The sequence below is a fragment of the Janthinobacterium sp. SUN026 genome (assembly GCF_030397625.1).
Lineage (GTDB): Bacteria > Pseudomonadota > Gammaproteobacteria > Burkholderiales > Burkholderiaceae_D > Janthinobacterium > Janthinobacterium kumbetense.
The window spans coordinates 623,814-681,484 of record NZ_JAPQNU010000001.1; the positions used below are offsets into that span (position 1 = coordinate 623,814).

Below are 57,671 nucleotides of genomic sequence, written 5' to 3' on the forward strand. Positions count from 1 at the left end.
ACGGCCATCACGGCCGCCGACGGCAGCTACAGCTTGCGCGACCTGCCGCACGCGAATGCGGCCGGCTATACCTTGGTGGAAACGCAGCCGGCCGCCTATCTGGACGGACGCCAGCGCAAGGGCCTGATCGACGGCGCCGCCGCCTGCGCCAATCCGGCCTGCGACATCGGTACGGCCAATACCATCGCGCGCATTCCATTCGATGCGGCGAAGAGCCATACGCGTTTTGACTTCGGCGAACTGCAGGCGGCGAGCATTTCCGGCCGCGTGTACGGAGATGCGAACGACAGCAGCAGCTACGAGAAGGGCGAAGGCTTGCCGGGCGTGAGCCTGACGCTGAGCGGCATCGACAGCCACGGCAAGCCGGTCAATGTCACCGTCGTCACGGACGCCGATGGCAGCTACACCTTCCCTGGCCTGTATCCGTCCGGTCCTGCCGGCTACACGGTCACTGAAACGCAGCCGGCCGGCCTGGGCAACTATCCAGGCGCCACGGGCACGGTTGTCGGCAGCATCAACGGCAAACCGGTTGGTACCGGCGTGGTGGATGTCGTCAGCGCCATCGTCCTGCCGCCCCAGGGCAATGGCAGCGGCTATGATTTCCGCGAACAGGTGTCGTCGTTGCGCGGTTTCGTGTATCGCGACCTGAACGACAACGGCGCCATGGACGCGGGGGAAGCGGGCATCGCCGACATTGAAATCACTGTGCGCGGCGCGAACGGCTTGACCCGTACGGCGGTGACGGGAAGCGATGGCAGCTACCGCTTCGACGGCCTGCCTGCCGGTACCTACAGCCTGCTGGAAAGCCAGCCTGCCGTGTATCTCGACGGCCGCGAAACGGCCGGCAGCGCCGGCGGCAAGGTGAACAACGCCAGCTTCGGCGCGGCGCCGGAACACAACACGATCGGCGACATCGTGCTGCCGGTGGCGACGCAGGCAAGCGGCTACCTGTTTGGCGAACGCCATATGCTGGGCAAGATCGGCGGCGTGGTGTATGCCGACCTGAATAACGACGGCATCCGCAACGATGGCGAGTCAGGCATTGCCGGCGTGACGGTGGTCCTGAGCGGCACGTCCGTCGATGGCAAGCCCGTCAAGCTGAGCGTGCTGACGGGCGCCGACGGCAGCTATCTGTTCGACACGGTGCCAGTCAGCGACGCCGCCGGCTACACCCTGACGGAAACGCAGCCGGCCGCTTATGTGGACGGCAAGACGGCGGTGCTGCCAGGATCGGTGGGCACGGCCAACGCCAGCAAGCCTGTCGGCGTGGGCAACAAGGATACGATCACCGGCATCAAGCTGGCGGCGGGCGACGACATGCGCGGCTATCTGTTCGGGGAGAAGGGCATCCCGCAATTGAAGCCGCCCATCATCAACGGCTACGTATGGCTGAACCGCGACGGCAGCCGTGTGCGTCCGCTCGACGGCAGCCAGGCTGGCGTGGCTGGCTGGACGGCCGAGCTGCACCAGGAAGGCAAATTGATCTGCCGCGCCATCACGGACGAGAAAGGCTTCTACCAGTTCGACAACCTGCATTGCCCCGGTTACGAGGCGAGCGGCTTGCCGACGGGTTCCGGCTATGCGATCACCTTCCTCAAGGATGGCAACAACATGCCGAATGTGCCCGTGTCGACGGGAGGCGAAGGCGTGGTGGTGCCGGGTGGCAGCCGCATCACCAACCTGACCTTGCGCGACGGCGACCGTGTCGTCGAGCAGAATCTGCCGCTCGATCCGGCCGGCGTGGTGTACGACTCCGTGACGCGCAAGCCGGTGGCTGGCGCCGTCGTGTCGATCAGCGGCCCTGCGGGTTTCGACAGCGCCACGCACCTGGTCGGTGGTGTTGCTGAGCAGACGCAAACCGTGGGTAGCGACGGCATGTACCAGTTCCTGCTGCAGAACGGCTTCCCCAGCGGCGTGTATACGCTGAGCGTGGTGGCGCCGACGAATTACCTGCTGGCGCCGTCCGGCAGCCTGCCGGCCTGCAAGGGACCGCTGACGGTGGGCCTGGTGCCGGATCCGGCCTTTATCCAGGCCAGCGAGCTGGCGCCGGCATTGTCGACGAAGATGGAACTCGATCCGAACAACTGCACGGGACTGATCGCCGGAGGCGCCAGGACCACGCAGTATTACCTGAGCTTTGTCATCACGAATGGCGGTTCGGCTCCGATCCTGAACAACCATATCCCGCTCGACCCGCTGGGCAGCGACAGCATCATGGTGACGAAGACGACGCCGATGCTGAACGTCACGCGCGGCGACCTGGTGCCGTACACGATCACTGCCAGCAATCCGCAGGCGGCGACCCTGGGCGCGATGGAGGTGCGCGACCTGATACCGGCCGGCTTCAAGTACCGCGTCGGCAGCGCGACCCGCAATGGCGTGCCGGCGGAACCTGTCGTCGATGGCCGCAGCTTGCGCTGGAAGGAAAGCGGTTTCGCGCCGAAGGAGAAGAAGACCTACAAGCTGATGCTGATGGTGGGCAGCGGCGTTGGCGATGGCGAATACGTCAACCAGGCCTGGGCAGCGACGGGCGAGACGCGTATTTCCAACCTGGCTACCGCCACGGTGCGCGTGGTGCCGGATGCCACTTTCGATTGTCCCGACATCATCGGCAAGGTGTTCGACGACCGGAACGCGAATGGCTACCAGGATGACGGCGAGGCGGGGATTGCCGGCGTGCGCATGGCGACGGCGCGCGGCTTGCTGGTGACGACGGATGCGGAAGGACGCTTCCACGTGGCTTGTCCGGCGATTCCGAATGCGGACCGCGGCTCGAACTTCGTCATGAAGCTCGATGACCGCACCCTGCCGAGCGGCTACCGCGTCACGACGGAAAATCCGCGCGATGTGCGCCTGACCCGAGGCAAGGTGGTCAAGCTGAACTTCGGCGCCACCATCCACCGTGTCGTGCGTCTTGAGCTGAGCGACGCCGCATTCGTCGCGGGCGAAACGACCTTGCAGCCGGAATGGGCCGGACGCATCGAAGGACTGGTGGCCAGCCTGCGCGCCAAGCCATCGGTACTGCGCATCGCGTATGCCGCTGGCGGCGATGCCGCGCTGGCGCAGCGCCGCAGCAAGGCGATCGAAAGCGAGATGCAGGCGCGCTGGCAGGCACTGCAAAACGAATATCCCCTCGTCATCGAGATCGAGGGCGCACAATGAAACCGAAAATTACCATGAACGTTAGCAATCAAGGCACCTTCAAAGCGGCGGCCAGGCCGGTCCCCAAACGGCTCGTGTATTTGCTCGGCAGCATAGGCTTTGTCTGTCTGGGCGCGCATGCGCAAACGGCAAACGAGCACGCGCTGCGGGGGAAAATGCTGGACCGGAGCCACAGCATGGGGGCGCAGCAGCCCTCGAGCGGCGAGCAGGAGTCGCCCGCTTTCAGCGACCTGGCGCCATCTGGCCTGAGCCGCGCCGAGCGCCGCGTGATCCTGGAAGCGGTGCCGCCGGCCACGCCGGCGCAGCAGAGCGTGACCTTCGACGATCTGCTGTCGGGCACCAATTTCGAGTCCGGCCGCGATGTGCTGCTGCCGGCCGCCACGGCCCGGCTTGACGCGCTTGCCGCACGTTTGCGCGGCAAGCAGAAGGTGCGCGTGCAGGTGATCGGGCATACGGACAACCAGCGCATCGCCGCCTGGTTGAAACCGACTTTCCCGACCAACCAGCATCTGTCGGAGGCGCGCGCGCTGGCCGTCACGGCCTATCTGATGCGCGCGCTGGACTTGCCGGCGTCGGCCTTCTCCGCCAGCGGCAAGGGCGAGAGCGAAGCGATCGCGTCGAACGCCACGCCGCAAGGCATGGCGCAGAACCGCCGCACGGAAATCCGTGCCTGGTACGAGGAAGCCGTCGAACTGCCGGCTGTCGCCGCCGCACCGCCGAAGCGCATCGAGACGGTGGTGCAGGTCGACGATTGCGCCGTCGCCAGCCAGCTGGCCAACCGCGATGCAGCCTTCTCCATCAGCATAGACGGCGTGGTGCAGGACACCGATACGCCGCAGCAGGAGGCGGACCGCCAGCGCTGCGTCGACGTGGCGCTGGAGCGTTCCGACATCCAGGTCAAGTACGACCCCCTGAATGTGGCGCCGGCCTTGAATGTCTGGCTGGCAGCGCCTTATGCGCAGCGCCAGGCGCCTGTGCGTTTTGGCACGTACACCAATTACGCATTTTTCCAGCAGCGCGCCGAGATCCGCATCTTCGCCAAGGGACAGAGCACGCAGGAGCAGCCATTTGCGATTGTGCCCGCGACGATGGGCGAAGCGACGGCCTGGCAGGCACCGGCCGATGCGCCGGAGCAGATCGGCTACCTGCTGCGCGTCTACGACGCAGGCGGCAAGTTCGACGAGACGCGTTTGCAGCCACTGCGCCTGCTCGATGCGGCGCCGCCCGAAGCGCCGGGCAGGAAGGACGGCGGCGATGCCTTGGCCGGTTGGGGCGAGTCGAGCCTGATCTTGCGCAATATCGATGCATCGGGCGGCAGCGTCACCATCAGCGGCGAGAAGATCAAGCCTGGCCAGCAGGTGACGGCGCTGGGCATGGTCGTGCCGGTCGACGCCAGCGGCAAGTTCGCCATGCGCCAGATCATGCGCCCTGGACCGCATACGGTGGAAGTGGCCGTGAAGGATGGCAGCGGGGCCGGCATGACCTTCCGCCGCAACCTGAACATCGCCGACAGCGACTGGTTCTATGTGGCGCTGGCCGACCTGACCATTGGCCGCGACCGCACGAAAGGCCCGGCGGAACTGGTCACGGGCGACACGCAGCACTACAAGAACGAGACCTGGGCCGACGGCCGCGGCGCGTTTTACTTGAAGGGCAAGATCAGGGGCGACTACCTGCTGACGGCCAGCGCCGACACGCGCGAGCAGCCCCTGCGCGACCTGTTCCACAATTTCCAGAGCAAGGACCCGAACTACCTGCTGCGCCGCATCGATCCGGATAAATACTATCCCGTGTACGGCGACGACAGCACCACCGTCGACGATGCGCCTACCCAGGGGCGCTTTTACGTGCGCCTGGAAAAAGGCGATTCGTCCGTCATGTGGGGGAATTTCCAGACCACCTGGAGCGGCTCGGAACTGGCCCAGTACAGCCGCGGCCTGTATGGCGCCAACCTGTTGTGGAATGGCGCCGCCAGCACCAGCCATGGCGAAAAGGCCAGCACGGTCAACGCCTTTGCCGCTTCGCCGGGCACCTTGCAGTCGCGCGAGGAATTTCGCGGCACGGGCGGTTCGCAATACTATCTGCGCCACCTGGACCTGACGCAGGGCTCGGAACGCCTGTGGGTGGAAGTGCGCGACAAGGATTCGGGCCTGGTGATCGAGCGCATCCAGCTGACGCCTTCGCAGGATTATGAAATCAACTACCTGCAGGGACGCCTGACCTTGCGCTCGCCGCTGTCCTCCGTGGCCGATGGCGGCGCGCTGGTGCAAAGCGCCAGCTTGAGCGGCAACCCCGTGTACCTGGTGGCGACGTACGAGTATGTGCCGGGCCTGAGCGCCATTTCCGGTACCTCGGTAGGGGTGCGCGCCAGCCACTGGTTCAACGACCATGTGCGCATCGGGGCCAGCAATTATCACCAGGGCGAACAGGGTTCGGACCAGACCCTCAAGGAACTGGACCTGACCTTGCGCTACAGGCCGGGTACCTGGATCAAGGCCGAGGCAGCCCGTTCCAGCGGCGACGCCAGCAGCGTGCTCAGTTCATCGAGCGGAGGCTTCGATTTCAACCAGACGACGGCGGGCGGCCGCCCCGCCAACGCGAAGCGCTTCGACGGCGCGCTGGACCTGGCCGACCTGGGCGGCGCGGCGCGCGGCCGCATCGCCGCCTACTGGCAGGACCGCGAAGCCGGTTACGCGGGACCGGGCATGCAGACCCTGAACGGCGAGGCCGTGCGGCAAACGGGCCTGGCGGCGACGGTGCCGCTGGGCGAGCGCACGGAAGTGTCGTTGAAGGTGGATGACCGCACGGCCACCAGCCAGGATGCGCGCGCAGTGGAAGCGGCGCTGCGCCACAAGCTCGATGCGGAGTGGGGCGTGTCGGCAGGTCTGCGGCACGACCGCCGCGACAATGCGGCTGGCAGGGACAATGCCAGCGCCATCCTGAGTCAGGATGGCGGGCGCAGCGACGCCGTGCTGCGCGTCGACTATCGGCCATTGCAGCAGGGCCAGCAAGCCCGGGATGGCGCGCTGGAAAAGACGCCGGCGTCGAACGCCGTGCCGCAGCAGGGACTGGAAGGCGGCATCACGGGCCAGCTGGTGACGCAGGGACGCGAGGCAGGCATGGCCGGCGGTCCGCAGTACGGCCCCGACACCACGCTCGCTTCCGGCGTGGCCTCGGCGCGCGTGGCAGGATTGCTGTACGCGCCGTGGGACATGTACGGCTTCGTGCAGCATACCTTGTCGCGCAGCGGCAACCGCGCCCTGAATGACCGCGCGGGACTGGGTGGAACCTACCAGGTGAGCGAACGCCTGCGCCTGGGGGCGGAAGCGTCGGGCGGCAGCGGCGGCGCGGGCGGCCAGCTGTTCGGCAACATGCAGATGGATGAGCGCAGCAGCGTTTACCTGAACTACCGCATGGAGACGGAAACGCCGGACGTGAACTACAGCGGCCGTCAGTCCACGCTGACGGCGGGCAGCCGCTACCGCCTGAACGACAAGGCGGGCCTGTTTGCGGAAAGCCGCTGGGGCAATGGCGCGGGGCCGCAAAGCCTGACGCACGCGTTCGGCGTGGACCTGGCGCCCACCGAGCGCTGGACCACGGGCATCAAGTTCGAGACGGGCACGCTGTCGAATCCCCTGTCGGGCGACTTGAAGCGCGACGCCATCGGCCTGACGGCGGCATATGCCTACGAGCGGCTGAAGTTTTCCAGTGCGCTGGAGTTCCGCACGGACCGCACGAAGTCGCTGGGGACGGTGGATGGCAGTTGCGCCACCATGCCGGCTGACGGCGGCTGCGCCACGGACGCGAACAGCGAACATCGCAAGGTGTGGCTGACGCGCAATGCGCTGAGCTACCAGCTGGACCGCGATTGGCGCCTGCTGGGCAAGTTCAACCTGTCGCGCAGCAGTTCCACGCGGGGTGCCTTCTACGATGGCGACTACACGGAAGTGGTGACGGGAGCGGCCTATCGCCCGGTCGACAACGACCGCTGGAATACCCTGTTCAAGTACACGTACTTTTACAACCTGCCTTCGCCAGGCCAGGTCGACGGCGTCACGGGCGGGGTGCTCGACTACACGCAGAAAAGCCATATCCTGAATGTCGATACGACGTATGACGTGCGGCCATGGCTGTCGTTGGGCGGGAAATTCGGCGTGCGCACGGGCCAGTTGCGCGCGTCGAAGACGCAAGGCGAGTGGTTTTCCAGCCGCGCGGAATTGCTGGTGCTGCGCGCCGACTTCCATATCGTCAAGGAGTGGGATGCCCTGATCGAGGGACGCAGGCTGAAGGCGCGCGAGGCGGGCGATGCGCGTGCCGGCGCCCTGGTCGGCGTCTACCGGCATGTGGCGAAGCACGCCAAGATCGGCATCGGCTACAACTTCACGACCTTCTCGGACGATTTGACGGATTTGTCGTATCGCAGCCGGGGCTGGTTCCTGAACGCCATCAGCACGTTCTGACGCCCATAGGCGCGCCAGGAAAGCAGGACGGTCTCGCGGCTGTCCTGCTTTTTTTTCGCCGTTCGCGTGTCTCCCCGGCGAGCTCGCCGCGGCGGCCGGTGTAATATTCTGGGCAGGGAAAGCGGCGGCATGGTGCCAGCGGCTCCCGTCACGAATGAACGAGGTCGCAGCATGACGATTTTTGGCATAGGCATCCACATCCTGATCGCAGTATTTTTTGCGGTTCACGTGGTGCGCAACGGGCAGCAGCTATACTGGCTGCTCATTTTATTCATGTTCCCGCTGCTGGGCAGCGTGGTGTATTTCTTCGCCATCTACCTGCCCAATTCGCGCCTGCCGCAAGGCGCGCGCAAGGTGGCTTCGGTGGCCGTGCAAGTGCTCGATCCGAATCGCGAACTGCGCGAGGCGAAAGCCGCTTTCGAGTACACGCCGACGGCGCAGAACCAGATGCGCCTGGCCAGCGCGCAGCTGGAAGCAGGCGATGCGCAGGAAGCGGCATCGACGTATGAAGCCTGCCTGCGGGGCGCGTTTTCCTCGGATCTGGAAATCCGCCTGGGCGCGGCACGCGCCTACCTGGAATGCGGGCGCGGCGCCGAGGCTTTGACGCACCTGGAGTTCATCCGCCGCACGGATATCCATTTCCGTCCCGAGATGGTGTCCCTGCTGACGGCGCGTGCGCTGGCGCAAAGCGGGCGCCAGCCGGAGGCGAAGGCGGAATTCGACGATGCGCTGGCGCGCTACAACAGCTTCGAGTGCCGCGCCGAATGCGCGATCTGGGCGCTGCAGCAGGGCGACAAAGTATTGTCGGAACGCCTGCTGCTCGATATCGACAGCGCCATGTCCCGTTGGAGCAGCCATACGCGTGCCATGTATGCGCCGCTGCTGGTGCGCCTGGAGGCGGCGCGCCGCTGATTTTTTGCCGGTGCCTGGCTCAGACGCCAGGCACCGTGTTCTTGCCCTCGATCAGTTTGTATCCCTTGCCATCGAAGCCATAGCGCGCGTGGCCGTTCAATGGCGTGGCGATGCGCGGCGGGTCTACGTCCGGCTTGACCGTGACGCCGGGCTTGATCTTCTCGGACGCGCCCTTGAAATCGATCAGCAAGTCATCGTAGGCGCCGCCATTGCGCGCTGGCGCGAAGCGCCAGCTGCCTGCCACCATCCAGCATTCATCCATGTCCGGCGTACAGGCGCCCATATTGTCCGAGTACAGGTCGATGCCGCCATCGAGCGCCGTCACCTTGCCGTCGCCGATTTCAAACAGGGCCAGCTGCGTGATGGTGTAGCCCTGGCCCGTATAGCCATGGCGGATCGCCAGTCCAGGCTTGTTCGCTCCCAGCATGACCCAGTGCACTTCACCCAGCTGCCCCGATGAACCCAGGGCGGCGATGTTTTCCAGCCGTTTCACGACTTGCCACTGGCCGTCTTCCGGCTGGCCCTTGGGCGCCAGGAAAAATACATTCAGCAGTCCCGGCGAGGCATGCGCCGATTCCGCCGTGCCTTCCGTGTTGGCCGTTTCCGCGTTTGCCACCAGGATGGCGCGGCCATCGGGCAGCAGCTTGTGGCTGACGGCACTGACCACGTAACTGAGTTTGTCGATATGGTTGTCAGGATCGGACAGGTCGGCCAGCGCATCGTCGCTGTCGCTGCGATAGTCCTTGCCGAAGACGGCGCGCATCATGCCCACTTCGAGCTCGCGCGCTTGCGGCGTGTTCATCGCCTCCGTCCTGGGCGCGGTGGCGGCCGGCGGCGGCACGTGTTCGGCCGATGCCGTGTCGGCTGCCTCAGCGGCTGCGGGGACATCGGTTGCCACGTCAGCTGCCAAGTCGGCGCTGGCGGGGGCGGTCTTGTCCGAGCAGGCGCCGAGCAGTGCGGATACCAGTAGCAGGACGAGCGGGGTGCGGTAATTCATAGGCAGGGCAGATTGCGTTCATGGAGAATGGGCGCAGTATGCCAGATAGATGGAAGCGAGGGAGCGCGGCCTGGCGGCCGGTCCTTCGCTTCCTTGCCCGCAGGGGGCGATTTTGCAAACGGTGGCGGCGCTTATTTTTCCAGCGCCACCTTGTCATCGCGCCGCAGCGGCGCCTTCTGGCGGCGCAGTCTGGCCATGCCGCGCTTGAGCAGGTGCTCCAGGTCGTCGATATAGGTGAACACGGCCGGCACCACCAGCAGGCTCAGTAAAGTCGACGTGATCAGGCCGCCGATGACGGTAATGGCCATCGGCGAACGGAAGCTGGGGTCGGCGCCCCAGCCCAGCGCCAGCGGCATCATGCCGGCACCCATGGCGATCGTCGTCATCAAAATGGGCCGGCTGCGCTTGTGGCAGGCGTCGACCAGCGCATCGAAGCGGTTCATGCCGGCCTGGCGCGCCAGGATCGCATAGTCGACCAGCAGGATCGAGTTCTTGGTGACGATCCCCATCAGCATGATCAGGCCGATCATCGACGGCATCGACAGGGCGCTGCCTGTGATCAGCAGGGCCACGAAGGCGCCGCCGATCGACAGCGGCAGCGCCGCCAGGATGGTCACCGGCTGCATGAAGTCCTTGAACAGCAGCACCAGCACGCAGTAGATGCACAGCACGCCGATCAGCATGGCCAGGCCGAAGCTGGCGAACAGCGAGGCCATTTCCTGCGCGTCGCCCAGTTCGGCGATCTTCACGGATGGCGGCAGATTCTTCATCGACGGCAGCGCGCGCGCTTCTTCATTCAGTTCGCCCAGGGTGCGCGAACCGAGTTCCACGTCGAGGGTGACGTTGCGGCTGCGGTTCAAACGGTCGATCTGCGCCGGGCCGCTTTCCATCGTCACGGTGGCCACGTTCGCCAGGCGCACGGGACCATTTTTGCCGGGCACCGTCAGGCGCTCGATGGCGGCCAGGTCGGCGCGCACGCTGTTGGGCAGCTTGACGCGGATCGGTACCTGCCGCTCCGGCAGGTTCATCTTCGTCAGGTCCGTATCGTAGTCGCCGGCCGTGGCCACGCGCACCGTCTCGCCGATGGCTGCCGCCGTCACGCCCAGGTCGGCCGCCTTGGCAAAATCAGGGCGCACGATGATTTCCGGGCGCACCAGCGAAGCGCTGGAATTGACGTTGCCGATGCCTTTCAGGCCGCGCAGCTCGCGCTCGACCTTTTGTGCCGCCGCCATCAGCGCCACGGGGTCTTCCGAGCGCAGCACCAGCTGCATCTTGACGCCCGTGTCGGGCGGCCCCACCGTGAAGCGCGCGCCGGGTATCGTATCGAGCTTGTGGCGCAGCTGCGTTTCCAGGCCCGCCATCGATTCCTTGCGCTCCGTGCGGTGCACGGTGGTCAGGGTCAGCACGGCGCGGCGTGCCTCGGCAGCCGCGCCGGGAGCGAAGGCGTCGCCGCTGGAGCCGCCGCCAATCGAACTGAAGACGCCCTGGATGCCTGGCGTACGCATGGCCGCATCGCGCGCCAGGGCCGCCACGGCTTGCGTTTCGCCCAAGGTGGAGCCGGGAGGCAGTTCCAGGTTGATCTGCGTCTGCGCGCGGTCGGCGGCCGGCACGAAGCCCGTCGGCAGCAGCGGCACGAGCGCGATGGCACCGATAAAGAACAGGGCCGCAGCGATGGCCGTGGTGCCGCGGTGGTTCAGGCACCAGCGCATGACTTTCAGGTAGCGCGTCATTAGCCAGCCATCCTGTTCTTCCTTGTGCGGCAGCGGTTTCAAGATGTAGGCGGCCATCATCGGCGTGAGCAGGCGCGCGACCACCAGCGAGGCCAGTACGGCCAGCACGGCCGTCCAGCCGAACTGTTTGAAGAACAGGCCGGGAATGCCGCTCATGAAGGCCGTCGGCAGGAACACGGCTACCAGCGCGAAGGTGGTGGCGATCACCGCCATGCCGATTTCGTCGGCCGCTTCCATGGCCGCTTCCATGGGCGACTTGCCCATGCGCAGATGGCGCTCGATGTTTTCGATTTCCACGATAGCGTCGTCGACCAGCACGCCGACGACCAGCGCCAGCGACAGCAGGGTGACGGTGTTGAGCGTGTAACCGAACCAGTAGATGCCGAGGAAGGCTGGCATCACGGACAGGGGTAGGGCGGCGGCGGCCACCAAGGTGGCGCGCCAGTCGCGCAGGAACCACCACACCACCAGCACGGCCAGCAGCGCGCCTTCGTACAGCAGCTCCATCGAGCCGTCGAAGTTTTCCTCGACGGGGAAGGCATTGTCGATCGACTGCTGCAGCACGACATTCGGGTTTTCCTTCTGCAGGTCGGTGATGGCGTCGCGCGCGCCCTTGGCGACGGCCACTTCGCTGGCGCCCTTGGTGCGGAACACTTCAAAGGCGACGACGGTCTTGCCATCCTGCTCGGCCAGCGCGCGCGGTTCGGCGACCGTGTCGCGCACGGTGGCCACCTGGTCCAGGCGCACGTGGCGCCCGTCCGGCAGCGGTACTTCCACGCGCGACAGTTCATCGGCCGTTTTCACGGTGGCGATGGTGCGCACCGACTGCTCGGCGCCGCTGATGTCGCCCCGGCCGCCGGGCGCTTCGCGCTGCACCAGGCGCAGCTGGCGCGAGACATCGAGGGCCGACACTTTCAAGGCGGCCATGCGCGCCTCGTCGAGTTCCACCTGGATCTCGCGGTAGACGCCGCCCACGCGGGTGACGGCGCCCACGCCGGGCACGGTCAGGAGGCGCTTGGCCACCGTGTTGTCGACGAACCAGGACAGGTCAGGCGCGTCGAGCGGATTGTCGACGCCTGGTTTTGCTGTGGCGATAAAGGTCAGCACCACCCTGCCTGCGGTGGACGCCTTGGTGACGGTGGGGTCGCGCAGCTCGGCCGGCATGTCCGCCTTGACGCGCGCGACGGCGTCGCGCACATCGTTGACGGCTTCGGCGATCTGCTTTTCCAGGATGAATTCGACGGTCACCGTGACGACGCCGTCGAGCACCTTGGTGTAGATGTTTTTCACGCCTTGCAGGGTGGCGACGGAGTCTTCGATCTTGCGCGCCACTTCCGTTTCCAGCTGGGCTGGAGCGGCGCCTGGCAGCACCGCGCTGACGGTGACGATGGGCAGTTCGATATCGGGGAAATCCTGCACCGGATTGGCCTTGTAGGCCAGCAGCCCGGCCAGGGTCAGCAGCACGAACAGCATGATGGCCGGGATCGGATTCTTGATCGAGAGGGAGGAAAAATTCATGGTTTTTCCTTACTTTTTCGCTGCGGAAGGCTTGGCAGCCGCTGCGACCGGGGTTGCCACCGGGTTTTGAACATTCCGCACCAGGTCACCGTCATTGAGGAAGCCGGCGCCGCTGACGACGATGGTGGTGTCGGCCGTGATGCCGCCTAAAATCTCGATGCGGTCGCTCAGGCGCCGTCCGGCCTGCACCTTGATCTGGCTGACCCGCTGGTCGGCATTCAGGCGGAAGACATAACTGAAGCCATCGCGTACGGCAATCGCCTGCTGCGGCACCGTCAGCGCGCCCGAGGTGCCCAGTTCGAATTCGCCGCTGGCGTACATGCCGGCCTTGAACGGCGCATTGTTGCCGGTGCTGGCCGGCAGGTCCACGTACACGAGGGCCGAACGCGTCTGCGGGTCGACGGTAGGGGCGATCATGCGCACCTTGCCCGTCAAAACGCTGCCATTGGCTGCCTTGACTTGCGCCAGGGTGCCCGCTTTCAGGTTCAGCAGCTCGGTGGCCGTCACTTCGGCGCGCCATTCGAGGCGACCCTGGCGGATCATGCGGAACAGTTCCGTGCCGGCGCCTACGACGGAGCCGACGGTGGCCGAGCGCGCAGAGATGATGCCGCTGTCGGGCGCCACCACCTGCGTGTATTTCAGGCGTAGCTGTTGCGCCGCCAGTTGCGCCTTGGCGGATGCGATACGCGCGTTGGCCGTCTGTTCGGCCGTCAGGTACTGGCTGATCTGCTGCGCGCTGATGGCGCCCGTGCTTTGCAGCGAACGGGCGCGCTGCGCGTTGGCGGCGGCTTCCGCGGCATTCGCTTCCGCTTCCAGCACGGCGGCCTTCGCCTGCGCCACGTCGGCATTGACCGTGTCATTCGAGAACACGGCCAGCACCTGGCCGGCGCGCACGATGTCGCCGACATTCACGCGTACCTCGGTGAGGCGCAAGCCGTTCGATTCGCTGCCGATGACGGCTTCCTGCCAGGCGGCCACGTTGCCGTTGGCCTTCAGCTTGATGGGCAGGTTGGCCGTTTGCGGCTTGGCCGTGGTGACGGTGAGCGCCGGTTTTTGCGCCGCGTTCTTATCCTTGGCGTCGTCGGCCGCCGTGGAGGACGGGGAATATAGGGTAACGCCGGCACCCAGCACAACGCAGAGGGCGGCAAGGGCGAGAGCCATCGGTTTCAAGGTCATTTTTTTCATGTTGTCGTATCCGTCAGGGTGCGTTGTTGGCGATGGCGCTGCTGCTGTTCCAGCCGCCGCCGGCGGCGCGGTACAGCGCTACCCAGGCGGCGCTGCGTTCGCGCTCCAGGTTGACCACGGTGTTTTCGGCGGCCAGGCGCGTGCGGCGCGCGTCTTCCAGTTCGATCAGGCTGGCCAGGCCATTCTTGTAGCGGTCCTCGGTGGCGACAAACGACACGCGGTAGCCTTCCAGGGCCGTTTTCGCGTGGCCGCTGCGCGCGTCCGTGCTGGCCAGGTTGACCAGCGCCTCTTCCACTTCGCGCACGGCCTGGCGCACGCCGGCACGGTACTTCACCACGGCTTCGTCGTAGCGCGCCGTTGCCGCATCGACCTGGGCGCGGCGGGTGCCGCCGTCGAAAATGGGCAGGCTGACGGCCAGCGGGCCGATGCTCCAGGTGCTGGCCGTGATGCTGGTGCCTCCGGCGCGGATATTGCCCTTGCCGATGGAGCCGGCCAGGCTCAGGCGCGGGTAGCGCTGCGCCTGCGCGCCGCGCACTTCAAAGCTGGCGGCCGCCACTTCGCGTTCGGCGCTGTAGATATCGGGACGCTGGTCCAGGGTTTGCGCCGGCAGTTGCGCAATCGCCACGGGCGAGGGCAGGATAGCCGGGCTGGCCGCCAGCTTCTCGCGCAGCGACGCTTCCGGCATGGCCGACAGGGCCACCAGCGCCTTGACATTCACGTCGCACGCGGCGCGTTGTTCGATGGCGCGGCTGGCGCCTTCGGCGGCGCTGGCGCGGGCCAGGGCGGCGTTGGCGGGCGGCTGGAAGCCGGCGCCGGCGCTCAGCTCCGTCAGGCGTGCCGAGTCGCGGCGCGAGACGGCATCCTGTTCGGACACTGCCTGCAATTGCTGACAGGTGCGCAGGGCGTAGTACTGGTTTGCCACTTCGGCGGCCACCGAGACGCGGGCCTCATGCCAGAGAGCGCGCGCGCTGTCGTAGCGCTCCTGCGCCGCATCGCGCGTGGCGCGGTTGGCGCCGAAGACGTCGATTTCCCACGACGCCTGCAGCGCGGCCTGCGAGGTGGTGCCGCCGGGCTGCGCCGATTGCTGGCTGGTGCGCACCACGCTGCCCGTCGCATCGAGCGCTGGCGCAAGTGCGGCGCCGCTGGCGACTCTGTCCACGCGCGCCTGCACGATGCGCGAGCGGGCGGCGGCGATGGTCGGGCTGACCTGCTGCGCGTCGGTGATCAATTCCACCAGCAGGCTGTCACCCTGGCCCTGCCACCAGCTGGCCAGGTCCGTCAGCTTGCCGTTATGCGGCAGCGGCGCCTGCCACTGCACGGGTGCGCTGGCGGCCACCGCTGCGGGCGGCCCCTGCAGGGCGCAACCGCCCAGCGCCAGTACGATGCTGGCGGCCAGGACACGTTGAACGGTGCATCGAATAGTCGTCATGCTGGTCCTTCTGCTTGTCGTTGAGCGGTAAGGGTAGAGGGAGGAATGGCCAGGCGCTGGCGCTCCACGTCGGCCATGGCCAGCGCGTAGTCGGTCATGCGCGCCAGCCAGGTGTCGATGGCCTGCGGCGATTCCAATAGTTGCGGGCGCAGGGTTTGCAGCACTTCCGCACCCACCATGTGCTGCAGGGCCAGCGAAGCGATGGAAAAGGCCAGGCGGTGCATGTCGTCGCTGTCGTCGGGTGCGCCCAGGTGGCGCGCCAGCACGCGCGTGAGCGCCTCGTGCTCGGGGCGGATGTTCTGGTCGATTTCGCGCGCCCACAGGCCCGTCGGTTCGAGCATCTCGCGGCACCACAGGCGCATGCAGTCGCGCGCGATCTCGCCCTGCTGCATGGGGGCGAGCAGCTGCGCATAAAAGCCTTCCAGGCTTTGGCGCAGGGTGAAATGCGGTTGCTCGTACAGGGCGATATTGTCTTGCGGGTTCGGCGACTGCTGGGCGAAGGCGGCGCGGTACAGGCCCGCCTTGTCGCCAAAGTAATAGCTGATGGCCGCCGCGTTCGTGCCGGCCGCCTGCGCCAGTTCGCGCGTGGACGTCTTGGCGTAGCCCTGCTCGGCAAACAGGCGGATGGCGCTATGAAGCAGGCGCTCGCGCGACTGTTCGCCGTCGGAACGGGGCTTGCGCCCTTCGTCGGCGTGGGAAGTGGGGATGGCGTTTTTTTCAATCATGCCGGAGATTTAATCACATATCTCAAACGATTGATATAACTAAATCGTTTGATTTAGTTAAGGGAAGGTGAAGATGAGGGAAAACGCAGGCAAAAAAAAGCCCGCGGTTGTATTCGCGGGCGTAATCCAATGTTCGGAGAACGAATTGGAGGAGACAGTTCTACTATAGCGCTGAAAATGGTGCGGTGCAATACCGTAGAACTACTGTATCGGTCGGTCCTGGATGGCAAGAAATCAAAATTTCATGCTGCGGCGCACAGAAACTCAGGCCTTGCTGCGCAGGGCCAGTGTAAACGTGCTGCCGGAGCCGTAGTCGCTGTTGAAAAACAGGGCGCCGCCGATGGCGTTGGCCAGGTTCTGGCACAGGTACAGGCCCAGTCCCGCGCCTTCCACGTGGCGCGTGGAGGTGGAATCGAGCTGCGAGAAGGCCTGGAACAGCTTGGCCTGGTCTTCTTCCTTGATGCCGGCGCCGCTGTCGGCGATGCTCATTTCCGTCACCAGCACGCCGTCCTCGTCGCGCTGGGCAAGGCTGATGCGCACCGTGCCCTGTTCCGTGAACTTGATGGCGTTGTTGAGCAAGTTGATGAGGATTTGCGTCAATGCGCGGCGGTCCGTGTCGATGATGGCGGGCGGCTGGCCTTCTTCTCCCAGCGCCATTTCCAGCGCCAGGCCCTTTTGCTGGGCCAGGGGGCGCAGGGTGTCGGCCACGTCGGCCATCAGTTCCTGGCAGTGCACGGGTTCGATCGACAGGGTCAGCTTGCCCGCTTCGATCTTGGCCACGTCGAGGATGTCGTTGATCAGCGAGAGCAGATGACGCGCGCTGGCGCGGATGGTGTTCAGTTGCTTGTCCTGGTCGGATGTCAGGGGGCCGGGCAATTTCATCAGCAGCGCGCCCGTGAAGCCGATGATGGCGTTGAGCGGCGTGCGCAGTTCGTGCGACATGTTCGCGATGAAGGCCGACTTCATGCGGCTCGCCTCGGCCAGTTCCAGGTTTTTCAGGGCGATTTCGCGGTTGATGGTTTCCAGTTCGGCCGCATGGTGCGCCAGGCGCATGTTCAGCTCGATCACCTGGCGTTCGCGCGCCTGCAGTTCGCCGTTGACCTGCACCGCCTGTTCATACGTGGAGATCAGCAGGTCGAGGATTTGCTGGCGCTCCGCATTGATGAAGTGCTTCTGGTCGCCCAGGTACAGGGCGATGCCGATTTCCACATTCTGGTTCTTGCGCAGCTTCTGGTTCATCAGCATGTGGCTGATGCGGTTGAGCAGGTAGTCTTCCGCGTAGGGCTTGCGGATGAAATTGTCCGCGCCGCACTCGATGCCGCGGATGATGTCCTTCGGATCGTTGAGCGAGGTGACGAGGATCACGGGGATGTCGCGCAAGGTCGGATCGGACTTGATGGCGCGGCACAGGTCGTAGCCATTCATTTCAGGCATGACGATGTCGGACAGCACCAGGTGCGGCTTGCGCTCGCGGATGGCGGCCAGGGCCAGCTGGCCATTTGCCGCCACGCGCGCGTTATAGTGCAGGGACTGGATCAGGCGGCGCAAGCGCTCCGCCTGGGTCGGGCTATCCTCGACGATCAGGATCTCGATTTCGTCAGGCTTGATTTGGTTGTTGGAGTCCACAGACCTCTCCTAGAATTTCAGTGTGGTGATGCTGGGCGCGGTGAGCGCGCAATATCGACATCGTATGACTATATCGGATTTAGGTCTGCAAAAGTAACTTCCAAGTAACTATTTTGGCCACAGGGAATGCTGTGGCCGCTTGTCAGTTTTCGCCCTGGAACTGGCCTGCGCGATAAGTCAGCACGAGCGTATCGCGGTGGCCATGTTCGCCGATCGGCTGGATCGGCGTCGATTCGTGGATGACAGACGCATCGTCGAGCAGCAGCAGCGACCACGGCTCGGTCAGGGTAAAACGCTTGCCGTTGGGGCCATCGGCCTCGAAGATGCGCGTCTCGCCGCCCTTGACCTGTTCGCGCCCGATCAGCAGCACGGCGACGAAATCGACGCCGTCGCGGTGCGCGCCTTCCGGCGTGGGGCGGCCGATGCCATCGGTCGTATCGATGCGGAACTGGTGCGCCTCGATGAACCACGGCTGGCGGCCCTTGACCTGCGAACAGACGTCGCCCAGCGCACGGATCAGCTGCTGCCAGGCCGCTTGCGCAACGATAGCCGCTTCGACCGGTTCGAACAGGCGGTGCATGCCGCCGTGCAGGGCATTGTATTCCACCGGTTGCCAGTGCGGACGGTGCGCCGTCTGCGTCAGGCGCTCGCCATCCTGCACGAAGCACGAGTGGCGCCGGCGGCGATAGCGACCGCCATCCTTCAGGTAATTGTCCAGCGCCAGCGTGTTCCAGCTGCCTTCCAGCGCGCGCAGCGCGGCCAGCGGGCAGCCGGCCAGCGCGGCCACATCCTGCGGGCGCAGGACGGCATAGCCGTCATCGCGCAAGGCTTCCTTGACGTGGGAAGGGTCGGTAAAGATCGGTGCGGAAGTGCTCATGGCGGTGCGGGCCGGAACGCGGCCTGTCTCAGTTTATCCAGCCTGGCATTCTACGACTTCGCGGCGTTTCCTGTGCAGTGAGACAGGAATTATTCTTGTTGAGTTAAAAATTCTTTACCAGGGTCAGGCGCAGCGAGCGCGATTCCACCGGATGGAAGTGGATATCGTCGACGGGTTGTGCTTCGCCGGGCAGGCGCGAGGCATAGTAATAGTCGATGGCCGAGTCGCGCCGGTTGGCCAGGTTGTAGCCTTCGACTTCCACGCGCAAGGTCTTGTCGATCTGGTAGGCGATACGCCCGTTCAAGCCCACGCTGGCCGCGGAGCGCACGCTGTTGTCTTCAATCAGCGGGCGCGGACCGAAGTAGCGCAGGCGCAAGGAACCCGACCACGGCCCCGGCGGCGTCACCGTCATGGCCAGCTGGGCCACGCCTTCGATGGCGCCGGGGATGAAGTCGCCCGCCGGGTCGCTGCCGCGCGAGCGCGCCCGCGCATACGCCAGGTCCAGGTCCAGCGACAGCCAGCTGGCCGCCTTGTAGTAGCTGGAAAACTCCACGCCGTAGCGGCGGCTGGGGCGGCCCGCCTCGGTGGCGCCCGCGTCGCCGATGAACAGCAGCTCGGAATCGAAGTCCAGGCGGTACAGCGACAGCGAGGTTTGCAGGCCGGCGATGGCGGCGCTGCGCAAGCCCAGTTCCAGCCCGCGCGAGCGCACCAAAGGCGTGACCTTGTCGGCCGCCTCGCCCGTCTTCGGGTCGACCGTGATCGTCGTGCCGCGCGCGTCGTTGCTGTGAAAGCCATTGCCGATGTTGAGATACGCTTCCGTATCGCGCCACGGTCCCGCGATCACGCTCAGGCTGGGACTGAACAAATGGTCGCTGGCCGTGCCCGAATTGGCGGCGCGGTCGCTGCGCACGTCGAAGCGGTAGGCGTCCGCGCGCAGGCCGGCCACGGTGCGCAGCCAGCGCGACCAGCGCGTGCTGTTTTCGCCATACACGCCGATGCTCGACTCGACGATGCGGTCTTGCCGCGTGGTTGACAGGATCTGCCGCTGCCGCGTGTTGTACAAGCCGTTGTGGATATTGTCGTTCTGGAGCTGCAGGCCGATGGTGGTGTCGCTGCTGCCCCTGTCCGTGTGGCGGTGCCAGGTGTGGCTGGCATCCAGGCCGGCCGTCACGCGCCGGTCGGGCTGGGCGAACTGGTCGCCGTTGTCGGGATCGTCCATCGCATACGTAAAATTCGAGAACAGGGCCAGGCGGTTGGCGATCACATACGCGCTGACCCTGGACGACACGTCGTCCGTCGTCTGGCGCCAGGCGCCCGACAGGCTGTAGCGCTGCGCCTTGCCGCCGTCGCTGGCATCGATGGCGTCGAAGCGGCCCAGGGTGCCGTCCTGCACGGCGCGCAGCGGAATCTGGTCGGTGGCGTTCCAGCTGGCGTCGTACGCCATGGCCGTGACGTTGAAGCCGTTGTTGGCATAGCCTTCGCTGTAGCGCAGCACGCCATTGAGCTTGCGGTAGCGGTCCGGCTGTGTGAACGGGCCATCGTTATGCTGCGCTTCGAGCGCGTACAGCAGGCTGCCGTCGCCCGCATCGGGCGAATCGGCCAGCAGGGCGCGGCGAAAGCCATTTTGTCCGAGTCCCACGCTGGCGACGCCCTGCGTCAGGCGGTTCGCATACACGACGGACGCCGCCCCCGCCGAGGAAAAGTCGCCTTGCGCCGCCGAATACGGCCCCTTTTTGTAATCGAGGCGCATGGCCAGTTCGGGTATCAGGAAGTTCAGATCCGTCCAGCCCTGTCCGTGGCCATGGCTGCGCTGGTTGACGGGCATCTCGTCGACAGTGGTGCGCAAGTCCGTGCCGTGATCGAGGTTGAAACCGCGCAGGTAGAACTGGTTGGCCTTGCCCTCGCCGCTATGCTGGCTGACGATCAGCCCCGGCACGGCTTCCAGCAGTTCGCCGGGCCGGTAGCTGGTGCGCGCATCGAGCTGCTTTTGCGTGACGCTGCCCGCGTTGGCCGAATTGGCCACGCCCAGCTGATTCAGGCGCGAACCGTCGACCAGCACGCGCTGGAAGATGTCGTCGGCGTGGGCGGTGACCGGTAAAAACAGGGCGGCGAGGAGGAAGGCAAGATGGCGTGGCGTCATGGGTCTTTGGAAGTGGCGGAGCTCAGCGGATCGGCAGTTCCGTGTTCTGGCGGTCGAATATCAGCGTCTGGATGGCGCCGCTGTCCTGCACGTTGAGGGTGTTGCGCTGGCTGGGCAGGAAGTCGATCAGCAGCTGGTTGTGGATGCGCGTGGCGGGCGCCAGGCGCGTGCGTTCGAGCTCCTGGAAGATCACCACGTTGTCGGCATTGACCTTCATGCCGACCCAGTTCAGGCGCAGGCGCTTGCCGTCCGGCGCCACGAGGTAAAACTGTTTTTCGACATAGCGGCGCAGTGCCGCTTCGCTGTCTTCCTGACCCAGGTCGAACTGGCGCTGGTACAGATTGGTCAGCAGCGCCTCGACGTCGTGGCCCGTGTAGGTGTGCACCACTTCGGTGCTGCCGCTGGCCGCGTTATAGCTGATATCGGCGATGCCCATGTGGAAATTATGGGCGCCCGCCGCCATGCTGGCGCAGGCCAGCGTGGCGCAAGCGAGCAGACGCCAGCGCTTCACGCCTCGTCGCCCCTGGCCGAGCCGCCGTTCTTGTCTTTCAGCGGCGTATGAAAATCGCGCATCAGGTTATCCTTGGGCGACTTCTCGCTCTTAAACAGTTCCAGGCGCGATGGCGTGATTTTTCTCGGCCAGCTATTGTTACTTGTGTCGATATCGGCCGTTTCCCAGTACGGGTCCTGCACCAGGCCCACCATCGGTTCATCCGTGATGACGACCTTGGTAATTTTCTTCGGCGAGTAGCGCCACACTTCGGCCGGCACGCGCTCGACGTACTTCTTGCCGCTTTTCAGTTCGATTTCGAGGATCAGCGGCATGACCATGCCGCCCACGTTCGACAGGTCGACCAGGTACAGATGCTTGCCCTGTTTCAGCAAGTCCTTTTCCCACGGTTCCAGGGTGGCCAGCGCTTCGGCGTAGGCGTTGCGGTCCTTGTTGGTCACCGTGAAATCGTCGTGCTGGTTGTAGAAATCCTTCAGCTCCGGATGCGCGTCGACGCGGCGCGGCATGCCCTTGTTGGCGCGGCTCGTGACCGATTCCGGCTGGGCGTCCTTCTGCGCCTTCTTCCACGCTTTTTCCGTTTCCGGGTTCTTCGAGCTCACGCCGTATTCGCTGATGCCGTCGATGCTGATGTCGACCGGGTCGGTGGTGTAAAACCAGCCGCGCCAGAACCAGTCCAGGTCCGTGCCGGAAGCGTCTTCCATGGTGCGGAAAAAGTCGGCGGGCGTGGGGCGCTTGAACTTCCAGCGCTGCGCATATTCCTTGAAGGCGTAGTCGAACAGTTCGCGCCCGAGGATGGTTTCGCGCAGGATGTTCAGGCCCGCCGCCGGCTTGGCGTAGGCGTTGTTACCGAACTGCAGCAGGGACTCGGAATTGGTCATGATGGGCACCTGGTCGCGGCTACGCATGTAGTCGACGATCTCGCGCGGTTCGCCGCGCGAGGCCGGGTAGTTTTCTTCCCACGCCTGCTGCGCCAGGTATTGCACGAAGGTGTTGAGGCCTTCGTCCATCCATGTCCACTGGCGTTCGTCCGAGTTGATGATCATCGGGTAGTAGTTGTGGCCCACTTCGTGGATGATCACGCCGATCAGGCCATATTTGGTGCGCTTGGAGTAGGTCAGTTCGCCCGTCTTCTTGTCTTTCACCGGACGGGGGCCGTTAAACGAGATCATCGGATACTCCATGCCACCCACGGGGCCGTTGACGGAGATGGCCGTCGGATACGGATAGTCGATGCTGTACTTGTTGTACTGTTCAATCGTGTGCACGATGGCTTGCGTGCTGTATTTTTCCCACAAGGGATTGCCCTCTTTCGGATAGTAGGACATGGCCATCACATCGCTGCCACCCTTCTTGTAGCCCTGCGCATCCCAGATGAACTTGCGGCTCGAGGCCCAGGCGAAGTCGCGCACGTTGGCCGCCTTGAAGTGCCACGTCTTTTGCGCGCGGCTCACTGTTTTTTCGGCCGCCTCGGCTTCCTTCTGCGTGACGATGACGACGGGCTTGTCGCTGCCGCGGGCCTTTTCCAGGCGCTCGCGCTGCGCGGAAGACAGCACCTCCTGCGGGTTTTGCAGCTCCCCCGTGGAGGCGACGATATGGTCGGCAGGAACGGTCAGCTGCACGTCGTAGTCGCCGAATTCCAGCGTGAATTCGCCGGAGCCGAGGAACTGCTTGTGCTGCCAGCCGGCCGCATCGTAATAGGCCGCCATGCGGGGGAACCACTGCGCCACTTCGAACAGGGCGTTCTTGTCGTCGAAGACTTCATAGCCGGCGCGCCCGCCCAACACCTTCTGTTCGTTGATGCGGTAATCCCAGTCGATCTGGAAGACGAAATCCTGGCCTGGCTTCAAGGGCTGCGGCAAGTCGATGCGCATCATGGTGCGGTTGATAACGTACTTCAGGGGCTGGCCATCCGCGCCTGTCAAGCGGCGGATATTGAAGCCGCCCTGGAAGTCGCCGCGCGCCAGGATGCCGCGCAAGCCTTCGAACTTCATTGTCTCTTCGCCCGCCGTCTTGGCCCACGCCTGGCGCGAGGGCGCCGTGGTCATGCGGCGCGCGTCGGAATCGGGCTTGTAGATATTCTGGTCCAGCTGCACCCACAGGTAACCGAGGGTGTCGGGCGACTGGTTATGATAGGTGATGGTGCCGCTGCCGGCGATCTCGCGCCTGGCTTCGTCCAGCGTCGCGCGGATCGTGTAGTCGGCGCGTTGCTGCCAATAGGCGTGGCCCGGCGCGCCGGAGGCGGTGCGGTAGGTATTCGGGGTGGGCAGCACCTCTTCGAGCTGGCGGAACTTGTCGTCGAATGGTTCGGCCGCGAAGGCCGACACGGTAAAACACAGAGCCAACGAGGCTACGGAGCCGAAAGGTATGCGCATATTCACCCTGATGTTGTTGTAAGGAAATAGTGGCAACTATTCTATACGCAGGGCGGGGCCATCCATGTATCGATTTGTAATAAAGAAAGGCGGATTTCACGCCAGCTTTTGCCTGGCGCCGTCAGGGGAGAACTTTGCCTGATTTTGCTTGGAAAAGCGGCGCTTTCACTCACTTTTCATCAGGCTGTCGCGTAACTGGTTCAGCTGTTGTTTCATGTCCACAACCTGTTCCACGCTGCAGTGGCTGGCCGTCAGGATGGCTTCGGGCAGCAGGGCCGCCTCGTGGCGCAGCTGGTCACCCTGTTCCGTGAGGGAAATGATGACTTGCCGCTCGTCACTGGCGGCGCGCGTGCGCGTCAACAGGCCCGATTGCTCCATGCGCTTGAGCAGGGGCGTCAGGGTGGCCGAGTCGAGGAATAGGCGCTCGCCTACTTCCGACACCGTCAGGCCGTCGCGTTCCCACAACACCATCATCACCAGGTATTGCGAATAGGTGAGACCGAGCTTGCGCAGGAGCTTGCGGTACAGCTTGTTCATGGCAAGCGAAGTCGAGTACAGCGCAAAGCACAGCTGGCTGTCCAGGCGCGGTACCTGGTGCAAGGGATTGGGGGCGGTGGTGGTATCCATGGGGACAGTATATATAGCGCACTACCTAATTGCAATGCGCGGCGCCGGACCTGGCGATCCGGCGCCGGGACGCAGAAGCTTAGTCGGCGTAGCGCGTGCGCAGCAGATCGAGCATGGCGACGTTCTGTTCCCATGCGTCGCTCACGGGCTGCTGCGTCCAGGGCAGCGTTTGCGTGTACGGCGCGGGGCCGAATTCCGGCGTGAACGTCATGCGCTCGGCGCTGGCGGCGCGGCGCAGGGCGACGATGGCATCCCACCAGGCCAGGTGGGCGTCGAGTGCCGGTTTCGCTTCCGGCGCGCGGAAGTCGGCCACCTGCGGCCCTTGCGCATGGCCGATGCGCGCATGCACGTGGCGCACCAGCGGCAGCACCTGCGCCAGGGTCTGCGGCTGGTCTTCCAGCAGCGATTCGCAGGCGCAGCACCAGTGCGACAGGTCGGCCGTCAATGGCAGCTCGGGATACTGCTGCAGATACGGCAGCAGCAGCATCGGATGGCCGGAAAAGCGGCTGCGGTGGATTTCGTGCACGATGGGCACGCCGTGCTTTGCCGAGATGGCGGCGGCCAGGTCGAGCAGCTGCGCATTCTGCGCCGGCGTATAGAAATCCTTGCCCGTGTGCGTGTTGACCAGCACGGGGCGCGCCAGACAGGCGTTTTCCAGCAGTTCGGCCAGGGCGGCGCGGTGCAGCTCGAAGTCGCTGTGGAAGACGGTTTCCCACTGCGCGGCGATCAGCTGCAGTCCCGCCTTGGCGATGCGCTCCGTCCATTCCTCGCGCAGGGCGGCGTCCAGCGGCAGCGACATTTCGATGCCGTCGAAGCCGGCCGCCAGCACTTTGTCGATGAAGACGTCGGGCGGCAGCTCGTTATTGCCCCAGTGGGCGGCAAAGACGTCGATGCGCATCAGACGAAGCCCCGCACGGGGAACGTTGCGTCGCGCTGTATCCAGTTGTGGGCCGCGTATTCCGTCTGGCCGTCCGTGGCGTGCAGGGTGTAGGCGTGGCGCGAGACGGGCGAGCGGTTCGGCGCGCTGTAGTGGGGCAGCAAGCCATGGAAGCAGACGAGGGCGCCGGCCTTGACTTCGAGCGGGACGGCCGTGCTGTCGTCGGGCCATGGCGTGGCGTCGAGTTTTTCCACGCGCACGGCGTCGCCGTTACGGATGAAGCGTTCGCGCAGCGGGCCGCGGTGGCCGCCCGGTTCCGCCCACAGGCAGCCGTTTTCCAGGGTGGCGTCTTCCAGCGCAAACCAGAACGTGGTCACGCTGATCGGCGTGGTCTCGAAATACGTGGCGTCCTGGTGCCAGCGCACTTCGCCGCCGATGCCGGGCTGTTTGAAGATGTACATCGATTGCCACACCTGCGCATCTGCCAGGCCCAGGTCGCGCGCCACTGCGGCCAGTTTCGGGTCGGCCGAAAAGCTGCGGAAGACGGGGTCCAGGTCATGCATGGCGTGGCCGATCTTGTTGATCGACAGCGATTTGGCCTGCTTCAGCTGGCCGTCCGCGCCGAACGCTTCTTCCTCGAAGAAGCAGCGGATGGTATTGTCGGAAGCGAGAAAATAATCGTTGGTGTTCTTCGCCTGGTCGCGCGTGGTGAAGATCGACTGGCTGACGCTGGGATCGAATTCGTTGACAATCTGTTCGGCGCGCGCGCGCAGGGTGGCGATTTCGTCCGCCCCCTTGAAGCCGGGCAGGATAATGTAGCCGTCGCGTTGGTATTGTTCTTGTTGTTCGATCGTTAGCATGGCGGCGGCTCCGGAGGTCAATGGAAAGCGCCATTGTAGGATGGGCGAGGGCGGCAAACAATCGCCCTGCGGTTGACAGATTGTCGCCAAAGCGAAGACAATCTTTGACATGGATCAACTAAAAGCGATGGAAATCTTTGTCGAAGTGGCGCGCCAGCGCAGCTTTACGGTGGCCGGGCAGCGCCTGGGACTGACGCGCGCCATGGTCAGCAAGACCATCATGCAGCTGGAAGAGCGCCTGCATGCGCGCCTGCTGCACCGCTCCACGCGCGAAGTGAGCCTGACGGACGCGGGCCGCGCTTACCTGGCGCCGTGCATGGCCACCGTCAGCCAGGCGCAGGAAGCGGCGCGCATGGTGGCGCATGTGGCGCAGGCGGGAGCCGGGGCGGAGCTGGCCGGGCCGCTGCGCATCCAGGCGCCATCGAGTTTCGGCAGCGCGTGGCTGGCCGACGCCGTCGCCCGTTTCAGTTTGCTGCACCCGCAGGTGCAGGCCGAATTGTTTGTCGACGATGCGCTGCTCGACCCGATACGCCACGGCTTCGATTTGACCATCCGCGTGGGCGGCATCCCGGACAGCAGCGCGCTGGCCATGCGTCCGCTGGCGCCGTGCCGCGCCGTGCTGTGCGCCAGTCCCGCCTACCTGGCGCAATGGGACGTGCCGCAGACGCCGCAAGACCTATTGCAGCACCAGTGCCTGCATTTCAGCCACCTGACGGATGGCACGAACTGGCATTTCCAGCGCGGCGAGGGAGACAGGCAAGAGGCGGTGAGCGTGCGCGTGCAGGCGGGTTTTACGGCGAACAATGGCCTGGTGCTGCACCAGGCGGCGCAGCGGGGACTCGGCATCGTCTACAGCACCACGTTCCTGGCCTGGCGCAACCTGCTCGATGGCAGCCTGGTGCCCGTGCTGTCCGGCTGGGAGCTGCCCCTGAATCACCTGAGCGCCCTGTATCCGGCCAGCCGCCAGCCGTCGCCCAAGGTGCGCGCGCTGATCGATTTCCTGGTGGCCGAATACCAGCCCGTGCCGCCCTGGGACCGCGAGCTGGCGGCGGCCGGTTTTTTTAATTAGTTGAAGGCGACCGGTTCCACCGTCCACGCGCCATCCGCGTACACGCGCTCGTCGTCCAGATAAACGGCTTGCGTGACGGCGAAGATATCGACGTGGTAGCGCGCATCCTTGCGCTTGAATTGCGGCTTGGCGTAGACGCCGTGCTTGGCGCCCAGCGACAGATGGATGCCGCACATGCGTTCATACGTGCCGATGTCGTTGACCAGTTGCTCGCGCGAAAAGGCGCGGTTCATGCCGAAGCCCAGTTCGCGCACCCATACTTCGCCTTCGTGCGCGCGGATGATCTCCAGCATGGCGGTAAATTCCGGCGTGGCGTTTTCCGTGCCCGTCACGCGCCCCTTTTCGATGATCAGGGTGATCGGCGTGTCGGGGCGGTTGACCATGAAGTGCGTGTCGCCGAAAACAAAGATGCGCACGCGGCCATTGACGGCTTCCAGGTCCTGCGCTTCCGTAAACACCTCGCCCAGGGGGAACTGGCCGCCGATATTGTTCATGCCGCGGTAGTCGCCGATATTGAGCTTTGCCGATTCGAACGGGGAAGCGAAGACCAGCTGCTCGCCGCCGCTGTCAACCATGCCGTGGCGGGCGCCGTCGATGCGCGCCTTGAGCGCATGGCCCACGCCGCGGTAATAGGCGGGGTCGTAGGCCAGCGACGCGATGTAATGCAGGCCCTGCACGCCGGGCATGCGCGACAGGTGCACGTGCTCGATGACCTTCAGACCCCGCTTGAACAGCTCGATGCGGATGCGGAACGCTTCCAGGCGGAAGCTGGTCGACTGGATCAGCACGACGAGACTGCCGGCCGGCAGTTCGGCAAACGCGGCCAGCACGGCGTCGGGCGTGACGTCGTCGAAATCGATGAAGGCGGCGTCCGGCAAGGCCTGGCGATACGCTTCCGTCAGCACGACATTGAGCCAGCTGCGCTTGTCGCAGACGATCAGGGCCGGTTCGTCGGGGCGGTGGCAGATGGCCATGGCCAGCAGGTCGGCCACGTTTTGCGCGGCCACTTCGGTGGCGGCGGCGCTGATGGCGTCGAGCCGGCTGGTGTCATTCTCGGGAAGCGTCATGGTGCGGAGGTGGGGGACGTGAAGTAATCGCAGCATTATAAGGTGATTGCCACTGGCCACACCATTTCCCATCCGGCGGAGGGCAGGCGGATGCCGCGCCCCTGATTACTTGTGTAGTGCTTTCCGGCAATGTATTATTTGATAAATGGTATTGCAGGGCATGGCAGCGAGTCTGGGAGTGGCCCGGCGCAGCGGCAAACGCACGCATGCGCACGGCGGCTCGCTTCCAGTGATGCAGGGACAACAAGCCAACAGGCGATGATGAAGAGTGTGAAGTGATGAGCATAATCGGACAAGATATTCCCATGGAACGGCCGGATACGGATGGGCGCGCCGCCGTCTTCGTTCCCGTCACGGGCGTCAAGGAAGATGTCCTGTTGACCATACGCAAGGGTGCGGCCATCGTCGGCTTTGCCAACCACGACCGTACCATCACCGTGTATTTTGAAAGCAACCGCTTTGACGATCCCGTGCTGGCCAAGTGGGAACACAAGGCGCGCAAGGCCTACGACCGCCTGGTCGACAATGCGCCCACCGTGTCGAAACTGACCACCAGCCCTGCCAATTTCGAGCAGATCGGTTATATCAATGGCAAGGGCATCACCATCCGCCGCATGGAAAGCCTGCAGCGCTGGCTCGCGTATTCGGATGCGATGGAAACTTGCCCGGCAACGGATATCATTCCGCGTACGGTGATAGCGAAACCTGAAAGCGTTAAAGTTTAAGAGCGGCTGATACAACGCCCTGGGCGTTGTTGCCAGCCCTGCATTTACCTCGCTGTACTGAAGTACTGTCTCCGGGGCGGCACCTGGCCCTGGGCATTTTCTCAGCGGCTCCTGGTCTGCGCGCATGAGTATCCAATGGCGCTGCTGGCGCTAATCCGACCTGCGCGACCTACGCCTGACCTCGCTTATCGCTACACCACGACGATATTCGCCTGCGCCTTGAGCGGGCAGGGCAGGGTGTCGTCGAAGGTGATTTCGATGGCGCTGGCGACGAACATGCCGCCGATGTGCTGGGCTGCGATTTCGGGCGGCGTGCCGGGCTTGGTCAGGTTGACGTCCTGGGCGAAAACGAAGACGCGCCAGGTGCCGTAGACCTTTTGATCATATTGCAACAAGGTGCGGTAAGCGCGCTTCAGGTCCAGGCTGCCTGCGTAAACGCCGTCGTTGGCGCCCGGATCGAAGCCCAGGCCGTCGTCGGTCAGCGATTCGACGAAATACAGTCCCTGCGGCGCCTGGAACAGCACGAAGGCATACAGCTCTGTACCGCGGAAGACATTGCCATTGTCGCGCTTGAAGCTGGCGCGCAGCCACAGCGGTTCGTAGGCTTGCACGACGGCGGGCGTATCCGTTTCCACGGGCCCCGCCAGGTGGATGTTGACCTGCGTTTCGTTCACGGCATGCTGGTAGGTGGCGCCCGTGGTGAAACGCTCGTACTGCCAGCTGATGTCGGCCGTGTAGGGCAGGCCCGCATTTGGCGCTTCCGGCAGCACCCAGTTCGCCACCACGCGCTCGGCCAGGGTCAGTTCGCCGGCGGCCGGTGGTGTTGCTTCCTGGCCACGCCAGAACGGGTCCGCAATATCGGAGCAGGCGACGGCGACGGCGCCCGAGGCGATGGCCGAGGCCACGCCCGCCACCGTGAATTCGGGCTGGCCCGAGCCGGCGCCTTCCAGCGAGCAGCAGTCGACGCTGGGATCGGTTTCCTCGAAGGTGCCGCCCACGCTGAAGCTGGCCTTGCCGGAACCGAGCGCGGCTGAAATGATGGCCACCAGCGCGGCGATGATGGCGATGATGATGGCGAGTATCTTCCACCACGGGTCGGAAAACGGCAGCTCGCCATGCGTGCCCGCGTAGGCGGGGGTCGGCGTCCAGACGAGGGTCATGCCGGTCGGCACGATCGGTCCCAGGCCGGGCGGGCAGCGGCACTCCTTCCCATCCGTGCCCGTGCTGCCCCAGCGCTTGCCCGGCAGGTGGCCTTGCGGCTTGGACAGTTCCAAGGTGCCTTCCTCGACCGTGCACGTGTACGTGTTGGTGGCGCTGTCGAAGCGCGTCTGCGAGACGAAGATTTGCTGGATCGAGCGGTGCGGCGTGTAGCCGTCCGCCTTGGCGACAAAGCTGACCAGGCGCTTGCCGGGCGCCGCATGCTGGAAGTCGGCATCCCACATCACCAGCATGGCCGCGCCGGCGGGAATGCTGGCAAAGAGGAAGGTGCGCGCCACGGGCGCGATGCCGGGGTCGCCCACGCTTTCCAGGTACACGGTGACATTGTTCAGGGCGCTGCTGGACATATTGGTGACGTGGGCGGCGATGCGCAAGCCATAGATGGCATTGTCGAAGATGCCATCGGGCAGCATGATATTGGTGACGGGCTCGATCGCAAACGGCCGCGTCAGCACCTGCAGGGGGGTATCGCTCATGATGCTTGCTCCTCGGGGCTTTGCTGCTCTTGCGCTTGCTCTTTCTCGAGATCGGTGACGATATACGTGATGCCGCCCATGAGCTTGCCTTCCTGGGTTTCGAGTACGCGCAGCAGCGCATACTGGCGCGGCGGCAAGGCTTCGGCGCGCACGCTCAGGTACGCGGCCTGCGCCTGGCCGCGTGGCACTTCCAGCGCCAGCTTTTGCTCGCCGGGCGCATCGCCATTGCAGTGGGGCGTGCGCGCCAGGCCCGCTATCAGGCGGGCGTCCCTGGCCGGCTGCCAGCGCTCGAGGCCCAGGGTGGCCAGCAGGTGTTCCGGCAGCTCGCCGCCCTGCTCAATCTGCAATTCCACTTTTTTCGTTGCGCGGGGCAGGGCCGCCACCGCGATGGACAGCGATTGCGCGCGCCGCGCCGCCAGCACCGCGGTGACATTGCGCTGGGCGATCTGTTCGTGCAGGGTGGGCTGGAAAGGAAAGCCGTTGGGCAGGGGATCGGGCAGCGGGTTGATGTCGCCCGCGCCGTGGGCCACGGCCAGCAGGCATTCGTGGCCGCCATTGACGATGACGGGCACCCAGGGCACCAGGCACAGCACTTCCTGCGTGGCGCCCGGCGGCAAGTCGGCAAACGCGGAGCCGATCTGCGTGGCGGCGCCGACGGCGATCTGGCCGGAAGGGTCGGCCCAGTAAAAGTCCACGCGCACGCCGTTCGAGGCGCTGTTGCCCGTGTTGTGCACGCGGCCCCACAGGTAATTGCTGGTGCCGGCGATGGGCGCGCCGGGCGGGCCATTCGGATCATTGCCCGGCACGACCCAGATATCGGCGCTGTCCCACCACCAGGGTTGGCCGTCCTCGATGATCAGGTGGGCTGGCATGGCGTTCTCCTTGTCCTTGGCCGCTGCTGGTAGCTTAGACCGCTGCGGCGGATGCTTTTTGATCGGTATCAAGGCCATGAAACACGGCGCCGTTGCGCCGTTGCCGTGCTTGCGTAAGGTAATATTGCGGCAGAACGCAGTGGAATGACTCCAGGAAAAGGTTGGAATGTGCTTGAAACAGTGAATGACGTTTGCATCAACGCCGCTTGCGGCCGGACCTTGCCGCTGCGCGTGGCGCATTGCCCGTTTTGCGGCGCGCGCCAGATAGCGCAAGCGCCTGTCCTGGAGAAAGCCGTGGCGCCGCCGCCGGTGCCGCGCATGCCGCCGCCCGTACCCGACGCGCCTCCCACGCCTGCTCCCATGCCGCAGCCCGCGCCGCAGTCCGTGCCCGCGCCCAAGCCCGTCCCGCCAGCGCCTGCCGCGCCGGCCAAGGCGCCGCCCGCGAAACCGGTCGTCAAGGGTTCGGTGCCGCCACCGCGCCCGCCCGTGCGCTTGCGCACGTGGATCGCGGCGGCAGTGGTATTGACCGGCATCTGGTTCTTCAACAAGCCCGCCGACAAGCCAGCCAGCGTGGCGGAACAGGTCGAGGCCGCCACGGCGCTGGCGGCGCAGTGCGACCTGGACGGGGCGCGCAGCGCGCTGGCCGTGCTGAAAAGCGCCAAGGCGCCCGCCGCGCACCTGAAACGTTTGCAGGCAAGCATCACCAAGTCCGCCGCCGCCTGCGACAGGCAACAGCAGCGGGCACAGGCCTGGACGGCGCTGCAAGACAGCGTCAGCCAGGCCCTCGATGGGGGCAAGCCGGATCTGGCCGCCACGCGCCTGGCCGCCTACGTGAAACGCTGGGGCGACGATCCCGACACCCTGGAACTCGATGCCAAGGTGAAAGTGGCGCTGGCCAGCGCCCAGCTCGACCTGGCCGACGCCTGCCTGGCGCGTTCGGACCGGGTTTGCCTGGAAAACAGCCTGATCGCCGCCGAGCGCTACAAACGGCCGGAACTGGCGGCGCGCACGCAGACGCTGCGCACGGCGTTGTCGCAATTGCTCGAGCGTTCGCTGCTCGATGCGGCCCCGGGAGCGGGCCAATAACCCCAGCATGAAAAACGCCCGCCGCGGCCAGGCCGTGCGGGCGTCGCGCCTGTCGGCGAGCGCGATTACTCTTGCGGCACCAGCGCCAGCGCCGCGCTGAAGTCGCCCATCGGCTTGCCGCCGTTGGCCACCAGCGCCTTGTCGCGCGTGCTCAGGCCATCGAGCACGGGTAACGCAAAACGGTGCGTGATGGCGCGCAGGATGGAAGCCGAATCGTATTGCGTATGATCAACTAAACCCTTTTTCACATACGGCGAGACGAGGATGGCGGGCACGCGCGTGCCGGGACCCCAGCGGTCGCCCTTCGGCGGCGCCGCGTGATCGTAAAAGCCGCCGTTTTCATCGTAGGTGACGATGACCAGCATGTTCTTCCACTGCGGACTTTTCTTCAACTGGGCGATGACGCTGGCGATGTGCGCGTCGCCGTCGGCCACGCTGGCATAGCCCGCGTGCTGGTTCAAGTTGCCCTGCGGCTTGTAGAAGGTCACGGGCGGCAGCTTGCCGGCGCCCGCGTCGCTGAGGAACTGGCTGTCGAAGTCGCGCAGGTGGGCGGCGCGGTAGGCGGGCGCCTTCACGGGGTCCATGTTCGCAAAGTAATTGAACGGCTGGTGGTGGAACTGGAAGTTCGGCGGATTCGGGAAGCTGCCGGCGCGCGCGCTGGCCGTCGCCAGGGCCGTCGTGTCTTTCCAGGCGCCCGCATACCAGGCCCAGTCGATGTTCTTGCCTGAAAGCAAATCACCGATATTCGTCTGTGTCTGCTGCGGCAGGGTGGTGGCCTTGCCCGTGTCCGCATACAGCTTGCTGCTGTCGCCGGACGCCGGGGCGTTGCTGCTGGGCTGGAACGGCGGCTGCATGGTGTTGACGGCATAGAACATGCCCGTGCTGTCGGCCGGCGTCAGCGCGCCGTCATTGGCATACGCAGGCGCGCCGTTCAGCACGGTGCCCGGCGCCGTGGCGGACGGCGTCAGGCGCAGGAAGTTGCCCTTGGCATCGACGTCGATCTTGGCGATCGAACCCTTGGCCACCGAGGTGTCCGCGTTCGGGTAGGTGGGCGCGCAGGCGCAGATCAGGTACTGGTGCGTGAGGAAGGAGCCGCCGAAGGCACCGATGAACAGGTTGTCGGCCAGCGCATATTGTTTGGCGATGTCCCACAGCTGCATCTTGCTGCCGTCGTAATAGCCCATGCTCAAACCGCCCGCATCGGAATAGGCCGTAAACTTGTCGTTGGCGCCGCCGTTGATCTGCATCTGGTTGTTGTAGAAGCGGTGCACGAGGTCGCGCGTGATCACCGATTGCGGCAGGTACAGGGGGCTGGCGGCGTCGTCGATCTGGAACGGTTTGTTCGGCAGGTTGGCCGATTGCGCCTGGGTGATGACGGTGCTCTGGCCGGCCGCCGTCATGCCGCCCCAGGTGGGCGGCAGCACGGGCAGGGTGCTGCCGTCGATGTCCTTCTGCGGCACGTAGGCGGAGCTTGACGTAGGGTTGACGCCCGGCACGCCATTCGCCCCCGGGAACAGGCCGTACAGATTGTCGAAGCCGCGGTTTTCCGCGTAGATGACGACGATGGTCTGGATATTGTTCAGCGCCAGGGCGCCGTTCAGGGCGGCCAGCGCATCGGCGGGCACCGCTTGCGTGCTGGCGCTGGCGATCAAGGCCGTCACGCTGGCGTTTTCCGCCTTCAGTTTCGCCAGCTCGTCGCCGCTGGCCTTGTTGAAGTCGGACGCCAGGCCCGCTTCCGACACGCCCAGGCGCGCGGCCAGCTTGCTGCTGGCGGCCGCAAAGTCGCCGCCGTTGCCATCCATGACTTGCGCCAGTTCCGTCGACAGGGCGCTCACAAACGCGCTGTGGCCGGCGGGAGCGCGCAGCAGCAGTTTTTGCGTCACCTTGCTGCCGCTGTCGCCGATGGCTTCATGGCGGATGGCGTCCGTGCCGATGGTCGCCAGCACGGCGCCCTGGCCGTCCAGCGTGTAGCTGCCGTCGGCGGCCGTGCGCACGGTGGCGGAGGCGCTGTCGCACGTCAGCTTGGCGGTGGCGCTTTCCAGGCACACCTGGGCGTTTTCATAGTAGCTGCCGATCACCTGGCCTTGGGTGCTGGGGGTGATCGCATAGTCGCTGCCGCAGGCGGCCAGGCCCAGCGACAGTAACAACGGCAGGGGCCGCAGGGAGGGTTTTGCGTGCAAGTTCATGTTCATGCCTTCTGGGTGGAAAACGTCGCATGCTAGGCAGGCAATATGTCAGCTGCGTGACATGTCAGCGCCTGTTACATGACGTAATGTACGAACTTGATACATGAGGTTTTGCAGGGTTTTGTCACGCAGTTGTCACATGCCGTTGCTACGCTGCCAGCCCATGATGAAAACGATACCCCCTCTGCTGCTTGCCATGTGCATGCTGTCCGCCTGCCAGCCCGCGCCGCCGCCGGAAGCCCAGGCAGCCCCCGCGCCCGCCTACCTGGCCGCGGCCTACGCACCGAGCTTGAAGCGCCAGCCATCGGTGGCGGCAATGACGGCCATGGGCCGCGCCATGTTTTTCGAGCCCGGCCTGTCCGTGTCGGGCAAGCTGGCCTGCGCCAGCTGCCACAGTCCTGAGCATGCGTACGGCCCGCCGAACGGGCTGGCGGTGCAGCTGGGCGGCCCGGAATTGAAGGATGCGGGCACGCGCGCGGCGCCCTCGCTGCGTTACCTGCAGACGGCGCCCGCCTTCAGCGAGCACTATCACGACGACGATGGCGACGACAGCGTCGACGCGGGTCCCACAGGCGGGCGCAACTGGGATGGCCGTGCCCAGTCCGGCCATGAGCAGGCGCTGGCGCCGTTGCTGTCGCCGCGCGAGATGGGTAACCGCGACGGGGCCGCCGTCGTCGCCAAGCTGCGGGCCGGCCCGCTGGCGGCGCAGTTCCGCCAGACGTATGGCGCGGATATTTTCGAACAGCCGGGCCAGGCGCTGCGCTGGGCGCTGATGTCGCTGGAAGTGTTCCAGGAAAGCCCGGCCAACTTCTACCCCTACACGAGCAAGTACGACGCCGTGCTGCGCAAGCAGGCCGCTTTGAGCCCGCAGGAAGCGCGCGGCCTGGCCCTGTTCAACGATGAACGCAAGGGCAATTGCGCGTCCTGCCATATCAGCCAGGTGAGTGCCGGCGGCGCCTTCCCGCAATTTACGGATTACGGCTTGATCAATATCGGCGTGCCGCGCAACGGCAAGCTGCCGGTCAATGCGGACCCGGCGTTCTTTGACCTGGGATTGTGCGGCCCGGACCGCACCGACTTGACGCAGCACAAGGAATATTGCGGCAGCTTCAAGACGCCGTCCCTGCGCAACGTCGCCCTGCGCAAGGTGTTTTTCCACAACGGCAGCTTTACCAGCCTGGAGCAGGTGCTGCGTTTTTACGTGCAGCGCGATACGGCGCCGCAAAAGTGGTATCCAAAGGATAAGAACGGCAAGGTGCGAAAATACAACGATATGCCGCCGGGAATGGAAGCGAACGTGAACGTGGAAGCGCCGTTCGACCGCCAGCCGGGCCAGGCGCCCGCCCTGAACGCGGCGGAGATCGCCGACGTGATCGCCTTCCTGCACACTCTGACGGATGGCTATCGGGCGCCCGGTCCTGCGCAGGGAAAACATGGCTAAAAAATATCAAGATACCATTGCTTACAACTACGCCACAAAAGCGTGTTTTTATGTGCGTTAGCGCACGCTAGAAAATTTTAGGCAGGTGTATATTGCGAACTGATCTGTGTCTTTTGATAACAATGAAAGGGAATATCATGAAAGTAAGCAAAAATTGGATGACCGTGTGCGCCGCCGGGATGATGGTCGTGGCACTGGCTGCCTGCCAGAAGAAGAGCGATGTCGCCGCAGGCCCTGCGGAACAGGCTGGCCAGAAGATCGATGCGGCCGCTGCCAAGGCTGAAGCCGACATCAAGGCCGCCGCTGCCAAGGCTGACACTGCCGTGAGCCAGGCCGCTGCCGATACGGGTGCCAAGATGGACCAGGTCGCCGCTGACGCCGACAAGAAAATGAGCGAAGCGGCCGACGCCGTCGGCAAGAAAGTGGAAAAAGCGGGCGAAAAGATGCAGGACGCCGCGCACAAGTAATCATCGCGATAACATCGCCAGGGCCGGCCACGGCCGGTCCGCTCCCCGCAGCGGTCGTCAGGTGACGGCGGCTGCGGTCACGCCATCGCTGGCGCCAGCCTGGCTGCCCCGCGTCGCCGCGCCTGCAGCGGCAGTATCGCTTCCGTCCGTTCCCCCCAGCACCACGCTCAAATCGACAAAGCCGTCGCGCCACGCGCGTTCCAGGTCTTGCTCCACCGCTTCCAGGGTCGTTCTTTCCACCTGCTGAAAACCGCGCAAGCCATACGCCCGGTTGCGCCCGTGCGCCTTGGCCAGGTACAAGGCCATGTCGATCAGGTTGACGCTGCGTTCCCACGTGAGCGGGCGTCCCAGCGGCGCCAGCGGATAGGGCGCAAAGCCCACGGAGACGTGCACCTGGATGGCCTGCCCCTGGTAGTGGATGACCTGCGCCGCCATGCCGTTGAGGATGCGCCGCGCGATATCGTCGAGCCCGTCGCGCGCGACGGCCGGCAGGAAGGCAAGGAATTCCTCGCCGCCCCAGCGCACGATCATGTCCGTTTCGCGCAATACGTCGTGCAAGGTTTCGGCGATCGTCGTCAGCACCAGGTCGCCCGCGGCATGGCCGTAACGGTCGTTGATGTGCTTGAAATGGTCGACATCGAGCAGGAACAGCGCGCCCACGACATCGGCGCCGCCGTAGGCCGGCTGCGGCTTGCCCGCATGGCTGCGCATGAATTCCTGGAAATGGCGGCGGTTGTACAGGGCCGTCAGCGGGTCGCGCGAACTTTGGCGCTTGAGTTCCTGGTTTTTCACCTTCAGTTGCACGTTCGCGTGGCGCACCTTGCGGTACAGCAAGCCAACGATGGCGGACGCCATGGCCAGTACCAGCGCCAGCAGCCACCACACGCGCTGCTGCAGGCGGCGGTTGTCGATTTCCGTGCTCTTGAGCTGATTTTCGCGGCTCAGCAGCTCGATCTGGCGCTGTTTCTTTTCCGCCTCATACTTTTCTTGCAGCTCATATACGGCTTTTTGCCGTTGTTTCTCGAACAACTTATTCGAGATGCCCCGCTCGCGGTGGTAGGCCGTCACGGCGCCGCGCAGGTCGCCCGCCTTTTCCAGCGCCGTGCCGTATTCCAGCAGCACGGCCTGCATGTCCGGCTGGTTGGCCGTGCGTTCGTAGTAGGCCAGGCCCGTGGCCACGCTTTGCTTGCCTTCCTGCAGGCGTCCCTGGCCGATCAGCGCCTGGCCGATGTTCAGGCGCGCCGTCGCTTCCACCTGTTCATTGTTGACCAGGCGCCCCGCCGTGATGGCTTCATTCGCATAGCGCAGCGCGCGCACGTAGTCGCCTTCCTTCAGGTAGCTGTCCGACAGGTTGACGAGGGTAACGGCCACCATGCCGCGCGCGTCCAGCTGGCGTTCCAGCGCCAGGGCCGCCAGCAGGGCGCGCTGGCCCCGCTGCGGCTGCTGCGCGTCGAGCGCCAGCCCGTATTCCGTATTCTTCGCCTGCGCCATGCGGCCCGGCGACGCCAGGGTGCCGGATACGGCCAGCAATTCATCGAGCACCGCGAAGCCCTTGTCGTATTCGCGCATCTGCGTGTACAGCAGGGTGAGGGCATTCAGGGCGGCGGCCAGGCTGGTGGGGGAGTTGCTCTGGCGCGCCAGGTCGACGGCCGCCTGCAGCTTGGCCAGCGCAAACGGGAAATTGCCTTCCTCGGCCCACGACTGGCCCGCGCTGATGGTCGCCTGCACGCGCACGGGCAAGTCGTCCGTGCGGTTGGCGATGCGTTCCGCTTCGAAGGCCAGCAGGTGCGAGGCGCGGCGTTCGTTCAGGGCAAACGTGATGTAGGCCTTGCAGAGCACGCCTTTCGCCAGCGCCACGTCGTTCTTGTTGGCGCGGGCGTAGGCGATCAGCTCCTCGGCCAGCTGCATGGCGAGGTCGTTCTGCCCCAGGCGCATGCGGACGGTGCTCAGCTGGGTCAGGAATTCCGCGCGCACGGGCAGGGGGGCGTTGCGCGCCTGCGTTTCCACCTCTTGCAGGCGTTGCAGGGCGCGCGCGGGCACGAAGCGGCCATCTTCGCGCACGGCGGCAATCTGCTGCTCCAGGTTGCCGGCCTGGGCCTGGGCGTGGACGGCGGGCGGCAGCAGGCAGGCCAGTACCAGCAGCCAATGCGCCTTTCGCCATGATGCCCGTCTCTGTCTGCCTGCCAACGTCCCGCTCCCGCAATGACCACCTGTCTTGAACAGATTATATTCTGTTGCAATCAAGAAATATCATGCGGTGCGCAGAAATTTGCGAAAGTGCACACGGCAGGCATTGACAAGGCCCCCTTACTGCGCCAGCTGCTGCAGCAGGTACAGGCGCTGGTACAGGCCGCCTTCGATCTGCATCAGGGCGTCGTGCGGCCCCGCTTCCGTGATGCGGCCGTGATTCAGGACGATGATCCGGTCGGCTTCGCGGATGGTCGACAGGCGGTGGGCGATGGCGATGATGGTCACCTTGCCGCGCAACTCGTTGAGGGCCAGCTGCACGATCTGCTCCGTCTGGCTATCGATGCGCGACGTCGCTTCGTCCAGCAGCAAGATGCGCGGCTGGCCGGCCAGCGCGCGGGCAATCGCGATCAGCTGCTTCTGCCCGGACGACAGGCGCGAGCCGCCTTCGCCCAGCGGCGTGTCGTAGCCATGCTCCAGCGCGGCGATGAAGTCGTGCGCATGCGCGGCGCGCGCGGCCGTCTCGATCTGCTGCTGCGTGTAGCCGCGGCCCATGTCGATGTTTTCGCGCGCCGAGGCGGCCAGCAGGAAGGGGTCTTGCGGCACAAGGCCCACGTCGGCGCGGAAATGCTCGTTGTCGATGCTGTCGAGGGCGACGCCGTTGATGGCGATGCTGCCCTGTGTGACGGGGTAGAAGCGCAGCAGCAAGGAGAGCAGGGTCGACTTGCCGCTGCCCGTGTGGCCGACGATGCCGAAGAAGGCGCCTTGCGGGATGGTCAGCGACAGGTCGTGCAGCACGGGCTGGTTTTCCACGTAGGCGAACGTCAGGCGGGAAATGTCCACGGCGGGCAGGTCGACGCCCGCTTTCGCCTGCCGCCGGGCCGGTGCTTCCCTTCCCTGCGCGTGCTCCAGCGCCTGCGCTTCGTCCAGCAGGGCCGAGACGCGCGCCGTGGCCACCACAGATTGTTGCAATTGACTGAATTGCATGGTGATCTGGATCAAGGGTTCGATCACGCGCGCGATGTAGCTGATGAACGCGTACAGCACGCCCACTTCGACGGCGCCCATCTCGCGCCGGCCGAAGCTGAAGATGACGACGGCCAGCAGCACGATGTTGAGCATGTCGAGCGCGGGGCGCAGCAGCCAGGCGTTGGCGCGCAATTCCTGCATGCGCGCCGTGTAATGGTCCTGGTTGATGCCCGTGAAGCGCGCGCCGAAGCGCTTTTCCGCGTTATTCGCCTGCAGCACGCTCATGCCGCCGATCGATTCGGCGATCTGTCCGTTGATTTCGCTGCGCAGGGCGCGCGCGCGCGTGACGGCCGGCGCGCTCCAGCGCTGGTACAGGAAGACGATGACCAGCACGGCCGGCAGCAGGGCCAGCACGATCAGCATCAGCCGCCAGTCGAGGAAGGCCATGGCGGCCATGGTGCCGACCAGCACGATGGAGCTGTCGAGGATGACGAACAGCACTTGCACGTACAGCGATTTCACGGCTTCCGTGTCGTTGGTGACGCGGCTGACCAGCTGGCCCGTGATGGCGCGGTCGAAAAAACTCATCGGCAGGCGCAGCACGTGCTGGTACACGGTTTCGCGCAGGCGCTGCACCGAGCGCATGGCCAGGCCGGACAGGCGCACCAGCTGCAGGTAGCGCAGGCCGGAAGCGACCCAGCCCGTCAGCAGGCAGCCACCCAGCAGCAGGGACATGCGCGTCCAGTCCAGGTTGCGCGGCAGCAGATGCTGGTCGATCAGGGCCTTGCCCAGGATTGGCCCCGTCACTTCCAGGGCTGCGGCGAGGATCAGCCAGAACGTGGCCCAGTACAGGTGGCGCAGGTCGGGCGCGGCGGCGCGACGCAGCAGGCCGATGGCTTGCGCGGCCTGGCGGCGCACGGATTGCGTGGCGGTGGTGGCGTGGTCGTTCTTAGATGGCATCGAGGCTGGCCTCCAGTTGTTGATAGCGCCACTGGCTGGCATACCAGCCGTCGCGCTGCATCAGCGCGTCGTGGTTGCCCGTTTCCGTCACGTGGCCGTCGCGCAGCACCAAAATCAGGTCGGCGTTGACGACGGCGCTCAGGCGGTGGCTGGCGATGATGGCGCTACGCTCGGGGCGGCGCGCGCGCAATTCTTCCAGGTGCTGCAGGATGCGCGTTTCCGTGCCCGTGTCGACGGCGGACAGCGCATCGTCGAGCAGCAGCAAGCCGTTGTCGGCCAGGAGAGCCCGGGCAATCGCCACGCGCTGGCGCTGGCCGCCCGACAGGGTGATGCCTTTTTCGCCCACGTGGGTCTGGTAGCCGTCTGGGAATTGCAAGATGTCCGCATGGATATCGGCCAGCTGCGCCGCCCGTTCCACTTCCTCGCGCGTGGCGCCGGGACGGGCCAGGGCGATATTGTCGGCGATGGTGGCGGAAAACAGGAACGATTCCTGCGGCACCCAGCTGATGGCAGCGCGCAGCGCATGCAGGGTGTAGGCGTCCAGCGGCTGGCCATTCCACGTGGCCGTGCCCGATTGCGGCGTGACCTGGCGCAGCAGCACGCGCAGCAGGGTCGATTTGCCGCTGCCCGTGGGGCCCACCAGACCCAGGGTCTGGCCCGGCTGCAGGCGCAGCGAGATGCCGGACAGCGCGGGCGCCGTCTGGCCTGCGTAGGCAAAGCCGACGTCCTGCAATTGCAGGGGGCCGGGCGTGAGCGTAGCGATGCTGCCGTGGTCGTCGATGGCCAGCGGCGCATCGAGCATCGGCTGCAGGCGCTGCCAGGCGGCGCGACCCCGTTCGATCAGCGAGAGTACCCAGCCGGCGGCGAACATGGGCCAGATCAGCTGGCCCAGGTACATGGAAAAGCTCGTCAGCGCGCCGATGGTCAGCTGGTCTTGCCACACGAGGTAGCCGCCCAGGCCCAGGGTCAGCGCCGTGGCGGCCGTCAGGGTCAGGCCGACGGCCGGTTCGTACGCCGCTTCCCAGCGCTGCGCCGTCAGGCTGGCGTTGGCCGCGTGGCCGGCCAGGGTGGAAAACTGCTTGCTGCTGCGCTCTTCCAGGCCCAGCGCGCGCAGGGTGCGCACGCCCGACAGCGATTCCTGCACATGGTCGTTCAGCGCCGAAAAGCGCTTCAGCGAATCCGTCGACGCCGTATGGATATGGCTGGAAATGCGCCAGAAGGCCAGTCCCATCAGCGGAAAGGGCAGCAAGGCGATGCAGGCCAGGCGCCAGTCCACGCCCAGCAGCATGATGCCCAGCACCATCAGCAGGGTCAAGGTGCCGTCGAAGCCGGCCAGCATGGCTTCGCCGGCGGCCATTTCGATGGCGTCGATGTCGTTGGTCGCCAGCGCCATCAGGTCGCCCGTGCGCTGGTTCTGGTAGAACGACGCGCCTTGCTGCGACATGCGCGTGTAGAAGCGCGTGCGCAGCATCACGCCCAGCTGGTAGGCGGCCTTGAACAGGGTGATGCGCCAGCCCACGCGCAGGAAGTAGATGACGACGCCCACGGCGAGCAGGGTCAGCAGCTCAAGCCACAGTTCGGCCGCCGTCATGCGGTGCGCGGCCAGGGCGTCGATGATGGCGCCCACGCGGCGCGGGATCCAGACGGTCAGTGTTGCCACGCCTGTCAGCATGACGGCAGCGGCGGCATACGCCGGCCAATGCTGGCGCACGAAGCCGGCGATGAGCCTCGATAAACTCATGGGTACCTTTTGTTTTGAATAATGGGGTGTCGCGGGGCGGAAGGACGGGCACGCGGACGGAAAGTACGCGTAGGATACAACAAGGCGGAAAAGCGCGCTGTGGGCGGGCACGCAAAAAACGGGCCGTAGCCCGTTGTTTTGCTGCATCAGTGCCGTGCGCGAGGCTTACTTGCGACCGCTGCCTTTGCCGCCCAGCATGTCGAGCTGTTTCGATGGCGTGCCCTTGGGCACAACCTTGGCTGCCGGCTTGGCGGCTGGCGCAGGGGCGTGCTTCACGACGGCCTTGGCCACGGTCTTGCCGGCGGCGCTGGCCGGCTTGCTCGTAGGAAATGGTTTTGCGGCCGGCTTGGCCGGTGCTGGCGCGGCGGCTTTCGCTGGCGCGGCGACGGGCGCCGGTGCGGGCTTGGCCGCTTCAGGCTTGGCTGCCGGCTTGGCTTCGACCGCTTTCACGGCAGGCTTGTCGGCAATCTTTTCGGCAACCTTGGCAGGCGCCGCTTCCGGTTTGGCTGCCGGCGCGGCGACTGGTGCGGGGGCTGGTGCTGCCTTGGCGGCAGGCTTGGCCACGTCGGCAGGCTTGGCGACAACGGGGGCAGGTGCCGCTGCAGGCGCAGGTACGGCGGCCAGCGCTGGCTTGGCTGCGGCAGGCGCGGGAGCGATGGCAGGGGCGACGGCATCGAGGCGGGCCTTGGCCGAGGCCAGCAATTCAGCCTGGGTGCTCGAGGCGATGCCGAACAGCTGGCGGCTGTAGGCCAGCACGCTTTCGATGTTCGGCTGGGCCTGGCTGGTGCTATAGCTGAAGAAGTCGCGCGGGTCCTGCGTTTCCAGCAGGTGCTGCGCCGTTTCCGCCGTGTGCGACAGGGCGGCCTTGCCTGCGTTCAAGTTCAGGGCGATGATTTTCTCGGCGCTTTCAAAGACTTTGCTGGTGAGGGTGCTGAAGATTTGCAGCTGGTTTTCCAGTTGCGACTTGGCGGCGCTGGAAAATTGTTCAGGAAGCGGAAACATATTTACTCCTTTGTACGGATTAAAATGCTGGCAAAACGCTCTGCAAAATCCCGAAAACCAGAGTTGGCCGCGTTTTGTAAAGTGGGTAGCGCGCTAAAAGCTGATCATGGACTTTTTATGATGCAACGCAATATGAATATTCTAGCGGTGATTCGAGTTAGTTGAAAGCTATTTTCTCAAGGGCGTGCGCCGCGTGTTTGCCACGGGCTGGCTGTATTCATGCGCCTGGCAGCATTTGCAGAAAGTTTGCGCGTGCGCAAAGCGTTGTCATGGAATCTATGGCTACGCTTTTGCCAGTGAGTATATTCGTGCACTGCAGCATCCTTGAGGAAATAAGATGACAATGCACTGGAAGCACCAGGTACTGCAGTCAACCGAAGGAGTGTCCGCATGGACCTAGTCATCCGCAATGCCAGCCTGCCCGACGGGCGCCGCGCCATCGATATCGCCATCGAGGGTGGCCGCATCGCCGCCGTCGGCCCCGCCTTGCCCGTGACGGGCGCGCAAGAGATCGACGCCGCCGGCGACCTGGTCACGCCACCGTTTGTCGACGCCCACTTCCACATGGATGCTACGCTCAGCTACGGCCTGCCGCGCGTGAATGCCTCCGGTACTTTGCTCGAAGGCATCGCCCTGTGGGGCGAATTGAAGCCGCAATTGACGCAGCAGGCGCTGGTGGAACGCGCCTTGCAGTATTGCGACTGGGCCGTGGCGCGCGGCTTGCTGGCCATCCGCTCGCACGTGGACATCTGCGACCCGCGCCTGCTGGCCGTCGAAGCGCTGCTCGACGTGAAACGCCAGGTGGCGCCGTATCTGGATTTGCAGCTGGTGGCCTTCCCGCAGGATGGCATCCTGCGCAGCCCCGGCGCCTTCGACAATCTGAAGCGCGCCATCGCCATGGGCGTCGACGTGGTGGGCGGCATCCCGCATTTCGAGCGCACCATGGCCGACGGCGCGGAATCCGTGCGCCTGCTGTGCGAATTCGCCTGCGAACGGGGCCTGATGGTGGACATGCATTGCGACGAGTCGGACGACCCGCTGTCGCGCCACATCGAAACCCTGGCCTTCCACAGCCAGCGCCTTGGCATGCAGGGCCGGGTGACGGGTTCGCACCTGACGTCCATGCATTCGATGGACAATTACTATGTGAGCAAACTGCTGCCGCTGATCCGCGAGGCGGGCGTGGCGGCCATCGCCAACCCCCTCATCAACATCACCTTGCAGGCGCGCCACGATACGTATCCGAAGCGGCGCGGCATGACGCGCGTGCCCGAGATGCTGGCCGCCGGCATTCCCGTCGCCTTTGGCCACGACTGCGTGATGGACCCGTGGTACAGCCTCGGTTCGGGCGACATGCTGGAAGTGGCGCACATGGGACTGCACGTGGCGCAGATGACGGGCCAGCAAGCGATGCACGACTGCTTCCTGGCCGTGACGGAGACGCCGGCGCGCATCCTGGGCCTGGACGGCTACGGCATCGCGCCCGGCTGCCATGCAGACTTGCTGATCCTCGATTGCAGTTCGACGGTGGAAGCGCTGCGCCTGCGCGCGGCGCGGCGCCTGGTGCTGCGCCGCGGGAAAGTCGTCAGCGAATCGCCCCGCGCGCAATCGCGCCTGCACCTGCCGGGGCGGCCCGATAGCGTGAATTTCCGCCTGGGGCGCTGATACAATCAGCCATCACTTGTTATCGGGAGCACTGCTTTGAAAGAAATTGACATCCGCCCGGCCACCGAAGCCGATTTTGACGCCATGTGGCCGATCTTTCAGACGCTGGTGGCCGCCGGCGACACCTATACCTTCCCCGCCGATACCACGCGCGAAGCATGCCACGCCTACTGGTTCGGCCCTGGCGTGCAAAGCTTCGTCGCCGTGATGGGCACGGAGCGGCTGCTGGGCATGTACAAGCTGGTGGCGAACCAGCCGGGCCATGGCTCGCACGTGGCCAATGCCTCGTTCATGGTCGATCCGGCCGCGCAGGGCGTGGGCGTGGGCCGTCTGCTGGGCGTGCACTGCATGGAAGAAGCGCGCCGCGCGGGCTACCTGGCGATGCAGTTCAACTTCGTCGTCAGTACCAACCTGGCCGCCGTCACCCTGTGGAAAAAACTGGGCTTCACGGTGGTCGCCACCCTGCCGCTGGCCTACCGCCACGCGCAACTGGGCTATGTGGACGCCTACGTGATGTACCAGCTGCTGAGCGACCCGATGCAGTGGCCGGCATGAGCGGCGCCATCACCATCTGCGAGACGCCGCGTCTGCGCCTGCGCACGGTGACGCCGAACGACGCGGCCTTCTACCTGGAGCTGGTCAACGACCCGTCGTGGATCGCCAACATCGGCCAGCGCAATCTCCACACCGTGGAGGCGGCCCGCGCGGCCCTGGAAACGGGGCCGATGGCGCAGTTCCGCGAGCAGGGCTATTCCCTGTACATCGTCGAGCGCCGCAGCGATGGCGCGCCTGTCGGCATGGCTGGCCTGGTGCGCCGCGACAGTCTGCCCGGCCCCGATATCGGCTATGCCGTGCGTCCCGCCCACTGGGGCCAGGGCTATGCCTACGAGGCGGCCGCCGCCATCGTGCGGCACGCGCAGCAGGTACTGCGCCTGCGCACCCTGTACGGCATCACTTCGCAGCAGAACCAGGCGTCGATCAATCTGCTCAACAAGCTGGGGTTGCGCTTCGAACGTTTCTCGCGCCTGCCGCCGGAGGGCAGGGAGACGAATATCTACCGCAAGGATTTTCGCCAGGATTGAGGCGGAAAATCCGTATCGGCGAAGTGAAAAAAAGTATTTAGAAACCGGCGCCTTTTGTAGTGGTGATGCGCGGTCATTGTTTTTATAGTGGTTTCACCGGTGGAAAACCGCCGGACTATAAAAATGGAGACGTGTTATGAAAATCATGACTGCTGTTGCATGGGGCGCCCTCATGTCCGCCGGGTTTGCAGACGCCTCGGCGCAAAGCTGCTCGGTGCCCGTGATCAAGGTGCTGGCGCAAAAAAGCCTGGGCCTGACGGTGATGGAAAAGACCCTCGCCGAGTATGAAAAGAAAAGCGGCACCAAGGTACAAATCAGCTATTTCGGCGAAAACGACCGCCGCTCCAAGGCCAGGCTCGATGCTTCCACCAAGGCCGGCTCCTACCAGATCTACTACATCGACGAAGCCAACGTGGCCGAATTTGCCACGGCCGGCTGGGTCGTCCCCCTGCTCAAATACTTGCCCAAGGAAGCCGACTACGACGACTTCCTGCCGGGCCGCCGCGCCGTCGCCTCGTACAAGGGCGTGGCGTATTTCGCGCCCCTGATCGGCGGCAGCGACTTCCTGTTCTACCGCCGCGACCTGCTGGAAAAGGCCGGCATTGCCGTGCCGAAGACGCTCGACGAACTGGTCGCCGCCGTCAAGAAAATGAACAGCCCGCCAAATGTCTACGGCTGGGCGGCGCGGGGCCAGCGCGGCTCTGGCATGAATGTCTGGCGCTGGTCGCCGTTCATGCTGGCCGCCGGCGGCAAGTGGGAAAAGGATGGCGTGCCGACCTTCAATTCGCCGCAGGCCGTGAAAGCGACCACCCTGTACCGCGACCTGTTCAAGTATTCGCCGCCGGGCGGCGCCACCTACGACTGGAGCAATGCGCTCGAAGCGTTCAGGTCGGGCAAGGTGGCCTTCATGATCGAGTCGACGCCCTTCGCCGACTGGATGGAAGACCCGAAAAAATCGTCGGTGGTCGACAAGGTCGGCTACGTGCGCCCGCCCGCGCCGCTGGCGTCGGCCGCGTACGGCCATGGTCTGGCCATTTCCGCCACGGGCGCCAAAGATGAATGCACGCGCCAGGCGGCCGGCAAGTTCATCGCTTTCGCCACGGGCAAGGAGCAGGAACAGGCGCGCCTGAAGGACAACGTCTTCAGCGACTACAACCGCACCAGCACCATCAACAGCGACTATTTCCGCAAGCACGTCAAGCCGCAGATCCAGGCTGGCCTGACGGACACCACGCCCGTCTCGCGCGTCACCATCTGGCCTAGCCCCGAGTGGCCGGACATCGGCGACAACCTGGGCGTCGTGCTGGAAGAGGTGTTTACGGGCACGCGCGGCGATGTGCAGAGCGCGCTCGATGAAGCCAACGAGTATGCGACGGAAGTGATGCAACGGGCCAGCAAGCGCAAATAGAGACATCTGACCAAACCTGCTGCGCGTCGGTATAGGCGGCCTGCGATGCTCACTGTGCATAAAGCACAGTTCCGCTTCTCGGCCACCTCTACCTTTCGCTCGCTACGGTTTTGTCAGGTGTCGTGACGCAGCCTGTTTGCTTGTCCGTTCTCGTTTGAAAGCCATGACCATGCCGCATTCCATCCGTAAAAAACGCCACACCTGGCTGCCGGCCGTCTTCCTGACGCTGCCGCTGCTGATCCTGCTGATACTGGGCCTGGTGCCCAGCATCGCCGCCATCAACCTGGCCCTGCAAAACCGCGTGCTGCGCTACAGCGACAGCGACTACGTCGGCTTTGCCAATTTTCTCCGCCTGTTCGGCGACCGCCGCTTCGTCAACGCCGTGCAGGTGTCGGCCATCTGGGAAGTGGTCACCGTGGCCGGCTCGCTGATCGTCGGTGTGCTGCTGGCCGTGTTCCTGTTTGAAAGGGTCAAGGGCCGCACCCGCGACATCATCGCGCTGCTCCTGATCGTGCCGGTGCTGCTGCCGCGCGTCTCGGCCGCCTTCATCTGGAAGTTCATGTATTCGCCGCTGATGGGCATTTTGAACTGGATGCTGGAATGCGTGGGCCTGGGCGGCACGGCCTTGCTGTCCGACCCTGCCACGGCCCTGTATGCGGTGGCGCTGGTCGATATCTGGCAGTGGGGCCTGTTCTTCGGTGCCGTCATCCTGAAGCTGCTGGAAACCCTGCCCGCCGAACCGCTGGAAGCGGCGCGCCTCGACTACGCCAGCACGCTGCAGGTGTATGCGTACATTGCGCTGCCCATGCTCAAGGTGCCCATCATGAGCCTCGTGTTCATCAAGATGGTCGAGTCGCTGCGTTCGTTCGACCTGATTTACGTGATGACCAAGGGCGGCCCCGGCATCTCCACCGAAACGCTGGACATGTACGCGTATGCGCAAGGCATCGGCCTGATGGGCAAGGTGTCGTACGCGTCCAGCATGGCCGTGCTGATGATGCTGGCCACCACCGTCATCTTTACCTTACTCTGGAAGCGGGTCGCCAAATGGGAAAACTGACTGTTACGCGCGGCCTTGGCGCCGTCACCACCACTGCCATCACCACGGTGATCGTCCTGGTGGCGCTGTTTCCCATCCTGTGGGCCGTGCTCAATTCCTTCAAGGAGCTGATGGACATCGTCACGCCCGTGCCGCGCTTTTTCTTCAGCCCGACCCTGGCCAACTACAAGCAGGTGCTGGCCAGTCCGGAAGTGCTGACGGGATTGGGCAACAGCGTGGCCATCGTCGGCGTGGCCGTGCTCCTGGGCGCCGTGCTGGGCGTGCCGGCCGCGTATGCGATCGCCCGCTATCCGGTGCCGGCCAAGAAGAATATCCAGTTCTTCCTGCTGTCCTTGCGCTTCTTGCCGCCCGTGGCCGTCGCCATTCCGCTGATTTCGATCTGGATCGACCTGGGCTTGTACGACTCGCGCCTGTCGATGGTGGTGACGTATCTGCTGGTGACCCTGTCGACCATCATCTGGCTGTCGATTCCCGCCTTTGCGCGCATCCCGAAAGAGATCGAGGAAGCGGCGGCGCTCGATGGCTACGGCCCGTACCAGGTGTTCTGGCACGTTGCCCTGCCGGTGGCCTCGAAGACCCTGATGGGCGGCATCGTCTTCAGCTTCGTGCTGGTCTGGAATGAACTGATGATCGCGCTGGCGCTCACCTCGTCGAAGAGCATGACCTTGCCCGTGGTGGCGTCGGCGTTTACCTCGATGGGACAGGAAGTGCCGTGGGGCGTGGTGAACGCTTCCACCGTGCTGCTGGCGCTGCCGCCGCTGCTGTTCGTCGGCATCCTGGGCCGGTTGCTCAACTCCATGCTCAAACATAAATAACGATAAACAAGGAAGACAATCATGCAAGCACTCGTACTGGAACAGGCGCATTCAATCACCTTGCGCGACATCGACGTGCCGCTCGCCGTCGGCCCGCGCGACGTGAAAATCAGGATTCATACCGTGGGTATCTGCGGCAGTGACGTGCATTACTTCAAGCACGGCAGGATCGGCCCCTTCGCCGTCGAAGCGCCGATGGTGCTCGGCCACGAGGCCTCCGGCGTGGTGGCGGAAGTGGGCGCGGAAGTCACGCACCTGAAGGTAGGCGACCGGGTCTGCATGGAGCCGGGCGTGCCGCAGTTCGATTCGCCGGCCACCATGCGCGGTCTGTACAACCTCGATCCGGCCGTGCGCTTCTGGGCCACGCCGCCCATCCACGGCTGCCTCACGCCGTATGTCGTGCATCCGGCCTCGTTCACCTTCAAGCTGCCCGACAACGTCAGCTTCGGCGAAGGCGCCATCGTCGAACCGCTGGCCATCGGCTTGCAGGCGGCGAAAAAGGCGGCCATCAGGCCGGGTGACGTGGCCGTGGTGGTCGGCGCCGGCACCATCGGCGCCATGAATGCACTGGCCGCGCTGGCGGGCGGCTGCTCGCGCGTGATCCTGACCGACCTGGTGCCGGAAAAGCTGGCCCTGTTCGCCGATAACCCCGCCGTGACCACGGTCGACGTGCGCCAGGCCAGCCTGGCCGATACGGTGCGCAAGGCTACCGATGGCTGGGGCGCCGACATCGTCTTCGAGGCCAGCGGCAGCATGCGCGCCTACGACAACATCATTGACCTGCTGTGTCCGAACGGCTGCCTGGTGCTGGTCGGCATGCCGCCGGATAAGGTGCCTTTGGATGTCGTCGCCATCCAGGCCAAGGAAGTGCGCATCGAGTCGGTGTTCCGCTACGCGAACATCTTCCCGCGCGCCATCGCCTTGCTGGCCTCCGGCAAGATCGACGTGAAGCCTTTCATTTCGCGCACCTTCGGCTTTGCCGACGGCGTGCAGGCGTTCGAGGAAGCGGCCAAGGGCCATCCGCGCGACGTCAAGATCCAGATCGAACTGGTGGGAGACTGATCATGGCAAATATCGCCTGCAGGCAGCTGCACAAGACGTATGACGAGAAGACGGCCGTGCTGCAGCCGTTCGACCTGGAAATCGATGACGGCGAATTCATCGTCCTGCTGGGGCCATCGGGCTGCGGCAAGTCGACCTTGCTGCGCATGATCGCGGGCCTGGAAGACATCAGCGGCGGCGAGCTGCTGATCGGCGGCGCCGTCGTCAACGACTTGCCGCCCCGCGCGCGCAACGTGGCGATGGTGTTCCAGAATTACGCGCTGTATCCGCACATGACGGTGTACGACAATATCGCCTTCGGCCTGCGCCGCCTGAAGGTGCCGAACGACGAGATCGAGCGTCGCGTGCGCGAGGTGGCGGCCATTCTCAGCCTGGACAGCCTGCTCGATCGCAAGCCTCGCGCCATGTCGGGCGGCCAGCAGCAGCGCACGGCGATTGCGCGCGCCATGATCAAGACGCCGCAGGTGTTCCTGTTCGACGAACCGCTGTCGAACCTCGATGCCAAGCTGCGTGCGCAGCTGCGCGCCGACATCAAGCGCTTGCACCGTCGCCTGCGCACCACCACGTTGTACGTCACGCACGACCAGCTCGAAGCGATGACCCTGGCCGACAGGGTGGTGCTGATGAAGGGCGGGCATATCGAGCAGATCGGCACGCCGGCGGACCTGTACAACCACCCGCGCACCCTGTTTGCGGCCGGCTTCATCGGCACGCCAGCCATGAACTTCATCGATGGCGTTGTCGAAAAAGAGGGCGGGCAAACGGTGCTGGTGTGCGCCGGCTACCGCTGGCCCCTGGTGTCGCCACGCTTCGCCGCGCTGGCGGCGGGTTCGCGCGTGGTCTTCGGCCTGCGTCCGAATCATTTGCGGGCGGCGCCAGCACAGGCACAAATGCAGGCACCGGCTGGCACCCATGGCCTGGCGTGCGTGGTCGACCTGGTCGAGCTGCTGGGCGCGGAAGCGCTGATCAGTTTTCAGTGCGGCGCCTTGACCTTGTCGGCGCTGCTGCCGGCGAATGCGGCCAACAGCGCGGCGCAGGTAGGGCAGACCCTGGCGCTGGCCTTCGACGAAGAGCACGTGCATCTGTTCGACGCCGACAGCGGGCTGGCCGTGGCGCTCAGTGGTCAGTAAGTGGTTAGAATAGCTGGCACCGAGACTGCGCAAGGGAACTGCCGTGACGCCTGACCTGGAACTGATCCACAAACCGATCCACGAATCGTTTCGCGCGTGGGCGCACGGCTTTCCGCACACCGTGGCGAAATGGCATTTTCATCCCGAGTACGAGCTGCACTTCATCATTACATCGAGCGGAAAATTCTTTATCGGCGACCATATCGGCAGTTACGGGGCGGGCAACCTGATCCTGACAGGGCCGAACCTGCCGCATAACTGGGTCAGCGAACTGCCGGAAGGCGTGGTCCTGCCCGAGCGCGACCTGGTGCTGCAGTTTTCCAGCGACTTCATCGAACGTTGCGCGCTGCTGTTCCCGGAGATGGCGCCCCTGAAAGCCCTGCTGGGCGAGGCAGGCAGGGGCTTGCAGTTTCCCGATGCGCTGGGCCTGCGCCTGGTGCCGCTGATGAAGGAATTGACGACGGCGCAGGGCTTGCGCCGCGTCGAACTGTTTACGCGCCTGTTCGGCGAGCTGTGCGACTGCCGCGAGCGGCGCCCGCTGGCCAGCGTCACCTACCTGGCGCAGGCGGGGCGCTACATGTCGTCGACGATCAACCTGGTGCTGGCCTATATCAAGCAGAACATCACGCTCGATTTCTGCGAGCAGGACGTGGCCGACGTGGCGGAAATGAACACCTTGAAATTCACGCGTTTCTTCCGCAAGCATACGGGCACCTCGTTCATTCAATACGTGAACCAGGAGCGCATCGCGCTGGCCTGCGAGCTGCTGATGAATACGGACATGAAGGTTACCGATATCTGCTACCGCACGGGATTCAACAACCTTTCCAATTTCAACCGCCAGTTTTTGGCCCACAAGCAGATGTCGCCGTCGAAATTCCGCTCCTGCCTGCTGATGAACATGCCCGAGCCGTCCGGCGACGGCCATTCTTAACTTTCTTTTGGAATCAAATGACTTATCTCGGTATCGATATCGGCACTTCCGAAGTCAAGGCCATCCTCACCGATGATGCCCAAGCCATCCTTGCCAGCGCCGGCGTGACCCTGCGCGTCTCCAGTCCCCATCCCGGCTGGTCGGAACAGAATCCCGAGGATTGGTGGCATGCCACCCTGGACGTCATCGCCGCCATCCGCACTGCGCAGCCGGTGGCGTTTTCCGGCCTGCGCGGCATCGCTTTGTCGGGCCAGATGCATGGCGCCACCCTGCTCGACAAGCAGCAGCACGTGCTGCGCGCGGCCATCCTGTGGAACGATACGCGCGCGTTTGCCGAATGCGTGGAACTGGAAGCATTGGTGCCCGAGTCGCGCGCCATCACCGGCAACCAGGCCATGCCGGGTTTTACGGCGCCCAAGCTGCTGTGGCTGCAAAAGTACGAACCGTCGCTGTTCCGCGCCACGGCCAAGGTCTTGCTGCCGAAGGATTACGTGGCCCTGCGCCTGACGGGCGAGTATGTGTCCGACATGTCCGACGCTTCCGGCACCCTGTGGCTGGACGTGGCCAGGCGCGACTGGTCCGAGCGCATGCTGGCCGCCACGGGTTTGTCGCGCGAGCACATGCCGCGCCTCGTCGAAGGCAGCGCCGCCGCCGCGCAGGTGCGATCCTCGCTGTGCCAGGAATGGGGTATCGCGCATACGGTGCTGCTGGCCGGCGGCGCGGGCGACAACGCGGCCGCCGCCGTGGGCCTGGGCGTGGTGGAGCCGGGCGCCGGCCTGCTGTCGCTGGGCACGTCCGGCGTGCTGTTCGCCGGCAGCGACGGTTTCGCGCCGAATCCGGGCCAGGGCGTGCATGCGTTCTGCCATTGCCTGCCCGAGCGCTGGCACCAGATGAGCGTGATCCTCAGCGCCGCCTCCAGCCTCAGCTGGGTGGCGCGGCTGACGCAGTCGGGCGACATCGGCGAACTGGCAAGGCTGGCGGAGAACGTCGAGGCGCGCACGGCGCCCATCTTCCTGCCGTATTTGAGCGGCGAACGCACGCCGCACAACGACGCCTCCGCACGTGGCGTGTTCTTCGGCCTGTCGACGGAACACGGGCGCGCCGAGCTGGCCTACAGCGTGATGGAAGGCGTGGCCTTTGCCATGGCCGACGGCAACGCGGCCTTGCGCAGCGCCGGCACGCACCTGAAGGAAGCGTCATTCGTGGGCGGCGGCTCGCGCAGCCGCTTCTGGGCCCAGCTGTGCGCGAATGCCTCGGGCTTGAACGTGCTGCGCCACGACCATGGCGTGGCCGGCGGCACCATGGGCGCGGCGCGACTGGCGCAGATGGCGGTGACGGGCTTGCCGCCCGCGCAGGTGTGCACGCGCCCGCCCGTGCAGGAAACGGTGGCGCCGCAAGCGTCCGCCGTGCTGGACGACCGCCTGGCGCGCTACCGGCGGCTGTATCCGCTGCTGCGCGCGGAGTTTGCGGGAGCGGCTGCGCACTGACGCCGGCAGGTATTTTTGCATTGACATACGCAGCGTATGTCAATAACATGCTTTCACATACGCTACGTATGTGAAAGGACTGTCCATGCCCGTCTCCACCGTATCACCCCCGCGCCGCAGCCGCAGCAGCATGATCGAGGAAACCCGCGCCCGGCTGCTGGCGGCGGCGCGCCATGCGTTCGCCGAGCAGGGCTATGCGAATACCTCGATGGATGATTTCACGGCTGCCGCCGGCCTGACCCGCGGCGCGCTGTACCACCATTTCGGCAGCAAGGAAAAACTGCTGCTTGCCGTGATCGATCAGCTCGAGGGCGAAGTTGGCGAGCGCCTGCAAGCCATGGCGGACGCCGCGCCGTCTTCGTGGCAAGCGTTTCGCCGCCGCTGCCAGGGCTACCTGGAACTGGCGCTGGTGCCCGAACTGCGCCGCATCATCCTGCAGGATGCGCGCGCCATGTTCGGCGATGTGCCGCAGGCGCACCAGAGCGTCGGCATCGCCGCGTTGCAGGCGGCGCTGCAGGGGCTGATCGATGAAGGCGCGGCGCTGCCTGCGCATACTGGCGTGACGGCCCGCATGCTGTATGGCGCCGTGACCGAAGCGGCCTTCTGGATCGCCGAAGCCGATGGCGACCCGCCCGCGCGGCTGGCCATGTCGCTGGCCGCCCTCGACAAGCTGCTCACTGGCTTGTTGGCCGACCCCGCATCCGCTTTCACTTCCCAGGAACCGCCCCATGCAATGGAAAAATAACGCCGACCGTTTTGGTGCGCTCGCCAAGTTCTTTCACTGGACCAGCGCCGCCGCCTTTATCGGCGCGTATGTCGTTGTCTACTATGTGATCTGGTTCCTGGACGAGGAGGCGCCCGGTACGCTGGCGGTATTGAACGTGCACTGGATGCTGGGTTTGCTGGTGGGCGCGCTGGTGCTGCCGCGCCTGGCGTGGCGGCTGCTCGACGTGCAGCCGCAGGACCCGCCCGGCTCCGCGCTGGAGCACAGGCTGGCGCATGCCGCGCACTGGGGCTTGTATGGCCTGCTGATCGTGCTGCCCCTGACCGGCTACGTGGGCACGGGCCTGCATACTGACTTTGGCCTGTTTACCGTGCCCAGCTTTCGCGATACGGCGCTGTTCGAGTCGATGGCGACGACTTTCGGCATGACCTGGGAAAGCTTCGAGGCGCCGGTGGATATCGTGCACCACTTCCTGGGCAAATGGGTCGCCTGGGGCGTGGTGGGCTTGCATGTGCTGGCCGCCGTGTTCCATCACCGCGTGCGCAAGGACGATGTACTGACCCGCATGTTGCCTTGATGCGGGTACGGGCAAGCTTGCCCGGATGACCATGATGGTGACGGAAAATCATGACCATCCAGTCAACCTTGCGCTGTAATTTGTTGTTTCTATGTTGAAAGTGTTTCTCTAACGAAAGCGCTGCTTGGTTTTTCACGGGGCGCGCCCCATGATTTCCCTATTTGGTGAGAATTGGATAGTTTTGGTGGCGCCTTTGTTGCCATCCTGTTCTTGCCGCCGGGAGAAACACATGCAACTCGCGAATCTGAAAATCTCCGTCCGCCTGGGTCTGTTGGGCGCCTTCTTCTTTCTTGCGCTGGTGTTCGTCGGCGCGCGTGGCTGGAGCGCGCTCGATGCGGCCAGTGCGCGCAGCGCGGACGCCATGCAGCGTTCCGTCGCCCTGACGGAAGCGGTCGACGCGGCGCGCAGCGCGCAGGTGGAATTCAAGATCCAGGTGCAGGAATGGAAAAACATCCTGCTGCGCGGCGGCGATGCGGCCGCCTTCCAGCGCTACCGCGAAGCGTTTGTCGCCAGCGGCGCGCAGACGCGCAAGGAATTGAAAAGCCTGCAGGCGATGATGGGCGCATTAAAACTCGACACGGCACCCGTGGAGCAGGCGCTGCAGGCGCACGACGCGCTGGGCGTGAGCTACCTGGCGGCGCTGCAAAAGTATGACGGCGCGCGCGCCGACAGCGCGCAGGCCGTCGATGCGCTGGTCAAGGGCATGGATCGCGAACCGACGCGCCAGATCGACGCCATCGTCACGGCTATCGGCAAGCAGTCGCACGCCCTGATGGCGCAGATGAAGGAGCAGGATGATGCCGCGCACCGCAGCGCCAGCATCGCCATGCTGGCCACCGTGCTGGTGACCCTGGTCGTGGGCTCCATCACCGTGTGGTGGCTGATCCGCAGCATCACGGTGCCGCTGGGCGCGGCCGTCGGCATCGCCCAGCAGGTGGCGGCCGGCGACTTGCGCGCCGTGGTGGCCGACGGCAGCCGCGATGAAATCGGCGACCTGCTGCGCGCCTTGAAAGCGATGAGCGGCAACCTGGCCGCCATCGTGGGACGGGTACGCGCCGGCACGGACGCCATCGCCACGGCGTCCGCTGAAATCGCCAGCGGCAATATGGACCTGTCGTCGCGCACGGAGGAGCAAGCCAGTTCGCTGGAAGAAACGGCCGCCTCGATGATCGAGCTGACGTCCACCGTGCGGCAGAATAACGACAACGCGGACCAGGCGCGCCAGCTGGCCGGCGGCGCTTCCGACGTGGCGCAGCGCGGCGGCGAGGCCGTGGCGCAGGTGGTGCAGACCATGAGCCATATCAATGCCTCGTCGAAGCGCATCGTCGACATCATCGCCGTCATCGACGGCATCGCCTTTCAGACGAATATCCTGGCCCTGAATGCGGCCGTGGAAGCGGCGCGCGCGGGCGAGCAGGGACGCGGCTTCGCCGTCGTGGCGACGGAAGTGCGCAACCTGGCGCAACGCTCGGCCGCAGCGGCCCTGGAAATCAAGCAGTTGATCGGCGAATCCGTGCGCACGGTGGAAGAGGGCAGCGTGCTGGCCGGCCAGGCGGGGCGCACGATGGATGACGTGGTGAGCAGCGTGCAGCGCGTCAACGCCATCATCGGCGAGATCGCCGTGGCCAGCGTGGAGCAGCGCGACGGCATCGAACAGATCAGCATCGCCATCAGCCAGATGGATGGCGTGACGCAGCAGAACGCGGCCCTGGTGGAGCAGGCCGCCGCCGCCGCGGACGCGCTGCAGCAGCAGGCGGCCAGCCTTGCCGACGCCGTCAGCATCTTCAAGCTGCATGCGGCGCCGGCGCTGGCGTCGACGCCGGAACTGAAGCCGGGCCGGCTGGCGCTGGCTTAAAACGTGTACTTCGCCGTCAGCACGGCGCTGCGCGGATCGCCGAATGCATTGCCGCTGTCGATGCTGCTGATGGCCTGGTAGTAGCTGCGGTCGAAGACGTTGGTCACGCTCAGGCGCACGTCGAGCTGGCGGTTCACGTGCCAGCCCGCGTTCAGGTCGGCCACCGCGTAGCCGCCCTGGCGGATGGCGCTGTTGGTCTTGTAGATCTGGTTCTGCGCCCGTAGCGCGCCGCCGACGCGCCACGCATCGGACAGGCGATAGCTGGTGGACAGGCGCAGCAGGCGGCTGGGGCGTTCGGCCGCATAGCGCGCGCCGACGGCATTGCTGCCTTGCGCCTTGGCGTATTCGGCCGTGTTGTAGGTAAAGCCCGCGCTCACCTGCCAGCGCGGCGTCAACGC

Annotated in this window: 42 protein-coding genes and 1 pseudogene (2 of these 43 cut by a window edge); 21 read left to right on the top strand and 22 right to left on the bottom strand. The window is 65.1% G+C overall.

Annotated features, from left to right (window positions below):
* The 3 genes from OX459_RS02910 to OX459_RS02920 all read left to right on the top strand — a co-directional run.
* Nucleotides 1–3,162, top strand: the 3' portion of a protein-coding gene (locus OX459_RS02910) for an SdrD B-like domain-containing protein (protein WP_289903751.1). The gene continues 5,448 nt to the left of window position 1, outside the view; only the last 3,162 of its 8,610 coding nucleotides appear in the window; its start codon lies beyond the left edge, outside the window; it ends in the stop codon at nt 3,160–3,162.
* 14 nt (nt 3,163–3,176) lie between these two features.
* Nucleotides 3,177–7,622: an OmpA family protein gene (locus tag OX459_RS02915; protein ID WP_289903753.1), complete on the top strand. Its 4,446-nt coding sequence runs from the start codon at nt 3,177–3,179 to the stop codon at nt 7,620–7,622.
* 171 nt (nt 7,623–7,793) lie between these two features.
* Entirely contained in the window at nt 7,794–8,534 is a 741-nt protein-coding gene (locus OX459_RS02920; RefSeq protein WP_289903755.1) for a tetratricopeptide repeat protein, read from the top strand.
* A 19-nt stretch (nt 8,535–8,553) separates the two neighbouring features.
* Here OX459_RS02920 and OX459_RS02925 read toward each other — a convergent pair whose 3' ends face one another.
* The 13 genes from OX459_RS02925 to OX459_RS02985 all read right to left on the bottom strand — a co-directional run bounded on the left by OX459_RS02925 (nt 8,554) and on the right by OX459_RS02985 (nt 26,008).
* Nucleotides 8,554–9,531, bottom strand: a complete 978-nt coding sequence (locus OX459_RS02925; RefSeq protein ID WP_289903756.1) for a hypothetical protein — start codon at nt 9,529–9,531, stop codon at nt 8,554–8,556.
* A 131-nt stretch (nt 9,532–9,662) separates the two neighbouring features.
* Nucleotides 9,663–12,779 carry an efflux RND transporter permease subunit gene (locus OX459_RS02930; RefSeq protein WP_289903757.1) on the bottom strand — a complete coding sequence of 1,039 codons (3,117 nt, stop codon included), beginning with the start codon at nt 12,777–12,779 and terminating at the stop codon, nt 9,663–9,665.
* 9 nt (nt 12,780–12,788) lie between these two features.
* Nucleotides 12,789–13,964, bottom strand: a complete 1,176-nt coding sequence (locus OX459_RS02935) for an efflux RND transporter periplasmic adaptor subunit (RefSeq protein ID WP_289903759.1) — start codon at nt 13,962–13,964, stop codon at nt 12,789–12,791.
* A 13-nt stretch (nt 13,965–13,977) separates the two neighbouring features.
* On the bottom strand, nt 13,978–15,393 hold the full coding sequence (locus tag OX459_RS02940; RefSeq protein WP_289903760.1) for an efflux transporter outer membrane subunit: 1,416 nt from the start codon (nt 15,391–15,393) through the stop codon (nt 13,978–13,980).
* Nucleotides 15,390–16,118, bottom strand: a complete 729-nt coding sequence (locus tag OX459_RS02945; RefSeq protein WP_289903761.1) for a CerR family C-terminal domain-containing protein — start codon at nt 16,116–16,118, stop codon at nt 15,390–15,392. The genes OX459_RS02940 and OX459_RS02945 overlap by 4 nt, the downstream gene beginning before the upstream one ends.
* 264 nt (nt 16,119–16,382) lie before the next feature.
* Entirely contained in the window at nt 16,383–17,744 is a 1,362-nt protein-coding gene (locus OX459_RS02950) for a response regulator (protein ID WP_099666722.1), read from the bottom strand.
* A gap of 142 nt (nt 17,745–17,886) precedes the next feature.
* Entirely contained in the window at nt 17,887–18,621 is a 735-nt protein-coding gene (locus tag OX459_RS02955) for a 2OG-Fe dioxygenase family protein (RefSeq protein ID WP_289903762.1), read from the bottom strand.
* A 103-nt stretch (nt 18,622–18,724) separates the two neighbouring features.
* Nucleotides 18,725–20,761 carry a TonB-dependent receptor gene (locus OX459_RS02960; protein WP_289903764.1) on the bottom strand — a complete coding sequence of 679 codons (2,037 nt, stop codon included), beginning with the start codon at nt 20,759–20,761 and terminating at the stop codon, nt 18,725–18,727.
* Between the two features lie 22 nt (nt 20,762–20,783).
* Nucleotides 20,784–21,272, bottom strand: a complete 489-nt coding sequence (locus tag OX459_RS02965; RefSeq protein ID WP_289903766.1) for a DUF6702 family protein — start codon at nt 21,270–21,272, stop codon at nt 20,784–20,786.
* The gene (locus OX459_RS02970) at nt 21,269–23,644 is read right to left on the bottom strand and encodes a M1 family metallopeptidase (protein ID WP_289903767.1); all 2,376 of its coding nucleotides are present in this window, start codon (nt 23,642–23,644) and stop codon (nt 21,269–21,271) included. The genes OX459_RS02965 and OX459_RS02970 overlap by 4 nt, the downstream gene beginning before the upstream one ends.
* A gap of 165 nt (nt 23,645–23,809) precedes the next feature.
* Entirely contained in the window at nt 23,810–24,271 is a 462-nt protein-coding gene (locus OX459_RS02975; RefSeq protein ID WP_289903768.1) for a MarR family transcriptional regulator, read from the bottom strand.
* A 79-nt stretch (nt 24,272–24,350) separates the two neighbouring features.
* Complete coding sequence (locus tag OX459_RS02980) at nt 24,351–25,169, bottom strand: TIM barrel protein (RefSeq protein WP_289903770.1); 819 nt, start codon at nt 25,167–25,169, stop codon at nt 24,351–24,353.
* On the bottom strand, nt 25,169–26,008 hold the full coding sequence (locus tag OX459_RS02985) for a phytanoyl-CoA dioxygenase family protein (RefSeq protein ID WP_289903771.1): 840 nt from the start codon (nt 26,006–26,008) through the stop codon (nt 25,169–25,171). The genes OX459_RS02980 and OX459_RS02985 overlap by 1 nt, the downstream gene beginning before the upstream one ends.
* 109 nt (nt 26,009–26,117) lie before the next feature.
* Between OX459_RS02985 and OX459_RS02990 the strand changes: the two genes are divergently transcribed.
* A complete protein-coding gene (locus OX459_RS02990) occupies nt 26,118–27,077 on the top strand; it encodes a LysR family transcriptional regulator (protein WP_289903772.1) in 960 nt (319 codons plus the stop codon).
* Here the strand turns inward: OX459_RS02990 and OX459_RS02995 are convergent.
* The gene (locus tag OX459_RS02995) at nt 27,074–28,144 is read right to left on the bottom strand and encodes a hypothetical protein (RefSeq protein ID WP_289903773.1); all 1,071 of its coding nucleotides are present in this window, start codon (nt 28,142–28,144) and stop codon (nt 27,074–27,076) included. The genes OX459_RS02990 and OX459_RS02995 overlap by 4 nt on opposite strands.
* Nucleotides 28,145–28,449: 305 nt before the next feature.
* Here OX459_RS02995 and OX459_RS03000 point away from each other — a divergent pair, with 305 nt between their 5' ends.
* Nucleotides 28,450–28,869, top strand: coding sequence for a hypothetical protein (locus tag OX459_RS03000; protein WP_077408133.1), 420 nt, complete (start codon nt 28,450–28,452; stop codon nt 28,867–28,869).
* A gap of 191 nt (nt 28,870–29,060) precedes the next feature.
* Here OX459_RS03000 and OX459_RS03005 read toward each other — a convergent pair whose 3' ends face one another.
* Nucleotides 29,061–30,563, bottom strand: a complete 1,503-nt coding sequence (locus tag OX459_RS03005) for a hypothetical protein (protein WP_289903774.1) — start codon at nt 30,561–30,563, stop codon at nt 29,061–29,063.
* Nucleotides 30,560–31,435, bottom strand: coding sequence for a hypothetical protein (locus OX459_RS03010; RefSeq protein ID WP_289903775.1), 876 nt, complete (start codon nt 31,433–31,435; stop codon nt 30,560–30,562). The genes OX459_RS03005 and OX459_RS03010 overlap by 4 nt, the downstream gene beginning before the upstream one ends.
* A gap of 168 nt (nt 31,436–31,603) precedes the next feature.
* Here OX459_RS03010 and OX459_RS03015 point away from each other — a divergent pair, with 168 nt between their 5' ends.
* Nucleotides 31,604–32,521 (top strand): hypothetical protein, encoded by a 918-nt coding sequence (locus OX459_RS03015; RefSeq protein WP_289903776.1) that lies wholly within the window; start codon nt 31,604–31,606, stop codon nt 32,519–32,521.
* Between the two features lie 65 nt (nt 32,522–32,586).
* Here OX459_RS03015 and acpA read toward each other — a convergent pair whose 3' ends face one another.
* On the bottom strand, nt 32,587–34,707 hold the full coding sequence (gene acpA / locus OX459_RS03020; RefSeq protein ID WP_289903777.1) for an acid phosphatase: 2,121 nt from the start codon (nt 34,705–34,707) through the stop codon (nt 32,587–32,589).
* A 166-nt stretch (nt 34,708–34,873) separates the two neighbouring features.
* On the opposite strand from acpA, the gene OX459_RS03025 reads away from it, so the two are divergent.
* Entirely contained in the window at nt 34,874–36,148 is a 1,275-nt protein-coding gene (locus tag OX459_RS03025) for a cytochrome c peroxidase (protein WP_289904810.1), read from the top strand.
* 137 nt (nt 36,149–36,285) lie between these two features.
* The gene (locus tag OX459_RS03030; protein WP_289903778.1) at nt 36,286–36,615 is read left to right on the top strand and encodes a hypothetical protein; all 330 of its coding nucleotides are present in this window, start codon (nt 36,286–36,288) and stop codon (nt 36,613–36,615) included.
* Between the two features lie 57 nt (nt 36,616–36,672).
* Here OX459_RS03030 and OX459_RS03035 read toward each other — a convergent pair whose 3' ends face one another.
* The 4 genes from OX459_RS03035 to OX459_RS03050 form a co-directional block, all read right to left on the bottom strand.
* Nucleotides 36,673–38,802: a GGDEF domain-containing protein gene (locus OX459_RS03035; protein WP_289903779.1), complete on the bottom strand. Its 2,130-nt coding sequence runs from the start codon at nt 38,800–38,802 to the stop codon at nt 36,673–36,675.
* A 120-nt stretch (nt 38,803–38,922) separates the two neighbouring features.
* Nucleotides 38,923–40,731 carry an ABC transporter transmembrane domain-containing protein gene (locus tag OX459_RS03040; RefSeq protein WP_289903780.1) on the bottom strand — a complete coding sequence of 603 codons (1,809 nt, stop codon included), beginning with the start codon at nt 40,729–40,731 and terminating at the stop codon, nt 38,923–38,925.
* On the bottom strand, nt 40,721–42,472 hold the full coding sequence (locus OX459_RS03045; protein WP_289903781.1) for an ATP-binding cassette domain-containing protein: 1,752 nt from the start codon (nt 42,470–42,472) through the stop codon (nt 40,721–40,723). Before OX459_RS03045 ends, OX459_RS03040 begins: the two co-directional genes overlap by 11 nt.
* Before the next feature lie 165 nt (nt 42,473–42,637).
* A complete protein-coding gene (locus OX459_RS03050) occupies nt 42,638–43,474 on the bottom strand; it encodes a phasin family protein (protein ID WP_289903782.1) in 837 nt (278 codons plus the stop codon).
* A 390-nt stretch (nt 43,475–43,864) separates the two neighbouring features.
* Here OX459_RS03050 and OX459_RS03055 point away from each other — a divergent pair, with 390 nt between their 5' ends.
* The 13 genes and pseudogenes from OX459_RS03055 (at nt 43,865) to OX459_RS03115 (ending at nt 57,273) form a co-directional block, all read left to right on the top strand.
* Nucleotides 43,865–45,139: an amidohydrolase family protein gene (locus tag OX459_RS03055; RefSeq protein WP_289903783.1), complete on the top strand. Its 1,275-nt coding sequence runs from the start codon at nt 43,865–43,867 to the stop codon at nt 45,137–45,139.
* 36 nt (nt 45,140–45,175) lie between these two features.
* Entirely contained in the window at nt 45,176–45,694 is a 519-nt protein-coding gene (locus tag OX459_RS03060) for an N-acetyltransferase (RefSeq protein WP_099666740.1), read from the top strand.
* Nucleotides 45,691–46,221, top strand: a complete 531-nt coding sequence (locus tag OX459_RS03065; protein WP_289903784.1) for a GNAT family N-acetyltransferase — start codon at nt 45,691–45,693, stop codon at nt 46,219–46,221. Before OX459_RS03060 ends, OX459_RS03065 begins: the two co-directional genes overlap by 4 nt.
* 145 nt (nt 46,222–46,366) lie before the next feature.
* Nucleotides 46,367–47,629: a sugar ABC transporter substrate-binding protein gene (locus tag OX459_RS03070; RefSeq protein ID WP_289904811.1), complete on the top strand. Its 1,263-nt coding sequence runs from the start codon at nt 46,367–46,369 to the stop codon at nt 47,627–47,629.
* Nucleotides 47,630–47,792: 163 nt separating this feature from the next.
* On the top strand, nt 47,793–48,689 hold the full coding sequence (locus OX459_RS03075; protein ID WP_289903785.1) for a sugar ABC transporter permease: 897 nt from the start codon (nt 47,793–47,795) through the stop codon (nt 48,687–48,689).
* Nucleotides 48,677–49,504: a carbohydrate ABC transporter permease gene (locus tag OX459_RS03080; RefSeq protein ID WP_289903787.1), complete on the top strand. Its 828-nt coding sequence runs from the start codon at nt 48,677–48,679 to the stop codon at nt 49,502–49,504. The genes OX459_RS03075 and OX459_RS03080 overlap by 13 nt, the downstream gene beginning before the upstream one ends.
* Before the next feature lie 21 nt (nt 49,505–49,525).
* Nucleotides 49,526–50,566: an NAD(P)-dependent alcohol dehydrogenase gene (locus tag OX459_RS03085; protein ID WP_289903788.1), complete on the top strand. Its 1,041-nt coding sequence runs from the start codon at nt 49,526–49,528 to the stop codon at nt 50,564–50,566.
* A gap of 2 nt (nt 50,567–50,568) precedes the next feature.
* Nucleotides 50,569–51,669 (top strand): annotated as a pseudogene (gene ugpC, locus OX459_RS03090) (sn-glycerol-3-phosphate ABC transporter ATP-binding protein UgpC); the annotation flags it as partial.
* A gap of 70 nt (nt 51,670–51,739) precedes the next feature.
* Nucleotides 51,740–52,630, top strand: a complete 891-nt coding sequence (locus OX459_RS03095) for an AraC family transcriptional regulator (protein WP_077408099.1) — start codon at nt 51,740–51,742, stop codon at nt 52,628–52,630.
* Between the two features lie 17 nt (nt 52,631–52,647).
* Entirely contained in the window at nt 52,648–54,117 is a 1,470-nt protein-coding gene (gene xylB, locus OX459_RS03100) for a xylulokinase (protein WP_289903790.1), read from the top strand.
* A gap of 85 nt (nt 54,118–54,202) precedes the next feature.
* Nucleotides 54,203–54,862: a TetR/AcrR family transcriptional regulator gene (locus OX459_RS03105; protein ID WP_289903791.1), complete on the top strand. Its 660-nt coding sequence runs from the start codon at nt 54,203–54,205 to the stop codon at nt 54,860–54,862.
* Nucleotides 54,846–55,418 carry a cytochrome b gene (locus tag OX459_RS03110; RefSeq protein ID WP_289898729.1) on the top strand — a complete coding sequence of 191 codons (573 nt, stop codon included), beginning with the start codon at nt 54,846–54,848 and terminating at the stop codon, nt 55,416–55,418. Before OX459_RS03105 ends, OX459_RS03110 begins: the two co-directional genes overlap by 17 nt.
* A gap of 229 nt (nt 55,419–55,647) precedes the next feature.
* Nucleotides 55,648–57,273, top strand: a complete 1,626-nt coding sequence (locus OX459_RS03115) for a methyl-accepting chemotaxis protein (RefSeq protein WP_289903793.1) — start codon at nt 55,648–55,650, stop codon at nt 57,271–57,273.
* Here OX459_RS03115 and OX459_RS03120 read toward each other — a convergent pair.
* A protein-coding gene (locus tag OX459_RS03120; RefSeq protein ID WP_289903794.1) for a TonB-dependent siderophore receptor crosses the window boundary here: on the bottom strand, nt 57,270–57,671 show its 3' end. Its footprint extends 1,764 nt past the window's final position; 402 of the gene's 2,166 nt are visible here — the last part of the coding sequence; its start codon lies beyond the right edge, outside the window; its stop codon occupies nt 57,270–57,272. The genes OX459_RS03115 and OX459_RS03120 overlap by 4 nt on opposite strands.

Excerpts from the sequence above, each read along its gene's own strand:
- OX459_RS02915 (WP_289903753.1), top strand. The coding sequence starts at position 3,177 with ATGAACGTTAGCAATCAAGGCACCTTCAAAGCGGCGGCCAGGCCGGTC.
- OX459_RS02920 (WP_289903755.1), top strand. The coding sequence starts at position 7,794 with ATGACGATTTTTGGCATAGGCATCCACATCCTGATCGCAGTATTTTTT.
- OX459_RS02925 (WP_289903756.1), bottom strand. The coding sequence starts at position 9,531 with ATGAATTACCGCACCCCGCTCGTCCTGCTACTGGTATCCGCACTGCTC.
- OX459_RS02930 (WP_289903757.1), bottom strand. The coding sequence starts at position 12,779 with ATGAATTTTTCCTCCCTCTCGATCAAGAATCCGATCCCGGCCATCATG.
- OX459_RS02935 (WP_289903759.1), bottom strand. The coding sequence starts at position 13,964 with ATGAAAAAAATGACCTTGAAACCGATGGCTCTCGCCCTTGCCGCCCTC.
- OX459_RS02940 (WP_289903760.1), bottom strand. The coding sequence starts at position 15,393 with ATGACGACTATTCGATGCACCGTTCAACGTGTCCTGGCCGCCAGCATC.
- OX459_RS02945 (WP_289903761.1), bottom strand. The coding sequence starts at position 16,118 with ATGATTGAAAAAAACGCCATCCCCACTTCCCACGCCGACGAAGGGCGC.
- OX459_RS02955 (WP_289903762.1), bottom strand. The coding sequence starts at position 18,621 with ATGAGCACTTCCGCACCGATCTTTACCGACCCTTCCCACGTCAAGGAA.
- OX459_RS02960 (WP_289903764.1), bottom strand. The coding sequence starts at position 20,761 with ATGACGCCACGCCATCTTGCCTTCCTCCTCGCCGCCCTGTTTTTACCG.
- OX459_RS02970 (WP_289903767.1), bottom strand. The coding sequence starts at position 23,644 with ATGCGCATACCTTTCGGCTCCGTAGCCTCGTTGGCTCTGTGTTTTACC.
- OX459_RS02975 (WP_289903768.1), bottom strand. The coding sequence starts at position 24,271 with ATGGATACCACCACCGCCCCCAATCCCTTGCACCAGGTACCGCGCCTG.
- OX459_RS02980 (WP_289903770.1), bottom strand. The coding sequence starts at position 25,169 with ATGCGCATCGACGTCTTTGCCGCCCACTGGGGCAATAACGAGCTGCCG.
- OX459_RS02985 (WP_289903771.1), bottom strand. The coding sequence starts at position 26,008 with ATGCTAACGATCGAACAACAAGAACAATACCAACGCGACGGCTACATT.
- OX459_RS02990 (WP_289903772.1), top strand. The coding sequence starts at position 26,118 with ATGGATCAACTAAAAGCGATGGAAATCTTTGTCGAAGTGGCGCGCCAG.
- OX459_RS02995 (WP_289903773.1), bottom strand. The coding sequence starts at position 28,144 with ATGACGCTTCCCGAGAATGACACCAGCCGGCTCGACGCCATCAGCGCC.
- OX459_RS03000 (WP_077408133.1), top strand. The coding sequence starts at position 28,450 with ATGGAACGGCCGGATACGGATGGGCGCGCCGCCGTCTTCGTTCCCGTC.
- OX459_RS03005 (WP_289903774.1), bottom strand. The coding sequence starts at position 30,563 with ATGAGCGATACCCCCCTGCAGGTGCTGACGCGGCCGTTTGCGATCGAG.
- OX459_RS03010 (WP_289903775.1), bottom strand. The coding sequence starts at position 31,435 with ATGCCAGCCCACCTGATCATCGAGGACGGCCAACCCTGGTGGTGGGAC.
- acpA (WP_289903777.1), bottom strand. The coding sequence starts at position 34,707 with ATGAACTTGCACGCAAAACCCTCCCTGCGGCCCCTGCCGTTGTTACTG.
- OX459_RS03025 (WP_289904810.1), top strand. The coding sequence starts at position 34,874 with ATGAAAACGATACCCCCTCTGCTGCTTGCCATGTGCATGCTGTCCGCC.
- OX459_RS03030 (WP_289903778.1), top strand. The coding sequence starts at position 36,286 with ATGAAAGTAAGCAAAAATTGGATGACCGTGTGCGCCGCCGGGATGATG.
- OX459_RS03040 (WP_289903780.1), bottom strand. The coding sequence starts at position 40,731 with ATGCCATCTAAGAACGACCACGCCACCACCGCCACGCAATCCGTGCGC.
- OX459_RS03045 (WP_289903781.1), bottom strand. The coding sequence starts at position 42,472 with ATGAGTTTATCGAGGCTCATCGCCGGCTTCGTGCGCCAGCATTGGCCG.
- OX459_RS03050 (WP_289903782.1), bottom strand. The coding sequence starts at position 43,474 with ATGTTTCCGCTTCCTGAACAATTTTCCAGCGCCGCCAAGTCGCAACTG.
- OX459_RS03055 (WP_289903783.1), top strand. The coding sequence starts at position 43,865 with ATGGACCTAGTCATCCGCAATGCCAGCCTGCCCGACGGGCGCCGCGCC.
- OX459_RS03065 (WP_289903784.1), top strand. The coding sequence starts at position 45,691 with ATGAGCGGCGCCATCACCATCTGCGAGACGCCGCGTCTGCGCCTGCGC.
- OX459_RS03070 (WP_289904811.1), top strand. The coding sequence starts at position 46,367 with ATGACTGCTGTTGCATGGGGCGCCCTCATGTCCGCCGGGTTTGCAGAC.
- OX459_RS03075 (WP_289903785.1), top strand. The coding sequence starts at position 47,793 with ATGACCATGCCGCATTCCATCCGTAAAAAACGCCACACCTGGCTGCCG.
- OX459_RS03080 (WP_289903787.1), top strand. The coding sequence starts at position 48,677 with ATGGGAAAACTGACTGTTACGCGCGGCCTTGGCGCCGTCACCACCACT.
- OX459_RS03085 (WP_289903788.1), top strand. The coding sequence starts at position 49,526 with ATGCAAGCACTCGTACTGGAACAGGCGCATTCAATCACCTTGCGCGAC.
- xylB (WP_289903790.1), top strand. The coding sequence starts at position 52,648 with ATGACTTATCTCGGTATCGATATCGGCACTTCCGAAGTCAAGGCCATC.
- OX459_RS03105 (WP_289903791.1), top strand. The coding sequence starts at position 54,203 with ATGCCCGTCTCCACCGTATCACCCCCGCGCCGCAGCCGCAGCAGCATG.
- OX459_RS03110 (WP_289898729.1), top strand. The coding sequence starts at position 54,846 with ATGCAATGGAAAAATAACGCCGACCGTTTTGGTGCGCTCGCCAAGTTC.
- OX459_RS03115 (WP_289903793.1), top strand. The coding sequence starts at position 55,648 with ATGCAACTCGCGAATCTGAAAATCTCCGTCCGCCTGGGTCTGTTGGGC.